This is a genomic window from Streptomyces sp. NPDC092369 (assembly GCF_044755245.1).
In the GTDB taxonomy this organism is placed as follows: Bacteria; Actinomycetota; Actinomycetes; order Streptomycetales; family Streptomycetaceae; genus Streptomyces.
This window is the reverse complement of record NZ_JBIVQP010000008.1, coordinates 56,370-112,605: the sequence shown is the minus strand read 5'-3', so window position 1 is coordinate 112,605 and position 56,236 is coordinate 56,370. Positions and strand designations below refer to the sequence as shown.

At 70.3% G+C, this 56,236-nt stretch carries 53 protein-coding genes (2 of these 53 only partly in view); 20 read left to right on the top strand and 33 right to left on the bottom strand.

Annotated elements, in window-relative coordinates:
* On the bottom strand, positions 1-507 hold the 5' portion of the coding sequence (locus ACIQI8_RS38525) for an SGNH/GDSL hydrolase family protein (protein ID WP_402361658.1). Its footprint begins 300 nt before the window's first position; only the first 507 of its 807 coding nucleotides appear in the window; it begins with the start codon at positions 505-507; its stop codon lies beyond the left edge, outside the window.
* A gap of 315 nt (positions 508-822) precedes the next feature.
* Between ACIQI8_RS38525 and ACIQI8_RS38520 the strand changes: the two genes are divergently transcribed.
* From ACIQI8_RS38520 to ACIQI8_RS38495, 6 genes are all read left to right on the top strand, one after another.
* Positions 823-2,031, top strand: a complete 1,209-nt coding sequence (locus ACIQI8_RS38520; RefSeq protein ID WP_402361655.1) for a S8 family peptidase — start codon at positions 823-825, stop codon at positions 2,029-2,031.
* A 313-nt stretch (positions 2,032-2,344) separates the two neighbouring features.
* On the top strand, positions 2,345-2,668 hold the full coding sequence (locus tag ACIQI8_RS38515; protein ID WP_402361652.1) for a hypothetical protein: 324 nt from the start codon (positions 2,345-2,347) through the stop codon (positions 2,666-2,668).
* Between the two features lie 368 nt (positions 2,669-3,036).
* Complete coding sequence (locus tag ACIQI8_RS38510) at positions 3,037-3,918, top strand: glycosyltransferase family 2 protein (RefSeq protein WP_402361649.1); 882 nt, start codon at positions 3,037-3,039, stop codon at positions 3,916-3,918.
* The gene (locus ACIQI8_RS38505) at positions 3,915-4,958 is read left to right on the top strand and encodes a glycosyltransferase family 2 protein (RefSeq protein WP_402361647.1); all 1,044 of its coding nucleotides are present in this window, start codon (positions 3,915-3,917) and stop codon (positions 4,956-4,958) included. The genes ACIQI8_RS38510 and ACIQI8_RS38505 overlap by 4 nt, the downstream gene beginning before the upstream one ends.
* Positions 4,951-5,751 carry a polysaccharide deacetylase family protein gene (locus ACIQI8_RS38500; protein ID WP_402361644.1) on the top strand — a complete coding sequence of 267 codons (801 nt, stop codon included), beginning with the start codon at positions 4,951-4,953 and terminating at the stop codon, positions 5,749-5,751. Before ACIQI8_RS38505 ends, ACIQI8_RS38500 begins: the two co-directional genes overlap by 8 nt.
* Entirely contained in the window at positions 5,744-9,661 is a 3,918-nt protein-coding gene (locus tag ACIQI8_RS38495; RefSeq protein WP_402361641.1) for a lipopolysaccharide biosynthesis protein, read from the top strand. Before ACIQI8_RS38500 ends, ACIQI8_RS38495 begins: the two co-directional genes overlap by 8 nt.
* 45 nt (positions 9,662-9,706) lie before the next feature.
* Here ACIQI8_RS38495 and ACIQI8_RS38490 read toward each other — a convergent pair whose 3' ends face one another.
* Complete coding sequence (locus tag ACIQI8_RS38490) at positions 9,707-11,131, bottom strand: xylan 1,4-beta-xylosidase (RefSeq protein WP_402361638.1); 1,425 nt, start codon at positions 11,129-11,131, stop codon at positions 9,707-9,709.
* A gap of 212 nt (positions 11,132-11,343) precedes the next feature.
* On the opposite strand from ACIQI8_RS38490, the gene ACIQI8_RS38485 reads away from it, so the two are divergent.
* Positions 11,344-12,438: a DUF5925 domain-containing protein gene (locus ACIQI8_RS38485; protein ID WP_402361635.1), complete on the top strand. Its 1,095-nt coding sequence runs from the start codon at positions 11,344-11,346 to the stop codon at positions 12,436-12,438.
* A gap of 111 nt (positions 12,439-12,549) precedes the next feature.
* Here ACIQI8_RS38485 and ACIQI8_RS38480 read toward each other — a convergent pair whose 3' ends face one another.
* Positions 12,550-12,921 (bottom strand): GntR family transcriptional regulator, encoded by a 372-nt coding sequence (locus ACIQI8_RS38480; protein WP_402361632.1) that lies wholly within the window; start codon positions 12,919-12,921, stop codon positions 12,550-12,552.
* A 71-nt stretch (positions 12,922-12,992) separates the two neighbouring features.
* On the opposite strand from ACIQI8_RS38480, the gene ACIQI8_RS38475 reads away from it, so the two are divergent.
* Both ACIQI8_RS38475 and ACIQI8_RS38470 read left to right on the top strand, forming a co-directional pair.
* Entirely contained in the window at positions 12,993-13,922 is a 930-nt protein-coding gene (locus ACIQI8_RS38475; protein ID WP_402361629.1) for a GNAT family N-acetyltransferase, read from the top strand.
* On the top strand, positions 13,903-14,403 hold the full coding sequence (locus ACIQI8_RS38470; RefSeq protein WP_402361626.1) for a DUF402 domain-containing protein: 501 nt from the start codon (positions 13,903-13,905) through the stop codon (positions 14,401-14,403). Before ACIQI8_RS38475 ends, ACIQI8_RS38470 begins: the two co-directional genes overlap by 20 nt.
* Positions 14,404-14,435: 32 nt before the next feature.
* Here the strand turns inward: ACIQI8_RS38470 and ACIQI8_RS38465 are convergent, their stop codons facing one another.
* Positions 14,436-15,077, bottom strand: a complete 642-nt coding sequence (locus ACIQI8_RS38465) for a class I SAM-dependent methyltransferase (protein WP_402361623.1) — start codon at positions 15,075-15,077, stop codon at positions 14,436-14,438.
* A gap of 138 nt (positions 15,078-15,215) precedes the next feature.
* On the opposite strand from ACIQI8_RS38465, the gene ACIQI8_RS38460 reads away from it, so the two are divergent.
* A complete protein-coding gene (locus ACIQI8_RS38460) occupies positions 15,216-15,353 on the top strand; it encodes a hypothetical protein (RefSeq protein ID WP_402361620.1) in 138 nt (45 codons plus the stop codon).
* Positions 15,354-15,358: 5 nt separating this feature from the next.
* Here ACIQI8_RS38460 and ACIQI8_RS38455 read toward each other — a convergent pair whose 3' ends face one another.
* Positions 15,359-15,808 (bottom strand): GNAT family N-acetyltransferase, encoded by a 450-nt coding sequence (locus ACIQI8_RS38455; protein WP_402361617.1) that lies wholly within the window; start codon positions 15,806-15,808, stop codon positions 15,359-15,361.
* Between the two features lie 206 nt (positions 15,809-16,014).
* On the opposite strand from ACIQI8_RS38455, the gene ACIQI8_RS38450 reads away from it, so the two are divergent.
* A complete protein-coding gene (locus ACIQI8_RS38450; protein ID WP_402361614.1) occupies positions 16,015-17,049 on the top strand; it encodes a lytic polysaccharide monooxygenase in 1,035 nt (344 codons plus the stop codon).
* A 58-nt stretch (positions 17,050-17,107) separates the two neighbouring features.
* Here the strand turns inward: ACIQI8_RS38450 and ACIQI8_RS38445 are convergent, their stop codons facing one another.
* Entirely contained in the window at positions 17,108-17,983 is an 876-nt protein-coding gene (locus ACIQI8_RS38445; RefSeq protein ID WP_402361611.1) for an esterase/lipase family protein, read from the bottom strand.
* A gap of 172 nt (positions 17,984-18,155) precedes the next feature.
* Positions 18,156-18,602 carry a MarR family winged helix-turn-helix transcriptional regulator gene (locus tag ACIQI8_RS38440; protein ID WP_402361608.1) on the bottom strand — a complete coding sequence of 149 codons (447 nt, stop codon included), beginning with the start codon at positions 18,600-18,602 and terminating at the stop codon, positions 18,156-18,158.
* A gap of 95 nt (positions 18,603-18,697) precedes the next feature.
* On the opposite strand from ACIQI8_RS38440, the gene ACIQI8_RS38435 reads away from it, so the two are divergent.
* On the top strand, positions 18,698-19,072 hold the full coding sequence (locus ACIQI8_RS38435) for a cupin domain-containing protein (protein WP_402361605.1): 375 nt from the start codon (positions 18,698-18,700) through the stop codon (positions 19,070-19,072).
* A 28-nt stretch (positions 19,073-19,100) separates the two neighbouring features.
* On the opposite strand, the gene ACIQI8_RS38430 is transcribed toward ACIQI8_RS38435, so the two are convergent.
* Complete coding sequence (locus tag ACIQI8_RS38430; protein WP_402361602.1) at positions 19,101-19,763, bottom strand: transglycosylase SLT domain-containing protein; 663 nt, start codon at positions 19,761-19,763, stop codon at positions 19,101-19,103.
* Between the two features lie 194 nt (positions 19,764-19,957).
* Here ACIQI8_RS38430 and ACIQI8_RS38425 point away from each other — a divergent pair, with 194 nt between their 5' ends.
* The 6 genes from ACIQI8_RS38425 (at position 19,958) to ACIQI8_RS38400 (ending at position 25,012) form a co-directional block, all read left to right on the top strand.
* The gene (locus ACIQI8_RS38425) at positions 19,958-20,677 is read left to right on the top strand and encodes a TetR/AcrR family transcriptional regulator (RefSeq protein ID WP_402361599.1); all 720 of its coding nucleotides are present in this window, start codon (positions 19,958-19,960) and stop codon (positions 20,675-20,677) included.
* 213 nt (positions 20,678-20,890) lie between these two features.
* The gene (locus ACIQI8_RS38420) at positions 20,891-21,856 is read left to right on the top strand and encodes an ABC transporter substrate-binding protein (RefSeq protein WP_402361596.1); all 966 of its coding nucleotides are present in this window, start codon (positions 20,891-20,893) and stop codon (positions 21,854-21,856) included.
* The gene (locus ACIQI8_RS38415; RefSeq protein WP_402361593.1) at positions 21,853-22,626 is read left to right on the top strand and encodes an ABC transporter permease; all 774 of its coding nucleotides are present in this window, start codon (positions 21,853-21,855) and stop codon (positions 22,624-22,626) included. Before ACIQI8_RS38420 ends, ACIQI8_RS38415 begins: the two co-directional genes overlap by 4 nt.
* Positions 22,590-23,399, top strand: coding sequence for an ABC transporter permease (locus ACIQI8_RS38410; RefSeq protein WP_402361590.1), 810 nt, complete (start codon positions 22,590-22,592; stop codon positions 23,397-23,399). Before ACIQI8_RS38415 ends, ACIQI8_RS38410 begins: the two co-directional genes overlap by 37 nt.
* Before the next feature lie 24 nt (positions 23,400-23,423).
* A complete protein-coding gene (locus ACIQI8_RS38405) occupies positions 23,424-24,251 on the top strand; it encodes an ABC transporter ATP-binding protein (protein ID WP_402361587.1) in 828 nt (275 codons plus the stop codon).
* 74 nt (positions 24,252-24,325) lie between these two features.
* Positions 24,326-25,012, top strand: coding sequence for a response regulator (locus ACIQI8_RS38400; protein WP_402361584.1), 687 nt, complete (start codon positions 24,326-24,328; stop codon positions 25,010-25,012).
* A 32-nt stretch (positions 25,013-25,044) separates the two neighbouring features.
* Here ACIQI8_RS38400 and ACIQI8_RS38395 read toward each other — a convergent pair whose 3' ends face one another.
* Positions 25,045-26,214, bottom strand: a complete 1,170-nt coding sequence (locus ACIQI8_RS38395) for a sensor histidine kinase (protein ID WP_402361581.1) — start codon at positions 26,212-26,214, stop codon at positions 25,045-25,047.
* 275 nt (positions 26,215-26,489) lie between these two features.
* On the opposite strand from ACIQI8_RS38395, the gene ACIQI8_RS38390 reads away from it, so the two are divergent.
* Complete coding sequence (locus tag ACIQI8_RS38390; RefSeq protein WP_402361578.1) at positions 26,490-28,028, top strand: subtype B tannase; 1,539 nt, start codon at positions 26,490-26,492, stop codon at positions 28,026-28,028.
* A gap of 65 nt (positions 28,029-28,093) precedes the next feature.
* Here the strand turns inward: ACIQI8_RS38390 and ACIQI8_RS38385 are convergent, their stop codons facing one another.
* From ACIQI8_RS38385 to ACIQI8_RS38280, 22 genes are all read right to left on the bottom strand, one after another.
* Entirely contained in the window at positions 28,094-29,074 is a 981-nt protein-coding gene (locus ACIQI8_RS38385) for a DNA polymerase thumb domain-containing protein (protein ID WP_402361575.1), read from the bottom strand.
* A gap of 5 nt (positions 29,075-29,079) precedes the next feature.
* On the bottom strand, positions 29,080-32,547 hold the full coding sequence (locus ACIQI8_RS38380; protein WP_402361572.1) for a DNA polymerase III subunit alpha: 3,468 nt from the start codon (positions 32,545-32,547) through the stop codon (positions 29,080-29,082).
* Positions 32,548-32,767: 220 nt separating this feature from the next.
* On the bottom strand, positions 32,768-32,935 hold the full coding sequence (locus ACIQI8_RS38375) for a hypothetical protein (protein WP_402361569.1): 168 nt from the start codon (positions 32,933-32,935) through the stop codon (positions 32,768-32,770).
* A gap of 26 nt (positions 32,936-32,961) precedes the next feature.
* Complete coding sequence (locus ACIQI8_RS38370; protein ID WP_402361566.1) at positions 32,962-34,089, bottom strand: hypothetical protein; 1,128 nt, start codon at positions 34,087-34,089, stop codon at positions 32,962-32,964.
* Positions 34,089-35,090, bottom strand: a complete 1,002-nt coding sequence (locus tag ACIQI8_RS38365; protein WP_402361563.1) for a hypothetical protein — start codon at positions 35,088-35,090, stop codon at positions 34,089-34,091. Before ACIQI8_RS38365 ends, ACIQI8_RS38370 begins: the two co-directional genes overlap by 1 nt.
* A 28-nt stretch (positions 35,091-35,118) precedes the next feature.
* Complete coding sequence (locus ACIQI8_RS38360; RefSeq protein WP_402361561.1) at positions 35,119-36,207, bottom strand: hypothetical protein; 1,089 nt, start codon at positions 36,205-36,207, stop codon at positions 35,119-35,121.
* 110 nt (positions 36,208-36,317) lie between these two features.
* Positions 36,318-37,175, bottom strand: a complete 858-nt coding sequence (locus tag ACIQI8_RS38355; protein ID WP_402361558.1) for a phage distal tail protein — start codon at positions 37,173-37,175, stop codon at positions 36,318-36,320.
* The gene (locus tag ACIQI8_RS38350; RefSeq protein WP_402361556.1) at positions 37,172-38,371 is read right to left on the bottom strand and encodes a hypothetical protein; all 1,200 of its coding nucleotides are present in this window, start codon (positions 38,369-38,371) and stop codon (positions 37,172-37,174) included. The genes ACIQI8_RS38355 and ACIQI8_RS38350 overlap by 4 nt, the downstream gene beginning before the upstream one ends.
* Before the next feature lie 51 nt (positions 38,372-38,422).
* Positions 38,423-39,259, bottom strand: coding sequence for a hypothetical protein (locus ACIQI8_RS38345; RefSeq protein WP_402361553.1), 837 nt, complete (start codon positions 39,257-39,259; stop codon positions 38,423-38,425).
* Positions 39,260-39,685: 426 nt separating this feature from the next.
* The gene (locus ACIQI8_RS38340; RefSeq protein ID WP_124002523.1) at positions 39,686-39,976 is read right to left on the bottom strand and encodes a hypothetical protein; all 291 of its coding nucleotides are present in this window, start codon (positions 39,974-39,976) and stop codon (positions 39,686-39,688) included.
* A 78-nt stretch (positions 39,977-40,054) separates the two neighbouring features.
* Positions 40,055-40,630: a phage tail protein gene (locus ACIQI8_RS38335; RefSeq protein WP_402361550.1), complete on the bottom strand. Its 576-nt coding sequence runs from the start codon at positions 40,628-40,630 to the stop codon at positions 40,055-40,057.
* 162 nt (positions 40,631-40,792) lie between these two features.
* A complete protein-coding gene (locus ACIQI8_RS38330) occupies positions 40,793-41,200 on the bottom strand; it encodes a hypothetical protein (protein ID WP_402361547.1) in 408 nt (135 codons plus the stop codon).
* On the bottom strand, positions 41,197-41,379 hold the full coding sequence (locus ACIQI8_RS38325; protein ID WP_402361544.1) for a hypothetical protein: 183 nt from the start codon (positions 41,377-41,379) through the stop codon (positions 41,197-41,199). The genes ACIQI8_RS38330 and ACIQI8_RS38325 overlap by 4 nt, the downstream gene beginning before the upstream one ends.
* A 250-nt stretch (positions 41,380-41,629) precedes the next feature.
* Positions 41,630-42,712: a S1 family peptidase gene (locus tag ACIQI8_RS38320; protein ID WP_402361541.1), complete on the bottom strand. Its 1,083-nt coding sequence runs from the start codon at positions 42,710-42,712 to the stop codon at positions 41,630-41,632.
* A gap of 242 nt (positions 42,713-42,954) precedes the next feature.
* Positions 42,955-43,944: a slipin family protein gene (locus ACIQI8_RS38315; protein ID WP_402361538.1), complete on the bottom strand. Its 990-nt coding sequence runs from the start codon at positions 43,942-43,944 to the stop codon at positions 42,955-42,957.
* A gap of 187 nt (positions 43,945-44,131) precedes the next feature.
* On the bottom strand, positions 44,132-45,028 hold the full coding sequence (locus tag ACIQI8_RS38310; RefSeq protein ID WP_402361536.1) for a S1 family peptidase: 897 nt from the start codon (positions 45,026-45,028) through the stop codon (positions 44,132-44,134).
* 225 nt (positions 45,029-45,253) lie between these two features.
* Entirely contained in the window at positions 45,254-46,036 is a 783-nt protein-coding gene (locus tag ACIQI8_RS38305) for a DUF1684 domain-containing protein (RefSeq protein ID WP_402361533.1), read from the bottom strand.
* 45 nt (positions 46,037-46,081) lie between these two features.
* Positions 46,082-47,383 (bottom strand): NtaA/DmoA family FMN-dependent monooxygenase, encoded by a 1,302-nt coding sequence (locus ACIQI8_RS38300; RefSeq protein ID WP_402361530.1) that lies wholly within the window; start codon positions 47,381-47,383, stop codon positions 46,082-46,084.
* Entirely contained in the window at positions 47,380-48,459 is a 1,080-nt protein-coding gene (locus ACIQI8_RS38295) for an LLM class flavin-dependent oxidoreductase (RefSeq protein ID WP_402361527.1), read from the bottom strand. Before ACIQI8_RS38295 ends, ACIQI8_RS38300 begins: the two co-directional genes overlap by 4 nt.
* Positions 48,460-49,093: 634 nt before the next feature.
* The gene (locus tag ACIQI8_RS38290) at positions 49,094-50,899 is read right to left on the bottom strand and encodes an FAD/NAD(P)-binding protein (RefSeq protein WP_402361524.1); all 1,806 of its coding nucleotides are present in this window, start codon (positions 50,897-50,899) and stop codon (positions 49,094-49,096) included.
* Positions 50,900-51,206: 307 nt separating this feature from the next.
* Positions 51,207-51,803: a GTP-binding protein gene (locus ACIQI8_RS38285; RefSeq protein ID WP_402361522.1), complete on the bottom strand. Its 597-nt coding sequence runs from the start codon at positions 51,801-51,803 to the stop codon at positions 51,207-51,209.
* An 88-nt stretch (positions 51,804-51,891) separates the two neighbouring features.
* A complete protein-coding gene (locus ACIQI8_RS38280; protein ID WP_402361519.1) occupies positions 51,892-53,073 on the bottom strand; it encodes a DUF5685 family protein in 1,182 nt (393 codons plus the stop codon).
* A gap of 290 nt (positions 53,074-53,363) precedes the next feature.
* On the opposite strand from ACIQI8_RS38280, the gene ACIQI8_RS38275 reads away from it, so the two are divergent.
* On the top strand, positions 53,364-53,804 hold the full coding sequence (locus ACIQI8_RS38275; RefSeq protein ID WP_280877705.1) for a cell division protein SepF: 441 nt from the start codon (positions 53,364-53,366) through the stop codon (positions 53,802-53,804).
* Between the two features lie 37 nt (positions 53,805-53,841).
* Here ACIQI8_RS38275 and ACIQI8_RS38270 read toward each other — a convergent pair whose 3' ends face one another.
* Together ACIQI8_RS38270 and ACIQI8_RS38265 are read right to left on the bottom strand one after the other, a co-directional pair.
* Positions 53,842-55,032: an acyl-CoA dehydrogenase family protein gene (locus tag ACIQI8_RS38270; RefSeq protein ID WP_402361516.1), complete on the bottom strand. Its 1,191-nt coding sequence runs from the start codon at positions 55,030-55,032 to the stop codon at positions 53,842-53,844.
* 302 nt (positions 55,033-55,334) lie between these two features.
* On the bottom strand, positions 55,335-56,236 hold the 3' portion of the coding sequence (locus tag ACIQI8_RS38265; protein ID WP_402361514.1) for an MFS transporter. The gene runs 706 nt beyond the window's last position; the window shows 902 of its 1,608 coding nt (coding positions 707-1,608); its start codon lies off the right edge, out of view; it ends in the stop codon at positions 55,335-55,337.

Genomic DNA, 56,236 nt, shown 5'->3' with positions numbered 1-56,236 from the left:
GTGCGCGTTGGGCGCCTTGCTGCGGATCGCCGTGTAAACGGTGTCGAGTTGCTTCGGGAGGGTGGAGTCGACGTACGCCTTCGCCGTCTTGATCCGGGAGAGGCAGGAGCTGTCGGACTGGAGCACGCAGGTCGTCATGACGTCGGCGAAGCCCGCGTCGTTGCCTCCGACGCTGATGGAGACGAGGCTCGTGGCCGAGCTGAGCGGGCCCAGCTGACCGGAGAGAACATCACCCGTACGAGCGCCCGAGCAAGCGGTGAAGTCGAACTTCGAGGGTGAATGGGCGGCGGCCCACAGGTAGGGGTACGCCTTGGTGCTGCGATCGCAGTCGCCGCTGGAGCCGATGTAGCTGCCCGCTCCGACCCCGGAGGAGTAGGAGTCGCCGAGGGCCACATAGCCCCCGGTGGCGGCGGTTTGGGACGCCTGCGCCGCCGCTGCCCCGGTGAGGGCCGTGCCGACGGCGAGGAGAGTGGAGATCACGAAGACCGCAATTCGGGAACGTCTCATGGAACCTCCCTTTAGCAGGATCTCTGCCGTAACCGTCGTACCAACTACGCGCATCGACGGGAAGTGCTCATGTCAAGACTTTCCCGCCGGTACCGACACCCACCCTGTGTGCTCGCCATGCGTTTCATTACGTGGCCATGACAGGTTTGTTGACAGCCTTTCAACTCCCTTGTTCTACGCACGTAGATGGTCGACGCTTTACGCAGCCTTGAACGGGAACGCGACGTTCCGGGCCGTGTGCGCGACGACGCGCGCACCCCCCACAGTCGCGCGCCCGACCCAGGCGCGCGCAGCCTGGAGGAGGACTCCCTCGTAATGGCACAACTGCGTAGCAAGAAGCTCCGGTTCGCCGCCGTCACCGGCCTCGCGACGGCCGCCCTGGTCGGCGGACTCACCGCACTCCCCGCCCACGCCGCGCCGGCCGAGGGCAAGGTCCTTGCCGCCGGCTCCCCCACCGCGGTCAAGGACAGCTACATCGTCACGCTGAAGAAGACCGCCGGCCTCACGGCGGCCTCGACGGCGGGCAAGGGGCTGATCAAGGAGTACGGCGGCACGGTCAGGAAGACCTTCGACACCGTGCTCAACGGCTACTCGGCCACCCTGACCGCGACCGAGGCGAAGAGACTCGCCGCCGACCCGTCGGTGGCCTCCGTCGAGCAGAACCAGCGCTTCCAGCTGGCCGACACCACGCAGTCCAGCGCCCCTTGGGGCCTGGACCGCATCGACCAGGCCGCCCTCCCGCTCTCCGGCACCTACACCTACCCGGACACCGCGGGCGCCGGCGTGACGGCGTACGTCATCGACACCGGCGTGCGCATCACCCACACCCAGATCAGCGGCCGGGCCTCCTACGGCTACGACGCGGTCGACGGCGACACCACCGCCTCCGACGGCAACGGGCACGGCACGCACGTGGCCACGACGATCGCGGGCACGACCTACGGCGTCGCCAAGAAGGCGAACATCGTGGCGGTCCGGGTGCTCGACAACAACGGTTCCGGCACCACCGCGGGTGTCATCGACGGCATCGAGTGGGTCACCGAGAACCACACCACTCCGTCCGTCGCCAACATGTCGCTGGGCGGCTCCGCGTCCACCACCCTGGACACCGCGGTCGCCAACTCCATAGCCGGCGGCGTCACTTACGCGGTCGCGGCCGGCAACAGCAGTGCCAACGCCTCCTCCTACTCCCCGGCCCGTGTCGCCACCGCGATCACGGTCGGCGCGACCACGAGCTCCGACGCCCGGGCGAGCTACTCCAACTACGGTTCGATTCTGGACATCTTCGCCCCCGGCTCGTCGATCCTGGCGGGCTACAACACCAGTGACACGGCCACCGCCACGCTCTCCGGTACGTCCATGGCGACCCCGCACGTCGCGGGCGCGGCCGCGGTCTACCTCGCGAGCCACCCCTCGGCCACCCCGGCCGCGGTCGCCACGGCTCTGGTGAACGGCGCCACGTCGAACGTCGTCACCAGCGCGGGCACCGGCTCGCCGAACAAGCTCCTCAAGCTCGTCCCGTAACACCGCACCGCGGTACCCGAACGACCGTTCCCCGGAGGCAGTCGACGCCTCCGGGGAACGCGTGTTTGAGCCACCCGAGCAGACCCGAGCAGAGAGGCGTTCAAGGGCTGCCGGGAAAGGACGTGGACACCTTCCGCATCTTGACGCCCCGTCTAGTACTGCGCGACATTGAAGCCCGGCATCCGGCGCGCTGGGGGCAAAGTCGCCAATGCAGACCAACCGTGTCAAGAGAACACCGACCGACGGCACCGAGCGAGCGCGACCAGGTCCGGGGAGGGACCTGACGCCACTGCTCGCGGGAGCCGCCACGGCCGTGGGGGGATTCGGCGCGCTGCTCGCGCTCACCGACACCGACTCACCCCTGCGCGGCCCGCTCACCCTTTTCTTCCTGCTCGCCGCTCCCGCCACGGCCATCGCCGTGGCGCTGCGCGGGCTGGAGCCCTTCGGCCGGGTGCTGGCCGCGATCGCCGGCGCGATCGTGGTCAACATGCTTGTGGCGCAAGGGATGTTGGCCGTACACCGATGGTCCGTCCGCGGCGGTGTCGTCGCGGTGACCGTGATCAGTCTGCTGGTGTTCGCACCGGTGCTTGTCCGACGGTTGTACGGACGTTCGGAAACACTGGACAAAGTTCAGTAACGGTCAAACCAACAAAAACGTGAGGCCACGTTCCAGGTCTTGCCATACAGGTTCATTCATCAATACCGTCGTACATCTCACCCGCATCGGACCATCCTTCAGCGGCTCCAGGGGAGGGCTCAAGGACCGCGGTGGATCCCGGCGCGGGGCGCGGTAGGGGGGTGCCGTGCTCGGTGAGCGCTTTTCACCGAGTCGTGCCGCGCGACCGGCTGCCGTTTTCCGGCAGGCGGCCAGTTCTGCCAGCTCGCCCGGCATGTCCGGAGACCCGTTTCGGCATGTCGCAGGGGTGAGAACCCCCCTTTCGAACCGGACACGAAACCGGGCCGCCCTTGGGGCGGGCGGTCCACCGGACGAGAGGGACCAGACTCATGAGTTCTGTTCTGCGGCCGGCGACCACGGATCACGGTCCGTCAGCAGCCAGCAAGTACCGGCCGATCTCTTCTCACCTGGCCATCGCGCCACCGGTGAGTGTGGTGATCCCCGCCATGAACGAGGCGGAGAATCTCCCGTACGTCTTCAAGACCCTGCCCGACTGGATACATGAAGTGGTCCTGGTGGACGGCAACTCCACCGACGACACCGTCGAGGTGGCGCGCGGCCTGTGGCCGAACGTCAAGGTCGTCGAGCAGCGCGGCAAGGGCAAGGGGGACGCACTCATCACGGGGTTCGAGGCGTGCAGCGGCGACATCATCGTGATGGTCGACGCGGACGGCTCGGCCGACGGCAACGAGATCGTCAGCTATGTCTCCGCGCTGGTCTCGGGCGCGGACTTCGCCAAGGGGTCCCGCTTCGCCAACGGCGGCGGCACCGACGACATGACGTTCATCCGCAAGCTGGGCAACTGGGCGCTGTGCACGATCGTCAACCGCAAGTTCGGCGCCCGCTACACCGATCTCTGCTACGGCTACAACGCGTTCTGGCGGCACTGCCTCGACAAGATCTCCCTGGACTGCACCGGTTTCGAGATCGAGACCCTGATCAACATCAGGGTGGTCAAGGCCGGGCTCAAGGTGCAGGAGATTCCCAGTCACGAGTACCTCCGCATCCACGGCACGAGCAATCTGCGCGCCGTGCGGGACGGGATACGGGTGCTCAAGGTGATCCTCAAGGAGCGCTCCAACCGGCGTGAACTGCGCCGCCAGGAGCACCACTCCCCGATGCTCGCCGCCGTCGAGCCCGCCCCGGTCCAACTCGACCCGGTCAAGGTCGACTCGGTCAAGGTCGACTCGGTCCAGGGAGAGGTGTCTTGAGCGATCTCGACATCTCCGTCGTGATCTGCGTCTACACCGAGGACCGCTGGGAGGACATCCTCGCGGCGGTCTCCTCGGTGCGTACGCAGTCACACCCCGCGCTGGAGACCCTGCTGGTCGTCGACCACAATCCGGCTCTGCTGGACCGACTGACCAAGGAGTACAAGGAACACGGGGCGTTCGAGCAGTCCGGTGAGGTCCGTGTGTTCGCCAACGCGGGCCCCCGCGGCCTGTCCGCGGGACGCAACACCGGCATCGCGGCATCGCGCGGCGAGGTGATCGCCTTCCTCGACGACGACGCCGTGGCCGAACGCGACTGGCTGCGCCGCTTCGCCGAGGGCTACGCCGACCCGGAGGTGATGGCCGTCGGCGGCCGTACGATGCCGATCTGGGCGTCGGGGAGGCGTCCTGCCTGGTTCCCGGAGGAGTTCGACTGGGTGGTGGGCTGCACGTACAAGGGTCTGCCGCCGGGCCGGGTCCGGGTGCGCAACGTCCTGGGCGGCAACGCCTCGTTCCGGCGTACGGCGTTCGACGCGGCGGGCGGTTTCGCGACCGGCATCGGCCGCGACGGCGACAAGCGCCCGCTGGGCTGCGAGGAGACGGAACTGTGCATCCGTCTCACCCGCGCCAGGCCCGACGCGGTGCTGCTGATCGACGACCGCGCGGTGATCCACCACCGAGTGCCCGACGCGCGCGAGCACTTCGGGTACTTCCGCACGCGCGCCTACGCCGAGGGCCTCTCCAAAGCCCTGGTCGCACGAAGTGTGGGCGCTGACAAGGGGCTTGAGTCCGAGCGCCGGTACGCGACCCGGGTGCTGCCGGCCGGCGTGGCCCGTGGGCTGCGCGACGCGGTGCTGGCGCGACCGGGCGGCGCGGGCCGGGCGGGCGCGATCGTCGCCGGAGTGCTCACTGCGGCCGGCGGCTACGTGGTGGGCAGCGTCCGGGCGCGCAAGGGGGGCGCGACGTTCTCGGTGGTCGAGATCGACGGGGAACATACGGCCGAGGGGGAACGGACAGCCGAGGGGGGCTCTCATGACTGAGACACCCGTACCGGTCCTCATGTACCACTCGGTCGCCACCGCACCGAACGACGCCACCCGCGAGCTGTCGGTCGCCCCCGAGGCGTTCACCGAACAGATGGCGCTCATCGGCGACTTGGGGCTCGCGCCGGTCAACACGGCGGATCTGGCGGCATGTTGGCGCACCGGCCGGCCGCTGCCACCGCGTCCCGTGCTGGTCACCTTCGACGACGGCTACGAGGGCGTGCACCGGCACGCGCTGCCCGTGCTGGCCAAGCACGGCTTCGCCGCCACCGTGTTCGTCTCCACCGGCTGGATCAGGGGCGCCCACGACACCGGGGGCGGCCTGGACCTCATGCTCGACTGGGACCAGGTCCGCGAACTGGCCGCCGCCGACGTCGAGATCGGCGGCCACAGCCACACCCACCCGCAACTCGACCAGCTCGACGACGAGACACTGCGCCACGAGCTGATCCACAGCAAGGAGATCGTCGCCGACGAACTGGGCACCGTCCCGGCCTCGTTCGCCTACCCGTACGGCTATTCCAGCCGCCGGGTGCGCAGAGCGGTGCGCGAGACGGGCTACGCCCAGGCGCTCGCCGTCGGCAACGATCTCGCGCGCCGCCGCCAGGGCCCGTACGCCCTGCGACGGGTCACCGTGCGCCGCACCACCGGGATCGAGGAGTTCGAGCGGCTGGTCGAGGGCCGCGCGATCGCCCGTACCTTCGCCAGGGACCGTGCCCTCACCAAGGGGTACGCCATGGTCCGCAGAGCACGACAGGTCCGCCGGAAGGCCATCCGTTCCCGTGTCTGACACGACGACCACGACCGAGGCAGAGCCCACCGCCCAGGCGCCCGAGCAGTCGGGGCGCCGGCTCCGGCTGCCCGGCCTGGGCAGGTCCAAGGGCGGCAACCAGCTGTTCCGCAACGCCTACGCCCTGATGCTCAACACCGGCATCTCCGCGGTGCTCGGCCTCGGCTTCTGGCTGGCCGCGGCCCGCTACTACTCCGAGTCCGCGGTCGGCCAGGGCTCCGCCGCGATCGCCGCGATGAAGTTCCTCGCGGGCCTGACCGCGGTGGCCCTGACCGGCGCCCTGGCCCGCTTCATCCCGGTCGCCGGGCGGGCCACCGGACGCCTCATCTTCCGTACGTATGCGGCGAGTTGCGTCGTCGTCGCGTTCGCGGCAGGGATCTTCCTGCTCACCCTCGACACCTGGGGGCCGTCGTACGCCTTCCTGCACGGGTCGATCAAGGGCCTCGGCTTCATCATGGCCGTCGCCTCCTGGAACCTGCTCACCCTGCAGGACGGGGTGCTGACGGGGCTTCGCAGCGCGCCATGGGTACCGGTCGGCAACACGGTGTTCTCGGCGGTGAAGTTGGCACTGCTGGTCGGTCTGGCCGCCTCGATGCCGACCACCGGCGTCTTCGTCTCCTGGTGCCTGGCGATCGTCACCTCCGTGATACCGCTCGGGCTGCTGGTGTTCCGACGGCTGGTGCCCCGGCACATCAAGGCCACCGAGGGCCGCGCCCAGACACCGACGCTGAAGGAGATCGGCAGGTTCCTCGCCGGCGACTACACCGGTTCGCTGTTCTCGCTAGCCGTCGTCTATCTCATCCCGGTGATCATCGCCTCGCAGGTCAGCTCCGAGGACAACGCGTACTTCTACATCACCACGACGATAGGCGGCACGGTCAACCTGCTCGCCATCAACATGGGCGCCTCGCTGACCGTCGAGGGCTCGCACGACCCGGCCCGGCTGGCCGCCAACACCCGTGCCGCGCTGAGGCGGATGGCGCGGATCATGCTGCCGATCTGCGGGCTGCTGTTCATCGGGGCGCCGTGGATCCTCGGCGTGTTCGGCGCGGGCTACGCGGACGCGGCGACACCGCTGCTACGCTGGTTCGCCGTCGGCGCGGTGCTCCGGGTCGTCATGGAGACGTACTTCGCGGTGCTGCGCGCGCAGAGCCGCACCGCCGGACTCGCCTGGCTGCAGGGCCTGTTGTGCGTGCTGGTGCTCAGTCTGACCCTGCTCCTGCTGCCCCGCATGGGCCTCACCGGCGCGGGCGTCGCCGAGATCTCCTCGCTCGCGGTGATCGTCCTGATCGCCGCGCCCAAGCTGTACCGCGTCCTCAAGGCCGCGCCCGCCGCCGTCCCCGAGGACGCGGCACCCGACGGGGACCTGGCCGACCTGGGAACGCGCGAGGTCGCGGCCACCGACCAGCCGCGCCGCCGCGGTCCGGCCTGGGCGCTGGACTCCGACACCCTCGCGCTCGGCATCCTCGTCGACTTCGACCACCAGGAACGCCGTCCCGACGTGCGGCCGGGCCCTGGCACCCCGCCCACCGGCATCCCCGCGGTACGCGCCGACCACCGGCCGACCTGGGCGAAGAACCCTGAGGTCGGACTGCCGGTGGAGGAGCGCGAGCCCGGCGCGGAGGCCTCCCTGGGACCGGCCGAGGTGGAGGTGGACGCCCCGTTCGAGGCGGAGTTCGAGGCCGACTTCGCCTCGGGCCCGGACACGGACACCGACCGCGACACGGACACCGACGCCGACCTGGACTCGGGGTCGGATTCAGGTGCGGGTTCGAGTTCGAGTTCGGGGAGCGTACGAGCGGTGGCCGCATCGGTCGTACGACACGACCCGCCCGTACGCGAAGAGGTACCCGATCCCGTCGCGCCGCCGCCGGCCCTGTCGTTGCGCGAGCGCCTGCGGCCCACCCGCCTCGGGGTCGTCCTCGGCTGTCTGCTGGTGGCCGCGCTGCTGCTGTACTGGGTGCCCGCGGCCCGGCTCGACGACGCCGACCTGGACCGGATGGGCGGTCTGGGCCTCGTCTCGATTCTGCCGCTGCCGACGCTGGTCGGGGCCGCGCTGCTGATCGCGGTGTTCGCCTCGCTGCTGTGGCTGGGCCGGGAGCACAAGGCACTGCTGCTGATCACGCTGCTGGCGACCGTGTTCTCGCTGCACGCGCTGCCCTCGGTGATCGAGAGCGAGCCGCGGTTCCCGACGGCCTGGCAGCACCTGGGCTTCCTCGACTACATCGACCGCACCGGCTCGGCCGTGCCCGACCTGGACGCCCGCTGGAGCTGGCCGGGCTTCTTCGCGGTGACCGCGTTCGTCGCGAAGGCGTGCGGGGTCAACGACCTCACGGAGGTCATCCGCTGGTGGCCCACCGCCATCGAACTCCTCTATCTGGCCCCGATGTTCCTGCTCGTGCGCTCGATGCGGGCGAGCTGGCGGGCCAAGTGGACCGGCATCTGGATCTTCGCGCTGAGCAGTTGGGTGGGCCAGGACTACTTCTCCCCGCAGGGCTTCACGTACTTCCTCTACCTGCAGTTCGTGGCGATCCTGCTGGTCTGGTTCCGCGCGCCGCGCGTGATCTGGGCCAAGGCGCGTCCCGGCGAGGCGGAGGTGGAGCCGACCGACCGGCGGCAGAAGGCAGTTCTGCTCGCCGTCCTGATCTGCCTGTACGCGGCGAGCGTCCCGGCCCACCAGCTCACACCGTTCATGATGCTGGGCGTCCTGGCCGTGCTCGTGCTGATCGGCAAGTCCGAACTGCGCGGCCTGCCCATCCTGTTCGGCGTGCTGGTCGCGGCCTGGCTGGGCTTCATGGCCGAGCCGTACTGGTCCGGGCACTTCCAGGACCTGTTCGGCGGGGTCGGCGGGGTCGGCGGCAATGTGTCCTCGTCGGTCTCCGGCCGTATCGAGGGCGGCAGTTCGACCCACAAGCTGGTGCTGTACGTGCGCGTGCTGCTGGCCGGCGGTGTGATGGCCTTCGCCTGCTGGGGCTGGTGGCGCCGACGCGACCACAAGTACCGCGAGCGCTCGCTGCTGGTCCTCACCTTCGTCCCGTTCCTGGGCTTCGGCATGCAGTCCTACGGCGGCGAAATGGCGCTGCGCGTCTTCATGTTCGCGGTGCCGGGCGCGGCCCTCCTCGCCGGTCTCGCCTTCTTCCCGCGCACCGGCGTCACCGCCGAGGAACGGGACAAGGACCGGGTGAGCCTGGCCCCGCTGGCCGCCCTGATGGCGGGTCTGCTCCTCATGGGCGGCTTCCTGGTGGCCCGTTGGGGCAACGAGCCGTTCGAGCGGGTGCGCCCCGGCGAGGTCGCGGCGATGGACTACGTGTACGCCCACGACAAGCCGACGGTACGTCTGCTGTGGCTGACCAGCGACCCGGTGAACGACGTGACACCGGCGATGCCGTGGGGCGCGAAGGACATGGAACGGGTCGACTATCTGCCGACGCTCGCGCCGGCCGACCCGGTCCTGGTGTCGGGGCTCGTCAAGGCACTCAGGGACGCGGGCCCGAACTCGTATCTGATGATCAATGTCAGCCAGATCAGGTATCTCCAGCTGGACGTGGGTTATTCGACCACCTGGGAGCCCCGGCTGGTCCAGAACCTGGACCGGCGCACGGAGTTGAAGAAGGTGCTGGTCAACGACGACGTCACCATGTACTCGCTGAAGAAGCAGCCGGCGGGCGCGGTGCCGAAGCCGGATCCCGGTCCGATCGGACCGCAGATCACCTGGACGCCGTGGTCGGTCGTCGGCGGCCTGGCCGCTCTCGCCCTGATCCTGCTGCTGACGGCCCGCGAGGTGGTACGGGTCGCGGTGCGGCCGGGCGTGCGTCAACTGCGGTGGCTGCAGAGCAGTTTCTGGTTCTCGCTGCCGCTGCTGGCGGTGTTCCTGGCTTCGCTGATCCAACGGTTCCTGACGATGAAGTAGCGGGCTCACCAGAAGTGGCTCACCAGGTGACGGGCCTCAACGGGCCTACCTGGTGAGCCACTTCACTTCGTAGGCCTGCATCTCGAACTGCTTCCCGTCGACCTTCGCGCTGATCGACCGGTCGAGGGTGTTGACCACCAGGACCGCCTTGTCGGTGGCCAGGACGCGGACGTTGAGCACGTCGTCGGCGGCCACGGGGACCGTCTCGTACGTCGCCCCGGGCCCGAACTCCTGGTTGAAGCGGGCGATCAGGTCGAACATGGGCAGCTTCCTGCCGCCGGCCGCGCCCTCGGTCGGGGTCCACAGACAGCCGGGGCAGTCGGTGCCCTTCTCGTCCTCCGGGTTCCAGTAGAAGCCGGAGGAGGCACCGCCCTTGACCATGGCGATCATTCCCGCGGCCTGGACGGCGACGCGGCGGTTCTCGGACCAGCCTCTGCGTTCGTCCTTGCCGTCGGCGGGCTCGACGTAGTACTCGGCCCACCACAACGGCAGTTTGTCGCCGGTCTGCCCGCGCACCCACTTGCCGACGGCGGTGAACTTGTCGGTGGCCGCGAACTCGTTCGGCAGGAGCTCGTCGTCGTTGGTGTAGCTGGAGCCGTCGACGACGACGAAGTCGGCGCCCACCTTGTGCGTGTTCCAGTAGGCGAAGGCGTCGAGGACCCGCTGGTCCATGGCGCCCCAGGGCCCCTTGAACGTCGAGGAGGCCTCGCCCGCGCGCGGGTCGACGCTGTCCATGACCAGGTAGGGCCCGCCCACCATGATGTCCTTGTCGACCTTCTTCAGCGCCTTGTAGACCAGGTTGTAGAGCTTGGTGTAGCCCTCGTAGTCCCAGCGGCCCTGGGAGTCGTTCCAGAAGCCCTTGAACTCGTTCCAGACGACGAAGTGGTGGACGTCCGGGTAGCGCTTGGCGACGGTCGCGGCGAGCGCGGCGAAGTCGGCGAAGTGCGCGGGCTGCGGGGCGGTCTCAAGGGAGGCCTGGCTCCAGTCGGTGTTGTTCACACCGGACGTGCCGCCCTTCATCCAGTCCGGTGAGCAGCACAGGGTGACGACCGGGGTGCCGCCGGACTTGCGGATGAAGTCGATCCGGCGGTCCAGCGCGCCGAAGTCGTAACGCCCCTTCACCGGCTCGGGGTTGTCCGCGCCCCAGCCCATGATCGCCTGGTCCTGCGGCATACCGCCGGCGTCGGAGATCAGCCCCTCGACCTGCTCGGTGGCGGCCGAACTGCCCTCGTCCGCACTGAACTGGGTGTGCGTGAAGCCCCATCCGACCTCGGGCTTGTCCTGGTCGGGCCGGGTCGCCGGAGTGCCGTGCACGGTGTCGCCGTTGCGCGAGGTCCCCGCCGTGCTCTCGCCGCCGTCCGGAAGCGTGTTGATCAGGGTCACGATGAGGGCCAGTGCGGCCACGCCCACCCCCAGCAGCGCCGTGAGCCGCCACCGCCCCGCCCCCGAAGTCCACCCATGACGTCCCATTGAGGGCAACAGTAACCAAGGGTGTCCCTGATCGGGCAGATGTTGTGAATGCACAGGTCTGTAACAGGCCGGAGGGGATGAGGAGGAGATACCGAGCGGACACCACGGGGACACGACCCGGACACAACCGGACCAAGCGCGCGCGGCCGACACACCCGGCGCACTGCGGAAAGCGGGTGCACCGGGCGCCCTCGTGTCGGATCATGGACGCCATGTCTGCCAACCCACACGACGCACTGCCGATCCGGCTCAACGTAGATGACAGCGACTCGCCGTCCGATGTCGTCGACGCGCTGTTCCTCGGCCGCTTCGCGACGGGCGAGCAGCCGTACTCGCACGCGGCCAACATCGACCGCGTCCGCACGGGTGCCACGCTGCTGCCGGCCGGCGCCCGGGTGCTGCGCGTGGCCCGCGACGACGACCGCAGCGCGACCCTCGCGGAGGGCGACGGCTGGACCCTGCTCGTCTCCCGCTGGAACCGCGGCGCGGACGTCACGGTCACCGCGACCACCGCCGACCTGGCCGAGAAGGTCCTCGACCAGGCCACGGACGGCGCGGCGGACGAGCCCGAACCCCAGCCGGAGAACGTGACGATGGGCTTCTGGTACGTCTCCCCCAGGCGCGGCCCGCACCGCACCACCCGGCAGATCTCCGCCGGCACCTGGGACGAGGTGCGGGACAACTACACGGCGCCGGTGGCCGACGCGATGGACCGCCTGATGAAGACGACCCCGGAGGACATCGCGGGCCGGCTCCTGCTCCTGCACGGCCCGCCCGGCACGGGCAAGACCTCCGCGCTGCGCACCCTCGCCCGTTCCTGGCGGGACTGGTGCCAGGTGGACTGCGTCCTGGACCCCGAGCGCCTGTTCTCCGACGTCGGCTATCTGATGGACATCGCGATCGGCGAGGAGGACGGCACGGGCAAGGGCCGCTGGCGCCTGCTCCTCCTGGAGGACTGCGACGAACTGATCCGCGGTGAGGCGAAGCACACGGCGGGCCAGGCGCTGTCCCGTCTGCTGAACCTGACGGACGGCCTCCTCGGCCAGGGCCGCAACGTCCTGGTGGGGGTGACGACCAACGAGGACCTGGAGCGCCTCCACCCGGCCGTCGTCCGCCCCGGCCGCTGCCTCGCCCGTATCGAGGTGGGTCCGTTGACCCGCGGCGAAGCGGTCGGCTGGCTCGGCACGGAGGAGGGCGTGGGCAGAGAGGGCGCGACCCTGGCGGAGCTGTACGCCCTGCGCCGGGGGACGTCTCCGACGGCGGTACCGGAACCCCGGGAGGGGGCGGACGCGGGGTTGTACCTGTAGGAGTTCAGAGCTGGGCCATCGGCCGACCTTCGGCTCACTCCGCCAACTTTTTTTCCGCCGCCACGGCGATCAGCCACAGCGCCGCGTCGTCTCGGCGGTGCCGAACTCACCTCAACTGGCCCCGTAAGCCGCCCGCAGGGCATCCCGAACAGCGACCAGCGCCGCCGCTTCATCGAGCCCAAGACGCCGAACCCGATCGACGTACGCCTGAGCAGCCGACGCCGCCTCCCGCTCCGCTGCCGAACCGGCGGACGCCACGAACGTTCCGTTGCGCCCCCGCGTCTCGATCACCCCGTCCGTCTCCAGCGCCCGGTACGCCTTGGCCACCGTGTTCGCCGCGAGCCCCAGCGACTCGGCCAGCCCCCGCACGGTCGGCAACCGGTACCCCACCGGCAGCACGCCCGCCCGCGCCTGTTCGGAGATCTGCGCCCGCACCTGCTCGTAGGGCGCGGCACTGTCGTCGATGTGGATCTTCAAGGTCACGCAGCGATTGTCCCGCACCCACCCGAAAATAGGAGGCACCGGGTCACGTCCGCCCCGTAGCGTTCGCCGTCATGACCGTGATCGTGCGTGACCTCCGCACCGACGTGCCGGCCGAGGTGGCGGAGTTCTCCGACATCCGCCATCTGGCGCTCCCCCACATCCTGTGGACTCCGGAGGCCATCCTCCACAACCTGACCCACACGCCCCCGGCGGCCCGCAACCGCTCCCTGGTCGCGGAGCAGGACGGCGAGTTGATCGGCACGGCGCAGGTCGGGCTCGCCCACGAGAGCCCGGAGCCGGGCCAGGGGTACCTCAACATCTACGTCCACCCGGACCGCACCCGCCGGGGCGCCGGCACGCTCCTGGTCCACGCCGCGGAGGAGCACCTGGCCGCGAACGGGGCGACGAAGCTGTACGCCTGGGTCGTCGACGCGCCGGACAACCGCGCGTTCGCCGAGCGCCGCGGCTACCGCGCCAGCCGCTCGGCCCAGTTCCTCCGCCTCGACCTGGTGAACGGCACCCTGCCGCCCCGCCAGGACCTCCCCGCCGGCGTCGAACTGCGCACCGGCGCCGACTTCGCGGACGACCCCCGCCCGGTGTTCCGGCTCGACGCGGAGACGATGGCCGACGAACCGAGCGACGTGGACGTCGCGTTCACGGACTACGAGGCCTGGCTCGCGGAGACCTGGCGGCACCCGCAGTTCAGCCCCGAGCTGACCTCGGTGGTCCTGGTCGACGGCCGGCCCGCCGCCTTCACCCTGGCCCGCACCGACGGCGGCACCCGCTACGGCACCGCGATGACCGGCACCTCCCGCGACTTCCGCGGCCGCGGCCTGGCCAAGCTCGCCAAGAACGACTCCCTGCACCGCGCCCGCGCCGCCGGGTACACGGAGGCCCTCACGGGCAACGACGCCGGCAACGAGCCCATGCTCGCGGTCAACAAGTGGTTCGGATACGAGGTCTGCGGAACGGAGGTGCGGTATGTCCGCCAACTCGGCTGACCCGGCACGCTGGTTGGACGTCGTACTCGTCAAGGCGGGCCGCACGAAGATCCGTTACGCCGCCGAGCTGCTCGGCGACGACGGCAACCGGATCGCCGTACGTGCCCCCTGGGCCGGTGAGGGCGTGCGCGACTTCGGCTTCGTCCGGTTCGAGAAGGGCGATGTCTTCACCGAGTACTACTGGCGCGACCGCTGGTACGCGGTGAAGGAGGTCCGCGATTCGTCGGGTGCGGTGAAGGGCTGGTACTGCGACATCACCCGCCCCGCCGTGCTCTCCGGCGCCGAACTGATCGTCGAGGACCTCGACCTGGACCTGTGGCGCTCCGCCGACGGCACGGACGTGCGCCGCCTGGACGAGGACGAGTTCACCGAGAGCGGTCTCGCGGAGTCGGATCCGCAGGCCGCTGCCGCCGCCGTGGCCGCGCTGGAGGAACTGGAACGCCTCGCCGTCGAGGGCGACTTCGACGCGCTGCTGGTCTGAAGCCGCTCGCCGGGTGGGACCGCCCCGGCGTCTCACACCACCGCGACCACCACGTACCGCTCGTCCCGCACGTCCCTCCCCCACAGCAGAACGTCCTGCGACAGCCGCTCGACCCGGACCTGCCCGGCGAGCGGTGCCACGAGGTCGGCGAGCCGGTCGGCGGGTATGCCGACCGGGCTGACCGTGCCCCACACGCCCTCGACGAGCACGAGCCGGCCGCCCGGGCGCAGTAGGCCCCGCCAGTGCCGCAGGGCGCGGCCGGGATCGGGCAGCGTCCACAGCACGTGCCGGACGAGGACGGTGTCGTAGAGCTGCTCACCCACCGGTGGTGCCGCCGCGTCACCGAGGAGGAACACCGCGTCACGTCCGGCGAGCTTGGCCCGGGCGAGGTCGACCATGGCCGGGGAGCGGTCGACGCCGGTGACGCGGTGTCCCTGCTCGGCCGCGAGGAGCGACAGGCTGCCGGTGCCGCAGCCGAGGTCGAGGACGTCGGAGGCGCGCGGCGGCAGCCAGTCGCGCAGCCGCTCCGCCCAGGCGGCGCGCACCACGGGGTCGCGCAGCCCGTGGTCGGGCTCCTCGTCGAAGCCCGCGGCCTCGGCGTCCCAGTCCACGCCTGCCCTGTCCGCACCCGCCCCGCCCACGCCCGGCTCGGGGAAACCCTCGTCGTTCGTCATGCGCCCAAGAGTGACACCCGCCACTGACAACCGAATCGTGACAGCCGCCACTGACAGACCGGGAGCGATGAGTCACCCTCCCGGGAAAGGTCTACCAACCTGGAACACGGGAACTCGGTGGACACTGAGGAGGCAGCCATGCGCCGGACGACTGTGCAGAAGCCCCTGAAGAGGACGGACACCCGCAGGGTGCGCGAAGAGGCCGACGCGCCTCCGGCCGCCGGGCGCCCCGAGGTCCGAAAGGACATCGCGCGCACATGGTGGCCCGACGGCTGACCCGGTCAGTCCAGGCGCTTGCGGTAGTGGACGCGGTCGTAGATCCCGTCCGTGCGCCGCTCCACGACCTCGTATCCGTACCGCGGATAGATCTTCTGGTTCTCCCACATCATCGCGTTGGTGTAGAGCCTGACTTCTGCCAGGCCGAGCGCACGCGCGCGTGCGTCCACGAAACGCAGCAGCCGTCGCCCAATGCCCGTGCCGTGCGCGTCGGGGTGGACGGCGATGCTGTCGAGGAACAGATGGTCGTCGTACTCCTCCAGCACGACCAGGCCGACGACGGGCTCCCCCGTCACGAACACCTTCCCCGCGGCCACGTTCGCCGTGTGGTCCGCCTCCATCGGCTGCGGCGCGCGTCCGATGCGCTCGATGTAGGGCCGGTAGGCGGCATCGGTCACGGCCCGCACGACCGCCACGTCGGCGGCGACGGCCCGCCGGATCTCGTCGGTTCCCATGCCGTGCACGCTACCTACCTGATCTCAGTCTGAGCACTCCCTTAACGCCGCCATAAGGATCTCCTCCCCCCGCCCTCAGCAGGCGATTCGACGCCCTCTTGGGGCTAGCTTGCTGATCGCCCCCCACGGGATCCCGCCCACCGGATCGTCACGGAGTCCGTGGGCGGGATCCACCCCAAGTCGTGGACCGTTCCGAGGAGTTCGTCATGCCTGTACGCCGCCGCAAGGTCGCCGCGCTCGCCGTCCTCGGTGCGGCTCCGCTCGCGCTCACCGCCCTGGCCGCCGCGCCGGCGTCCGCGCACGGCTCGATGGGCGACCCCGTCAGCCGGGTCGCGCAGTGCTACGCGGAGGGTCCCGAGAGCCCGAAGTCGGACGCGTGCAAGGCGGCGGTCGCGGCCGGCGGCACCCAGGCGCTCTACGACTGGAACGGCATCCGGATCGGTGACGCGAACGGCAGGCACCAGGCGCTGATCCCGGACGGCAAGCTGTGCAGCGCGAACAACGAGGAGTTCAAGGGCCTCGACCTGGCCCGCGCCGACTGGCCGGCGACGAGCGTGCGCAGTGGCTCGTACACCTTCAAGTACCGCGTGACCGCGCCGCACAAGGGCACGTTCAAGGTGTACCTCACCAAGGCCGGCTACGATCCGGCGCGGCCGCTGGCCTGGGCCGACCTGGATCTGGAGCACCCGGTCGCGACGGCCACCGACCCGGTCGCTGCGGGCGGCTTCTACACCTTCTCCGGCACCCTGCCCCAGCGCTCCGGCAAGCAGCTCCTGTACGCGGTCTGGCAGCGCTCGGACAGCCCGGAGGCCTTCTACTCCTGCTCGGACGTGACGTTCGGCGCAGGCAACACTGCAAGCGACACCGGCGGCGGTACGCCGACCGGCGCGTCGCCCACCCCGCCCGCCCCGACCGCCTCCTCCCCCTCCGACGAGCAGATCGCGGACGGTGCCGACAAGTCGACGGTCGAGCACCACGGGCACGGCGACGACGACCCGAGCACGTCGGCGCAGCCGACTCCGGAGGCTACGGACGACGGTGCGGCCGTGGCGCCGGCCGCGGTCAACGAGCCGAGGGCGGCAGGCGGTTCGGAACCGGCGGACCTCGCCGTGACCGGGGGCGGCGACAGCACCCCGTATCTCGCCATGGGCGGCGCGGCGGCCCTGGCGCTCGGCTCGGCGACCCTGTTCGCCACGGTCCGCCGCCGGGCGACCGGCGGCGGACGGCACGGCCGCTCGTAGCGGTCGTACGGGGCGGGGTCTGTCCGGCGGCTCAGGTCGGACAGACCCCGTGCGTGCCTCAGCCGATGACCGCGGAGGCGCAGGTGGTGGCGGTGGCGTGGGCCGGGTCGAGCGCGTTGGTGACCTCGTGGAAGGCGATCCGGTCGGTCAGCCCGATCAGGGCGTGCTCGGAGAGGTCGAGCGCGCACAGGTTCTGGATCAGCACGTTGTGGACGTCGGATCCGCTGAGGAACTGGCTCCGGTACGGCGTCACCACCTCGTCGTACTTGGTGGCGATGACGGTGTAGTGGACGCCGGGGACGGTGTCGCCGCCGGCGTTCAGCTTGGTCAGGAAGGCGGAGCCGACGATCTGGTCGGCCAGGGCGGGCGTGGCCGTGGAGATCAGCCCCTGCGCGCCGGGGAAGTACGGCAGCAGGTTGGTCAGGCCGTCCAGGTCGGTGCCGTGGTTGTCGGGCGCGATGCCGACGAGGGCGTTCACCTTGGCGGCGCCGCCGAGGAACTTGAGGTAGTAGCGGGGCATCATGCCGCCCTGCGAGTGACCGACGAGGTCGGCCTTGGCGGTGCCGGTGGCGGCGAGCACCTTGTCGACGAAGGTCGCGAGCTGCTCGGCCGACTTGTCGATGGGACCGAGGCCGTATACGAGCGGGACGCCCGGCAGTTGGCCGTAGTCGAGGGAGAAGACGCAGTAGCCGCGGTTCTCCAGGTAGGGCGCGAGGGCCAGCCAGTTGTCGACGGAGTTGGCGAAGGTGCCGTGGACCAGGACGACGGGGCGCGGGTGGGCGGTGGAGGGCTTGCAGGAGTAGTCGTTCCAGCCGCTGTGGGGAGCGGCGGATTCGTCGGCGGCCTGGGCGGCGGTAGCGGTGGGGACGACGGCGACCGCGGCTGTCAGCAGCAGCGGGGCAAGCGGTCTGAGCAGTCGTTTCCAGGGCAGCATCGTGTGATCTCCTTGCGGCTCAAGGGATGTGCGACGGCCTTACGCCCTGTGATCCGGATCACAAAGAATGCTGTTCACTAGTCAAGTTACGAGCGAGTAGTAGAACTGTGAAGTTACGCGTCAGTAAAAACTTCCAGTGATAACTGACTCCGTGGTAGCTACTGCCGAACCGTCACCAGGCGGGCCTGAGGGGACCATAGGGCGCAATACGCCCCAATCGGTCGCACAACGCGCGCACTTCACCCTCACCGAGCAGCTCACTCCACTCGCGCACCACCTCGGCGGCCGCCTCTTCCGCGGCCCGGGTGCACGCCCACCCCAGCTCGGTCAGCACGACCAGCCGGGCCCGCGCGTCACCGGGATGAGGGCGCCGCTCGACATACCCCCTCCGCACGATCTCGTCGACCAGTTGACTCGCCGCCTGCTTCGTCACCCCGAGGTGCGCGGCGAGTTCGGTGACCGTGGCGCCGTCCGGTGCGAGCCGGGCGAAGGCGAAGCCGTGCGCGGGCCGCACCCCCTCGAACCCGCGGGCCACGACGCCCTCGTTGATGCGTTGCGTGAGCTCGCCGGCGGCGGCGAGCAGGGCGGCGGACAGGGCCATGGCCTCGGAGTTCTGCACGGACGCATTGAAACACCCTTGACGAACTGGTCAAGCAGCTTGACCATAGAGGCCGAGGATATAGTCAAGCAGCTTGACCATTTGGAGGCAGAGTCATGCCCGTCGTACGCCCGTCAGAGGCCCTGGTGCACGAAATGCACAGTGCCCGATTCATCTCGTACGCCACTCCGCGCACCGGCAGCAAGGAGCTGTGTGCCTGGCGCGGTGAGATTCCGCCGGGCACGAAGGCGCCCGCGCACACCGTCAGCCGGGAGGAGATCCTGCATGTGCTCGACGGCGAACTGCTGGTCACCCTCGACGAGCGGACCACCCGCGTCACCGTCGGCGACACCCTGATCATCAACCCCGGCGCGACCCTCACCGTCGAGAACCCGGGCGACCGGACGGCGGTCACATGGGTCACGACCTCCATCGGTCTGGAGGCCGAACTGGCCGACGGGACGCGGATCGCGCCGCCGTGGGCGCGCTGAGGCCGATACCGGGAACCGTCAGGGACGGTCAGTACGCGTGGTGGACCTGCCAGAACGCCCAGGCGTCGCAGGGACTGCCGTAGGCCTGGTTCATGTAGTTGAGGCCCCACTTGATCTGGGTGGCCGGGTTGGTGCGCCAGTCGGCGCCGACGGTGGCCATCTTGTCGCCGGGCAGCGCCTGGACGAGACCGTAGGCGCCGGAGGAGGGGTTGACCGCGAGGTAGTTCCAGGTGGACTCGTGGTCCACGATGTTGCTGAAGCACTGGTACTGGCCGCTGCCCACGATCTGCGCGGCCATCGCCTTGACCTGCGGCACGGTGTAGGAGGGCTGCAGCGAGAAGGTGGCGTCGGGATCGCCCTCCGCGGCCTTGGCCCGCGCCGCCTTGTCGGCCGCGTCCTTCTTGGCCTTCGCGGTCTTGGCCGCCGCCACGCGCGCGGTCTGCTCGGCGTCCTTCCTGGCGGTGGCGTCCGCCTGGACGGCCACGGCGTCGGCCTGCTTCGTCAGGGACGCGGTCTGCACCTGCGCCTGCCGGCCCGCGGGCAGGTCAGCGAGGAGGGTGACATCGGTGGCCGTCGCCTCCGCGTCGTTGTTCTGCGCGCTGCTGCCCGAGGCAACACCGACGACGCTTCCGACAGCGGTGACCGCGGTGGCCGAGACCACCGCGAATCCCCGGACCGATATCCGGTTCACTCGCTTCTCTTCCTCTTCTGCACTTCGTGCGGGCCACCGCACACGACGGCCGACGGGGGCATCTCGCCAGTCGAGCAAGACAGTTGGAACACTCTTGCGTGCCGAACCGGCCGGCGCAATCCCGGAAGGGGTGCGGATATTCACACCCGTACGATGTGCCAGGACGATCGCGCCCTCCGAAAGCGAGACCTCGCATGGCGGTACCCCCCGCGTCCGGCGAGACCGGCGGCTTGGGCGGGGCACGTTCGCCCAGACCGCGGCGCGACCGCGAGCTGAACCGCCGCAAGCTCCTGACCGCCGCGCGGGAGGTGTTCCGCGATCACGGCCTGAAGGCCACCCTGGACGACGTCGCCCGCCATGCCGGGCTCGGCGTGGCGACGGCGTACCGCCACTTCCCCAACAAGCAGGCCCTGATCGACGAGCTGGTCGACGACATGTTCGCGCGCGTCGAGGAAGCCACCCGGGAAGGCGCCGAGGACCCCGACACCTGGCGCGGGCTGACGGTCAGCCTGGAGCGCGTGGCCGAACTGCAGGCGCTCGACCGCGGTCTGCGCGAGGTCGTGCTGCACAGCGACCGTACGGTGCCGGCGGGGCTGCGGCACCAGCGGCAGATCAGGCGGAACGTCGATCTCGTGGTCGAGCGGGCGAAGGAGCAGGGCGTTCTGCGCGCGGACGCGGAGCCCTGGGACCTGGTAGTGATCCAGCAGATGCTGGCCGCGGTGACCGAGCACAGCGGGCAGCCGGAGCTGTGGCGGCGCTATCTGCGGCTGCTGCTGGACGGGCTGCGCGCCGGTCCCGAGCACCCGCAGCCGCTGCCCGGCGCGGACTACGGCCGGCACTTCGACGTGCCGGGACCGAACCGGATCGACCCTCCGCCGCCGGGAACGGACGTCCCGGGCCCACCGCGCGCCTGAGAAGAGCTCCCCGGTCCCGGCCTCGATCCGGGCTCCTCGGTACGGCGCCGGCCGTACCCCTCCCCCGTCGTACGGCAGTCGTCGTACGGGCCATTGACGGTGCCCGGGGGATGTGCGGGTGATCCGCGGACGACACCTTTGGCACGTCGGCGAACCGCACCGAAATGTTCCGGCCGGTTCGCGCGCAATGAGATGTGACCCGGAGGTCAGACCATGCAACGCCTATTCGTCGGCATCGCCGCCGCCTCACTTCTGCTCGCGGCCACCGCCTGTGGATCGTCCGGGGATTCCGGCGACTCCGCGGCGGGGAGCGGGGGCACCACCAAGGTCAAGGTCGGGGTCATCCCGATCGTCGACGTGGCCCCCATCTATCTCGGCCAGAAGCAGGGGATCTACAAGAAGTACGGGCTCGATGTCTCGATGACCACGGCGCAGGGCGGCTCGGCCATCGTGCCGGGCGTGGTCAGCGGCCAGTTCCAGTTCGGATTCAGCAACACGACCTCGCTGATGGTCGCGCAGAGCAACGGCATCCAGGTGAAGGCGGTCTCCAACGGGGTGGCGACCACCGGCGCGGACGGCAAGGACTACGGCGCGCTGGTCGTCAAGAAGGGCAGTTCCCTCAAGTCCGCGAAGGACCTGGAGGGGAAGACGGTCGCCGTCAACACGCTGAAGAACATCCTCGACACCTCGGTCCGCGAGTCCGTGCGCAAGGCCGGCGGCGACCCGGCGAAGGTGAAGTTCGTGGAGCTGGCCTTCGACCAGATGCCCGCCGCCCTGGAGAAGGGCCAAGTGGACGCCGCGATGGCGGTCGAGCCCGCGCTGACGACCATCCTGAACCAGGGAGGCGTGGAGATCGCCTCGCCCTATGTGGACGTGGCCAAGGACCTCACCGTCGCCATGTACTTCACCTCGCAGACGTACGCGACGAAGAACCCCGACGTGGTGAAGAAGTTCCAGCAGGCCACCACGGAGGCGCTGACCTACGCCGACAGCCATCCCGACGAGGTCCGCGACATCGTCGCCACCTACACGCAGATCCCGTCCTCCGTCCTGTCGAAGGTGACGCTGCCGAAGTGGCCCGCGGACATCAGCCGGTCCTCGGTGGAGACCCTGGAGAAACTCGGCGAGCAGGACGGCCTGTTCAAGACCGCCCCGGACCTCGACGAGCTGCTGCCGTGAGGAATCAGAACATCGCACTCGGAGCCGCGGGACTCGCGGCCTTCCTCGCCCTCGGCGAGGCCGTGCCGCGCCTTGGCCTGGTCAGCGCGGACTACTTCCCGCCGTCGAGCAGGATCGCCGGCGCACTGGGCGACGAACTCGGCGACGGCGCCTTCTGGTCGGCGCTCGGCGACACCCTGACCGGCTGGATGATCGGCCTGGGCATCGCCTCGGCCGCGGCCGTCCTGTGCGGTCTGCTCATCACGGTCGTACCGTTTCTGCGCCGCGCGACGGCGTCGACGATCGAGTTCCTGCGCCCCATCCCGTCCGTGGCCCTGATCCCGCTGGCCGTGCTGCTCTACGGCAGCGAACTGCGCTCGGTGCTCCTGCTGGTGGTGTACGCGGCGTTCTGGCAGGTGCTGGTCCAGGTGCTGTACGGCGTCCAGGACGTGGACCCCGTCGCCGACGAGACGGCACGGTCGTACGGTCTGGGGACCTGGGCGCGCATCCGGCACGTGATGTGGCCGACGGCCCTGCCCTATGTCATGACCGGCGTCCGGCTCGCCGCCGCGGTCGCCCTGGTGCTCGCCATCACGGCCGAACTGGTCATCGGCGCACCGGGACTCGGCTCGCTGATCGCGGTCGCCCAGGCCTCGCAGGCAGTTCCCGAGATGTACGCGCTGGTCACGGTGACCGGAGTCCTGGGGCTGCTGATCAACCTGGGAGCCCGGGCGGTGGAGCGGCGGGCGCTGGCATGGCACCAGTCCGTACGCGGGGAGGCCGTGCTGTGAGGGCGCTGACACGGCAGGTGCTGTTCGCGGTCGGTCTGCCCGCGGCGCTCCTTGGGCTGTGGTGGGTCGCGTCGGACGGGAGCACGGACCCGTTCTGGCCGCCGTTGCGCACGATCTTCCGGACCTTCCCCTCGGTGTGGACCGGCGAACGCCTGCGCACGGACCTGGTGCCCAGTGTGCTGCGCCTGGCCGGCGGGTACGCGCTCGCGGGTGTCGTGGGCGTCGGCCTCGGCACCCTCATCGGCTCCCACCGCGGGGTGCGGGCCTTCTGCGAGCCCGTGCTGGAGTTCCTGCGGGCGGTGCCGCCTCCTGTGCTGGTGCCGGTGATCATGCTGTTCGCGGGCATCGGCGACACGATGAAGATCGTGGTGATCGCGAGCGGCTGCGTCTGGCCGGTCCTCCTCAACACGGTCGAGGGCGTGCGCGCGGTCGACTCGGTGATGCTGGAGACGGCGCGTTCGTACCACATCCGCGGTACCGGGCGGCTGCGTCATCTGGTGCTGCCCGCGGCGAGTCCGCAGATCGTCGCCGGTCTGCGCCAGGCCCTCTCCGTCGGCATCATCCTCATGGTCATCAGCGAGATGTTCGCGGCGAACAACGGCATCGGCTTCACCGTCGTCCAGTTCCAACGCAGCTTCGCCATCCCCGACATGTGGACCGGAATCCTGCTCCTGGGCCTGCTCGGCTTCCTGCTCTCCGTTGCCTTCCAGTTCGCCGAGCGGCGAGTGCTCGGCTGGTACCACGGCCTGCGCGCCTCCACCCGGCGGTCGTGAATGAACATTCCGAAAGGGCGAACCATGCTCGACGTACGCGGTCTCGGGAAGACCTACCAGGGGTCAGGCCGGCGGGTGGAGGCGGTCCGCGACCTCACCTTCACGGTGAAGGCCGGTGAACTCGTCTGCCTTGTCGGCCCGTCGGGCTGCGGCAAGACGACCCTGCTGAAGTGCATGGGCGGACTGCTCACCCCGACATCGGGACAGGTGCTCCTCGCCGACGTGGAGGTGACCGGACCGCCGCCCGGCATGGCGATCGTCTTCCAGGAGTACGGGCGCAGCCTCTTCCCCTGGATGAGGGTCGCCGCCAACGTCGAACTCCCCCTGAAGGAGAAGGGGTTGCCGAAGGCGAAACGCCGGGAGCTGGTCACCGACGCCCTGCGGTCGGTGGGCCTGCCGGACGCCGCCGACGCCTATCCCTGGCAGTTGTCCGGGGGCATGCAGCAACGGGTGGCGATCGCACGGGCGTTGGCCTACGAGCCCCAAGTCCTGCTGATGGACGAGCCGTTCGCGGCGGTCGACGCGCAGACCCGCGCCGACCTGGAGGACCTGGTGCGGGCGCTGTGGCAGGAGCGCGGGATCACCGTCCTGTTCGTCACGCACGACATCGACGAGGCGGTCTACCTCGGGGAACGGGTGATCGTCCTGTCCGCCTCACCGACCGTCGTACAGGACGAGCTGCGCATCGACCTGCCCGACGAACGGGACCAACTGCACACGCGGGTCGCTCCTCGCTTCACCGAACTGCGGACCCATGTCTACGAGCAGATCCAGGCGGCGAAGCGGGCCGCCCGGGCGGACGCGGCCACGCCGCCGGCCGCACCGGACGCGGGCGAGCGCCCGGCCGACTGAGCCGGGCGGCCGGCCCACCGGATCGCGGCCCCCGTAACGGAGACGCAATCTCCGTTTTGCCGTAGGGTGGCGGTATGAAGGACGCCGCGATCCGGGTCGTCATCGCCGACGATCAAGCTCTGTTGCGGGGCGGGTTCCGCATTCTGATCGACTCCGCCGACGATCTGGAGGTGGTGGGCGAGGCCGAGACCGGCCTGGAGGCCATCGAGATCGTCCGGCGCACCACGCCCGATGTCGTGCTGATGGACATCCGCATGCCGGAGCTGGACGGTCTCGCGGCCACGCGGGAGATCGCCTCGGATCCGGACCTGGACGGCGTCCGCATCGTGATCCTCACCACCTACGAGGTGGACGAGTACGTCCTGCAGGCCCTGCGGGCCGGGGCGTGCGGCTTCCTGGGGAAGGGGATGCGCCCCGCTGAGCTGCCGGAGGCCATCCGGGTCGCGGCGCGCGGCGAGGCCCTGCTGTCGGCCAAAGCCACCGAGGCCCTGATCAGGAGGTACCTCGCGCTGCCCGACGGACCGCCGCCCGCCCTGGCCGGGGAACTGTCCGAACTCACCGACCGGGAGCGGGAGATCGTGGCGCTGGTGGCGGAGGGACTGTCCAACGAGGCGATCGCCGACCACCTGTACATCTCCCGCCAGACCGTCCGCACCCATGTGCACCGCGCCATGGCCAAACTCGGCGCCCGGGACCGGGCGCAGCTCGTGGTGATCGCCTACCGCGCGGGGCTCGTGCGTCCGGCGGCTGCCGGGCGCTAGCCGGAGCCATCAACGCCGGCCGGCACCGGCGTTCACGGCTTCATGGGAAGCGCGGGCAGGAACGCGTCCACGCTGAACTCCTCGCGGCCCTCCACGATGTCGAGACGGCCGCCGACGGAAGCGGCCCGCTCGCGCAGACCCAGCAGGCCACGACCGGTACCCCCGGAGGAATGCCGCCGGTCCTCGGTGTCGGTCACCGGGTTGACCACCGAGATCCGCAGCCGGTGCGCGGCGAAGGACAGGCGGACCCTCGCGGTCCGGGGTGTGGCGTATCTGAACGCGTTGGTCAGCGACTCCTGGACGATGCGGTAGCCGGCCATGCCGACGGCCGGAGTGAGGCTGAAGGCCATGTCGCCGCGCTGCAGTTCGACCGCCAGGCCTGCGGCCCGGAAGCCGTCGAGGAGGTCGTCGAGCCGGTCGAAGCTGGGCATGGGCTCCGGCGGGGGCGAGTCACCGTCGGGCTGGCGCAGGACGGTCAGCATGGTGCCGAGTTCCGCGAGCGTGCTGCCGCTCGCCGTGATGACGTGCTCGATCGCCGCCTCGGCCGCGTCGGGCTCCCGGCGCAGCAGATGGGCGGCCACTCCGGCCTGGAAGTTGATCACCGTGATGCTGTGGGCCACGATGTCGTGCAGGTCGCGGGCGAGCCGCAGGCGCTCCTCGGCCACCCGTCGGCGCGCCTCCACCTCCCGGGTCCGTTCGGCGCGCAGGGCGCGGTCCTTGATGGCCTGGATGTAGGCGCGGCGGTTCCTGGTGGCATCGCCGATGGCGGTGACCGCGCCGAGCACGGTGATCAGCGCGAGGTTGCCCGAGTCGAGGAAGTGCCGTCCCGTCACAAGCAGCGTGAAGACCTGGACCACGATCGCGGTGATCGTGCCGGTGATCAACGCACGGGTGCGCGGGGCCGCCACCGCCGCGGAATAGAGGGCCACCAGACAGCAGACCATTCCCGGACCCGGTTCCCTCATCCACAGGAGAGCCACAAGAAAGACGGCCGTCGTCGCCGCGAGTACGGCCAACGGCATACTCCGTCGCACGATCAGCGGCCCGGCCGAGAACAGGGCGAGCAGCGTCGCGGGCAATACCGGAGCGCCCTTTCCGAGAAATCCGGGAAAAATGAGGGCAGCACAGCCGACGGCGAGCAACCCGTCGACGAGGAACGGGTTGCCGGCCGCCCGGCTCCGCATCACGTCCAGCGCGTTCACGCCGTTCACGGTACGCGCCGCGGCATCCGGGCGTCCGGTCCCCGCCGCGCGCTACGCAGACCCGCGTATGCCGCGCGGCACGGTACGGCGGTCGCCGTATGCGCGAGAGACGGTATCCAGGGGATGTGCGAACCGGTATTCGGAAGGCAGGCTGCGACCGCAATTGCCTGATATCGACGCGGCGTCACTCCCCTTCTCGCCGCTGTCAAAAAGGCACATCGAACCCGCACTCCGACAAAGGTGATGATGTGAAGCGCCGAATATTCCTTTCCGGCATGGCAGCCACCGCAGCGGGAGCGACCACCGCCCTGTACTACGGCGGAAAACAGGGCGCGGCGGCGTCGACCGGATCCACGCTGACCTTCCCCAAGGACTCGTACACCACCCGGACCAGGACGATCACGACGGCCGACGGTGCCGAGAAGAGCGTCACCTACCGGTTCTGGGAGAACATCGTCTACGTCGCCAATCCCGTGGACCCGACCTACCAGTGCCTCAACGTCCAGCAGCCGGTCGAGATCGACGGGCGGGCCGTCGACGCCTCCCACGCCCCGATCTTCTTCTCCATCCCGCTCGGCGGTTTCCTCTCCGGCACGCCCGCCGGCCGCACCAACCCCGGCGGCGGCTCCAGCCCGTCCCCGAGCGACAGCTCCTCGGCCGACCCCGGCGCCACCCCGACCGCCTCGCCCACGACCAGGCCGCCGCTGCCGCCCGGGGCGGGCGACCAGGGCGACAACTCGGCACTGGCCCTCGCGGCCGGCTACGTCGTGGTCACCTCGGGCGCGCGCGGACGCGAGAACGTCAAGGACGGCAAGTACTACGGCAAGGCTCCCGCCGCCCTCGTCGACCTGAAGGCGGCCCTGCGGTACGTCCACCGGAACAAGGGCGTGCTGCCCGGCAACCCCGACAGGATCATCACCAACGGCGGCAGCGCCGGCGGCAACTTCTCCTCGATGATGGGCGCTTCGGTCGGCAGCCCGCTGTTCGACTCCTACCTCCGGGAGCTCGGCGCGGCCGAGGCGAGCGACGCGGTGTTCGCCTCCGCCGTCTTCTGCCCGATCATCGACCTCGGCAACGCCGACAAGGCCTACGAGTGGATGTACGGCTCGGCCAGGCTGAACGGCGAGCTGGTCGACCAGACGGCCTCGAAGCAACTGACCGCGCAGTTCGCGGAGTACCAGGCCTCGCTGGGCCTGCGCGGTGTGGGCCGGTTCGGCCGGGTGACGGCCGCCAACTACGACCGGTACCTGCTGGACACCTACGTACAACCGGCCGCGACCAGCCATCTGCGGGCCCTCTCCGAGGCCGACCGGACGGCCTACCTGACCGCCAACCCCTTCATCAAGTGGTCCGACGACAAGGCGACGTTCTCCTGGGACGGCTACATCGCGCACATCGCGCGGTCCCGTCCGGTGCCCGCCTTCGACGACAAGGCCATGGCGCAGCCGGAGCCGGGCTACTTCGGCGACGAGACCCACGTCTCCCGGCACTTCACCACCTTCGGCCTGCGGTACGCGACCGGTGACAAGAGCGCCACGGTCGACCGCGACATCCCGCACAAGGTCAAGCTGACCAACCCGATGACCTACCTGGAGGAGCGCAACCCGCGCCGGGCGAGGCACTGGTGGCTGCGGATCGGCACCAGCGACACCACGCACTCCCTGACCGCGATCACCAACCTCGCCCTCAAGACCCAGAACCTCGGCGACGACGTCAGCCTCAAGATGTACTGGGACGGCGGTCACGGCGCCAACGAGGACCCGGGCGACCTGATCAAGTGGATGGGCCAGATCACCGGCTACTCGATCGGGTAACACCGCTTCGAACTCTGGCCGTACGCCCATGAGTTGACGATCCGCCCGGTTCCGGGCGCGGACGGTCAGTTCGCCAGGGCGGCCGGGCGTACGGCCTCTGGCCCGAAGCGTCGGCGGGCCCGGTCCGCCGCCGCTTCGGCGGCGCGGGCGCGGTCGGCGGCGGGGTCGAGGGAGAGCTGACGGTAGGCGTCGGCGGCCGGCAGCAGGGCATCGGCGCGGAGCGCGAAGGCCCGGACCCGTGCCCGCTGCAGCCCCAGGGAGGTCAACAGGCCCAGGGCGGTGGCGGTGAGGGCGGGTGAGTGGTCGGTGGGTTCGGGCAGGGCGCGGGTGCGGGTGGTGGAGGTGCGGTCGGCGTAGCGCACCGTAAGAGTGAGCCGGCCGGTGATCTGCCGTTCTGTGCGCAGGCGTTGACCGATCTGCTCGGCAAGTCCCAGGACGGCCCGGTGGTGTTGGTCCGGGTCGAGACAGTCCCGGTCCAGCACGAGGTCGGCGGCCAGGTGCGCCGCCGGTTCCGCGGGGACGATCGGGCGGGGGTCGTGGCCACGGGCGCGCTGGGTCAACAGCCGGGCCTGGCTTGCGCCGAGGAGGCGTTGCAGGGTCGCCGAGGGCAGGTCGGTGAGCTGGCCGATGGTGTGCAGTCCGTATCGGTGCAGCGTGGCCGCGATGGTGCGGCCGATCCCGGGCAGCGCGGTGACCGGCCGGGGGTACAGCCAGTCGGCGACCCGCTCGGCGGGGACCCAGGTGGTCTCGCCGGGCGCGGACGTATCAGCCGCCATGGCCGCCAGCATGCGGTTGCCCGCGAGCCCGGCGCTGCTGTCGATGTCGTAGAAGGCCTTCAGCCTCATCCTCACCATCTGGACCGCGTTGTAGGCAGACATGTCGAAGTACCGAAGCGCCGAAGTCAGGTCCACCTGAAGGGCGTTGGGCGGGATGGCCTGGACGTGAGGCGTAATACCGGACACCAGTTCGATTACGTCGTCGTACTGGGCCTCGGTCAGCGCGGTGTGGAGGTGAAAGTGGGCGATATGCCGCTGACGTGTACTCATCCCGTTCATCCCGCACTCCCCGGACTGCGGTGGCCGAACTTCTTCAGGTCGGCCGAGCGGGTGCCGGCGGGCTGGAGGTCGGCGTACGGGTGCAGGCGGGCGCCGGCGGTGCCGTCGGTCAGGGTGCGCTGCGGCTGGGCGGGGGTGGGGTGCGGGCGACTCTCGCCGAGGAGGGCGAGTGCGGCCTCGGGACCGTTGTCCCGGCGGGCCGCCGCGATCTCGTCCAGGTCCCAGGCCATGGAACCGACGACGGTACGACGGGTGCCGCGCACCTGGACCGTGCCACGGACGAGGAGCAGCCCACTGTGGAAGACCGTGTACGCGCAGGCAGGATGGGAGTCCTCGAAGAAGGCGAGGTCGACCAGGCCCGAGCCGTCCTCCAGGGTGACGAAGATGATCCGCTTGCCGCTCGCGATCGGCGGGGTCTGCGTGGAGGCCCGCACCCCGGCGACCAACACCTGCTGCCCCGCACGCAGTCCGGCCAGGTGTGCCGCGTCCGTCGCGCCGATCTCCCGCAGCAGCCGGTGGTGATGCTCCATCAGATGCCTGGAGACATCGATGCCGAGCGTGTCCAACTCGGCACTCAACGCCTCACGTCCGGTCATCTCCGGTAGACCGCTCGGCTCCGCTCCCCCAACAGCGCCCGTTTCTATGGGCAGTTGCCCCGAATCCGCGGTCCGGTTGCGGGACTGGCGGTGCAACTCGGCGATCTGCAGCAGGAGATCGCGTCGGGTGAGACGGCCGTCGTGCAGGCCGGTGAACGCGCCGATCTCCGCGAGGCGTTCGGCGGTCGGTCGGCTGGGGCGGGCCCGCTGCCAGAAGTCCGACAGCGACCCGTACGGCTGTCCCTCCTCGATCCGCGCGCACTCCTCCTCGCCGATGCCGTGCACCCCGGACAGCGCGAGCCGCACGCCCCACTCCTCCTGCTCGGTCATCTCCACGACGTGCTTCACCTTCGAACGGTTGATGTCGACGGGCAGGACCCGCACCCCACGCCGACGGGCGTCGGAGACCAGGACCCGCTTGGGCCACATCCCGGGGTCGTGTTCGAGCAACCCCGCCAGCAGGAACGCCGGATGGTGCGCCTTGAGCCAGGCGCTCTGCAACGCCGGTACGGCGAAGGCGACCGCGTGCGCCCGGCAGAAGCCGTACGCCCCGAAGGCCTCAATGGTCTTCCAGACCTCGTCCCGGACGGCCGCGCTGTAGCCACGCACACGTGCCTTCTGATGGAACCACTCCTTGATCCTGGGCAGTTGGTCCTTGTCGCCGAGCGCTCGTCGGGTGAACTCCCCGAAGGCACGGTCGCAGCCGGTCAGCACGCGCAGCGTCTCGATGATCTGCTCGTGCCAGATGGTCACGCCGTAGGTGTCGGCGAGCACGGGTTCGAGGTCCGGGTGCGCGTAGTCCGGCCTGCCGCCGTGACGGGCCGCGATGTACCGCTCGGGCATGCCCCCGGCGACCGGCCCCGGACGGAAGAGGCTGATGTCGGCGATGACGTCCTGCACGTCACGGGGTTGGAGGCGGGAGAGCAGGTCCTGCTGTCCCGGCGACTCCAACTGGAACAGGCCCAGCGTCTGGCTCTCCTGGATGAGCTTGAACGCGAACACGTCGTCCAGCGGCACCTGTTGGGGATTGTCGAGGTCGACACGGTCGCCGGTGGCGCGTTCGATCTCGGTGACGGCGTGGGCCATCGCGGACTGCATCCGGACGCCCAGGACGTCGAGTTTGATGTTGCCCAGCGCCTCGATCTCCTCCTTCGCTGCCATGGCCATGGGGTAGTCGCCCTGCGGGGTCGGCTGCACGGGTAGCCGGTCCAGGAGGGTCGCGTCGCTGATGACCACACCGCAGGGGTGCATCGCCATGCCGTGGACCAGCGAGTCGAGCCCCTCGGCCAGCTCCCACAGCGGCCCGAACCGGTCCATCTCGCCTACCAGTTGGCGTAGTTCGGGCAGTTCGGCGAGCGCGTTCGTGATGTCGGAGGCGCGCAGGTGCGGGAAGCTCTTGGCGATCCGGTCGACGTCGGCCGGGGCGATCCCCAGCGCGAGGCCGGTGTCGCGCAGCGCCCTGCGCGCCCGGTAGGTCTCGGGCATCGCGGTGACCGCCACCCGCTCCTTCCCGAAGCGCTCGAAGATCGTGTCGTAGCACTCCAGTCGGCGGGCGGACTCCACGTCGATGTCGATGTCGGGCAGCGATTCCCGGCGGCTGCTCAGGAATCGTTCGAACAACAGGTTGTGGTCGAGCGGGTTGGCGGTGGCGATGTCCAGCGCGTGGCAGACCATCGACCCGGCGCCGGAACCGCGGGCGGCGACCCGGATGCCCTTGGCCCGGATGTCGGCGACGACCTGGGCGACGGCGAGGAAGTACGCGTCGTAGTTCCAGTGGGAGATGACGGTGAGTTCCTCCTCCAGCCGGGCGAGTGCCGCCGGGTCGCGGTCGAGGCCTCGTCGGGCCAGGCCCTCTTCGCACCGCAGCCGCAGCAGCCGGGCCGCACCGCCCGCCCTCAGCGCGGCGTTCGCTTCCGGCCCGGTCCCGAACAGCGACGGTTCCGGGAAGTGCCGCCTGCCGAGGCCGAGGTCCGCGGGGTCCACGACACACGCCTCCGCCGTGTCCGCGGTGTCCGCCATCAGCCGACGGGCCCGTCGTACGTCCGCTCCGGCGCACTCGGCGATCATCCGTGCCACGACCGTCATCTCCCTCTCGTCCTTGAGCCAGCGCTGCCCGCTGTCCAGCCGGCGCCGGTCGATCGGCCGCAGCAGCCGGGCCGCGTCCAGGACGTCGGCGAGGCGGTGCTGGCCGGGCTCGGCGTAGCGGACGGCGTTGGAGAGCACGGCGGTCGTCCCGGTGCGGTCGGCCAGGGCCAGGGTGCGGGCGGCCAGGCGCAGGGAGCCCGGACCCATGCCGAAACGTTTCTGCGCGACCGTTTCCAGTCGGACCTCCCTCCCGAAGACCTCCTTCCAGGGCGCCAGCAGCTTCATCGCGACGTCCTCCCGGCCCACCGACAGCGCCCGCACCGGCTCCGAGAGCGGGCCCAGCAGCACGGTCAGGCCGGGGCCGCCGTACTCGCGCAGCGCCTCCCACGGCACCACCGGCGGCGTACCGGACAAGGCGCCGACATGGGCGGCCGACGTGATGCGGCACAGCCGGGCCCAGCCCTCCCGGTTCCGCGCGAGCAGCACGAAGCGGAGCGGTGGCTCCACGACATGCGCGCCACCGTGTGCCGGGGTGCGGCGGCGTTGGGCGGGCGGCGGGGGCGCCAGGGCCTCGACCGCGAGGTCGATGCCGAAGAGCGGCCGGACCTTCTCCTTGGCGCAGGCCTGCGCGAACCGGACGGCACCGGTGACCGTGTCCCGGTCGGTGAGTGCGAGGGTGCCCATGCCGCGGCTTGCCGCCCGGCCGGCGAGCTGCTCGGGGTGGGACGCGCCGTAGCGGGCGGAGTAACCGGACGCGACGTGCACGTGGGCGAAGCCCGCCATGCCGCACCTCCATCACTCCACCCCTTTTCAGCCATACGCCCGATATCTCCGTCGCACGTCCGTTCGATTACTCTAGCCCCATCAGCACCGGTCAGCGACCCGGAGCGGACAAACATTCGATTTATTAGCGAGACGGCGACGACCGAAAACAGGACTGCCCCGCCATCTCCTTGGCAGGGCAGAGCAGTTGAGGGGACAGTGACGGAAAGCGTCGAGAGAACTACTTTTCGTCACGCTCCGGAGCCTGTTCGGATTCATCGGAGCCAGGAGCGACCGTCTCCGCGGTCGCACCGCTCGTCGCGCGCTGCGCTGTCTCCAGGGCGTGCAGCCGGCGCTTGATGTCACGGAGTTCGGTGAGGAGGGTGTCGGGGCGGTTGATCCTGGTCATGGCGTACTCCTGGGTCGGCTTCGGGGTCAGGGGATGTTCGTGGCGGGTGTCACCGTCAGCTGGACCTGCTCCTCGCCCGCGTCGCCGCCCGGGGTGACCTCGATCCCGGTGATCCGTACGTCGAAGTGGGTGCCCTCGGGGAAGAACACGTCCTTGATGACGACGGTGGCGTCGTCGCCGACCTGGTAGGAGCCCAGTACGGGTTCCAGGTCGGCGCGGACGGTCAGCTCGGGCAGGACGACGGGGGTCGAGACGGCGGCGAGGGCCGAACGGGCCTGGGAACGCAGGAGGTTGACGTCGGTGAGGTTGACGTAGGAGACCTCGGTCTCGGTGAGGGGACGTCCGGTGGTGCGGTCCTCGGCGACCGCGACGAGCTGGCCGCTCTCGCCCTGCTCGCCGAGGGCGAAGACGCGGCTCGCGGTGGAGGCGCCGTCGACCGGCCAGGCGTAGCCGATGAGGTTGGCGCCGTACTCCCACACGTGCGGGGTGCCCTGCTGGCCGAGGTGGGGCGTGCCGACGCGGAGTCTGCGGACGGGGCGGCCGTCGGTGCCGTACGCCATGTCGAAGAGGAAGTCGGGGCCGTCCTCCAGGCTGGCCAGTTCGCGCAGCGCCTCGCCGGTGCTCTTGAGGCCGGCGCCGGGGTAGTCGAGGGTGCGGGTGATGCCGGAGCGGGCCGTGGACTCGGGGCGTACCCGGATGTCGCCGCCGGCGTGGGCCTGCGCGACGGCGACCAGGGTGCGGGCGATGTCGGACTGGTCGACGTCGGTGAAGGAGACGTCGACGGCGGCCAGGTCGGTGGTGTTCGGGTCGAAGTCGGCGGGCAGCACCCGGCGATGGTCGAAGTAGGACAGGAAGCCCGCCGCCCCGAGCTCCACGTGCTGGTCGGCGGAGGTGTACTTGGCCGTCCAGATCACCCCGCCCCAGACGAGCACGCCGTCGCGTTCGACGTAGAGGGCGGCCCGCCCGGGCTCGGTGAGTTCGCGGGGACGGTGGACGGTCACCCGGGGGTCGCCGAGGGGCAACCGGGCGCGGAACTCACCGGCTTCGTTCAGCTCGGTGCTGAACGTGACGTCGTACAAAGGGAGTTCGTCGGTGATGGCGCCGGTGGCGAGGTCGGCGGTGTAGTAGGTGTAGCGGGTCGGGCGGGTGGTCACTAGCCCACCAGCCAGCTGGTGTTGAGGTAGACGAGCTGGTTGGCCGGCAGCGGGGTGTCCTGGGGGAACACCGCTACGGAACCGTCGGTGCGGACGATGAGTTCGAGGCCTCGTACCACTCCGCCCAGCACGGTGTACCAGTGGTGCCCCATCGACGGGCGGCAGCCGACAGGGACGTTGATGACGGTGATCCCGTTGCCCGCGACGGCGACGGAGGTGCGGATGGCACCGCGCATGTGGACCAGCGAGCCGATCCGGCGGACGGCCGGAGTCTCGTTGTTGTAGATGGACCAGTTGGGGAGGAGGCCCAGCGGGACCCAGCCCGTGTCGTCGTTGAGAGCCCGCCAGCCCGCCGAACTGTCGTACCACTCCAAGTGGTTGGCGTCCCAGCGGTGGATGTACATACCGCTGTACGGATACGTCGGACGGCCGGCCTCGCCCCAGACCCGCAGGATGCCGCCGGCACCGGTGGTCCACACGCGCAGGTCGTCGATGTCGCCGGCGCCGATCGACGTGGCGTTCTTGGCGATCCTGAGCCGGGCGAGCGGGATGAAGTCGCCGGTGACCGCGGGGTCGGTGGGGGTGGCGGCGGCCGTTCCCTTGACCAGCTCGACGGTCATCGCGGTGGTGGTGTCGCCGTACTGCGTGTCGCGCTGCCGGGCGATGATCAGGTCGTTGCGCGGGTTGGCGGAGTCGGCGGGGTTCGTGCCGAGTGCGTCGAGGGTCTTCTGCTGGTCGAGCGTGACGAGGTAGGCGCCGGTCGCGGTGGCCCTGGTCCCCTGGATCACGCCCTGGAAGGGGCTGACGGTGACCTTGCCGGACACGGTGGCGGTGGGCTGGACCCGGCCGGGGTCGGCGGTGGCGGGCCGGATGCCGGTGCGGGCCTGGACCGGGCTCGCCCCGGGCGCGGCGAGCACGCCGGTGGCGAGCCGGGCGTCCTCCGCGTCGACGACGCCGCCGGAGATCCAGCCCGAGTCGCGTTCTGGGGTGGGCGTGCTCATGAGGATGCCTCTTCCGCTGGTCGGGGTGTCACGGGACGGGGAACGCCATCACCCGCAGGCCGGTGTAGTGCGCGGCGGGCGAGAACACGAGCGCGGTACCGGTCGTCATCCCGCCGCCCCGGGCGACGTACTGCGTCAGCACCAGCGGCGTCGCCGCGGGCAGCAGCCGGTGGCCCTGGGCGACGCTGGTGGTGATCCCCGTGGGGCCGCCGTGGAAGCAGGCGAGGGACACCGGCGGCCCGTCCTGCACGCGCACCACGTGGTCCCAGCGCTCGTTGGCGCCCGAGGTCTGCGCGGTCAACTGCCCGGTGACCAGGAGCATTCGGGGGTACGGCGCCGCCGGCACCGTCACCTGGTTGAAGGTGTACCCGATGGCCCCCGCCGAACCGGTGGTCAGCGGCCAGCCCGGGTCGGCCGGGCCGAAGAGCTCCACCGCCCCCGTGGCCGCGGGTCGCCATGCCGTGCCGGCGCGGACCATGTCGAGTCCGGTCTCCAGGTCGTACACCCGCTGCCCGGAGTAGCCGTCGGCCGGCAGGGACTCCTGGGTCTGGAGGGGAAGCACACCGCCGGCGGCGACGGTGTACGTCCGCAGGTCCTTGATGTCCGCCGGAGTGATCGCCCCCGCGCCTGCCCGGACGGTGATCTCGGCGAGCGGCAGCCAGTCGTCGGTCAGGGTGGGCGCGACCGGTGTGACCGCGGGGTTCCCGGCGACGATCCGCACGAGCATGCCGTCGCTCTCGTCGCCGTACTGCCGGTCCTTCTGCTGGGCCACGACGAGGGCGATACGCGGGTTGGACGAGTGGGCCGGGGCCGCGGTGAGCACGTCGAGGGTCTTCTGCCGGGCGAGCGTGATCAGATACGCGCCCGCGGCGGAGCTACGGGTGCCCTGGATGACGCCCTGGAAGGGCTGCACCGTCACATTGCGCGAGGGGGTCGAGGTCGCCTCGACGTTGCCGGGGCTGCCGGGTCCCGGTTTGATTCCGGTGCGGGCGGCGATCGGGTTGCCGGGGTTCGCGGACGCCGCGGCGAGCACGCCGGTGGCGAGGCGGGCGTCCTCGGCGTCCACGACGCCGCCGGAGAGCCATCCGGAGTCGCGCTCGAACTCAGGGTCAGCCATGCGGGGCGTTCCTTCTGTCTCTTGAACTACGGATCTACGGAGGAGGAGGTTGGATTCTGAGCCGGGTCGGGCTCTTGAGCGGGTCGGGCTCTTGAGCTGCGCGGGACGGGTCAGAGCCAGGCGTCCCGCCATTCGGCGGTCAGCCGGGCGGCCGGGGCGTAGTCGCGGGCGCGGAAGAGGACGGGCGTGGCACCCGGCCGGAGCGGGAACCAGTCCGAGCCGGGCCGCAGGGTGGAGCGGCGGGAGGCCGTGCCCTGCAGCAGGACCGAGCGCGCGTCGGTGTCGATGAGCAGGAACTCGCCTTCCTGGAGGGTGAGTTCGAAGGCGAGTTCGTCGCCGGTCGCGGTGTTGGTGATCACCGGCTGGACGCAGGGCCCGGCGATCCGCCAGATGGGCCAGGTGGGGGCGGTGCCCGCGTTCTGCAGCAGCAGCCGGCCGCCGGAGGAGCCGGAGCCGAAGTTCAGCGGGAAGGAGAGCGGGAAGCTGACACCGCCGCTGGAGGAGGGCAGCGGACAGGTGCTCGCGTTCAGCCCGTACGAGTACCGCAGCGGGTCCGGCGCGGTCATGGTCAGGGAGAACTCGAAGCCCGACTTGCGGTCGACGATCTTCGTCTCGGCGGAGAGGCGGACCAACGCCCTTCGGGTGCGGTGCGGTTCGGTGACGACGAGCGGCAACAGCGTGCCGCCGTCGGCGAGTACGGCGGCCAGCCGGTCCTTCGCCGCCTCCCGCACCGCGCGTTCGGGGGTGACGGCGGTGCCTTCCAGGGTGATCACGCGCGGGCCCCGGTAGGAGGGGGCGTCGAACGCGCCGTGCCGCTCGGGGCGGTCGATCAGGGTGAGCCGGACGGGTGGGGTGGCGGCCCAGCCCTGCTCGCTGGTGACCCACCATTCGACGCCGGTGTCGTCGACGGTGTTCCCGGCCCAGCCGTCCACCTCGAACACCGGCTGCTGGAGCTGCTGTCCGGTCATCGCTTGGCCGCCCAGGCGAGTTCGCGGGCGGTGATCCGGCCGATCTCGTACTCGGACTGGCCGGGCCGGGGATGGACGTTGACGGTGACCGGCGCGGACGCGGTGGTGCCGGCGCGGATCGCCGACCGGGCGCCCGCGGCTCCGGCGAGGCTGTAGCCGGGGCCGATGACACTGCGCGCGGTGGCGGTGGCGAGCCGTCCCGCGGCGCCCGCTACGCGGTTGCCGGTCTGCTCCATGCCCAGGGCGAGGCCTTCGCCGATGTCACCGCCGAAGCCCATCATCACCTTCGACGGCGAGGAGATGCCGAGGATGCTGCGGATGGGGCCGGGGATGTGGTCGATGATGAAGTTCTTGATGGTGTTGAGCAGGGCCGAGGCCTTGTTCTTGATGCCGTTGATCAGGCCGTTGATGAGGTCACCGCCCAACTCCCTCAGTTTTCCGGGAAGTTCGGCGAAGAAACCGACGATCTTGCCGGGCACCTCGCGCAGGAAATTGACGACGCCGTTCCATTTGTCGACGATCCAGTCCCGGACCGCGCCGACGGCCTCCTTGATCCGGTCCCAGTGCTTCACGATCGCCAGTACGGCGATGCCCACCGGGCCGGTCAGAATGGCCACCAGCAACGGCCAGTTGGCCTTCAGCCAGTTGACCACGTTCTTGCCGGCGTCGATCAGCCAGTTGATCGCGACCGACGCGGCTTTCATGACCGTGCCCACCACCTGCCCGATGACCTTGAACGCCGCCTGCATGACGGCCTGCACGGTCTTGGACTGCATCGCCATGTCGATGAGCTTGGTGATGAGCGGCATGATGAGGGAGAGGATCGCGCCCAGGATGTTGGCCTTCATCGCGGTGTTCAGGCCGCGTTGGGCGGTGGTCGCGGTCTTCAGTCCCTGACTGAACCGGCTGAAGAGGCCGCCGCCGGATGCCGCGCTGCGGCCCGCCCGCTGGACGTCGGCGGAGGCCCGCACGGCGGCGGTCCGCATCTGGTTGAGGCCGGTGCTCGCCTGTGTGGCCGAGGTGCGCAGCCGGCCGGTGGCCGTGCTCGACTGGGTCGCCGCGTTCGTGAGCCGGTCGACCGAACTCGTGGCGCCGGTGACCGCGGTCCGCATGCGCGTGACGGCACCGCCGGTGTTGGTGGCGGCGGACCTCATCTGGTTCAGCGCCCGGGTGACCGATACGAGTGACGTCTGCATGGTGGATTGGCTCCGTCGGTTTCGCCGTTGGGGTCGGTGTCGTGCGGGTCGCTATTGACGCAGGGTCCGTTCAAGGGAGTTGATGCCGTCGCGCAGCCCGTCGATGGACCGCCTCGCGCTCTTGGCGCTGCCCTCCAGCTCCCGGACCTTCTGCATGCCGTCCTTGACCTCACGGTCCAGGGAGCGCACTTTCCTGACAGTGTTCTTGAGGTCGTTGTCGGCCTCTCTCGCCTTGACGAGTACCTGTCTGCGCAGGTCTCTGATCTGCCGCAGGGCGTTCTTGCCGCTCTGCTCCGCCGAGTGGGCCACCCGGTTGGCGGTCCTGACGCCGGCTCGCACGACGGCGACCTGCTCGCGCACCCGTTGGTCGCCGGCGCTCGCGGTGCGTCGGACGTCCCTGGCGGTGGCGGTGATGCGGTCCTGGACCGCGCTGATCGCCGACCTGATGTTCCGGTCGGTCCGTGCCAAGTCCGCGAAGCGGCCGTCGATCACCCGGTCCCGGATCCTCTGCTCACGGTCCTCCACGATCTTGTTGAGGTCGAACACGGCCTTCTCGTGTTTGAACAGGCTGTACTCGAACTGTCCTCCGGCGAGACCGACCTGGAGGCCGGTGGCCTCGACCTTGCCGCCGACCGCCTCGGCCTTGCCGCCCACGGTCTCGGTCTTGGCCGCGATGTTCTCGTGGTCGTAGTGCTGGGCCTCCTGCTGCGCCTTCCAGGAAGTGATCTCGGTCTGGACGGCGTTCTTGAACTCCGCCGGAATGCTGGAGGCAGCGGCGAGCTGCTGCTTGAACCGGGCTGCGAACAGAGCCGGTGTCCCGCCGGGGTTGTCCTCCAGCTTCCGGACCCTGGCGTTCAGCTGCTCGACCAGTTCCTTGATGTCGCTCAACTGCCGCTTCCTCTCATCTCGGCGAGCTCAGGAAGGCCACGATCTCCGCCGCCGACGCCCCCTGCTCGACAGCCGGCGGACTCTCCTGCTCGGAGACCTCGGCCGCGCCACCCCCCGGCCTCGGCACCGGCTCCGGATAAGGTGCCGGCTCCGTGTCCTCATCGCGGTTGACCGTGGCGAACATCCAGTTGGCGACGGCCAGTTGGTCGATGACCGCGGCCAGCAGGTGGTCGGTGATCGTCCAGTCCGCCTGTTCGCCGTGGACCGCTCGGGCGAAGGACGAGTCGGCCGGCAGGTGTTCGGTCAGGACGCGCAGGCGGCGGGAGGAGAGACGGCCCCGGTGCCAGTCGAGGAGGTCGACGCCGTAGTGGCGGAGCAGGTCCGCCTCCAGGGCCTCGGCATGCTCGTCGACCAGCGCGCCGAGGCTCAGCCTTCCCCCAGCGTCATCCCCGTCTCGCTGCCGTACGCCTCCAGGATCGCGGAGACGTCCTGGACGCTGACGTCGTACTTGCAGAACCGCTCGAACTGCTCGGGTCCGAGGAGCAGCGCGAGCAGCCCGTCGATGTCGTTGTCCTCCAGCGTGGCGATCTGCTTGGCGATGCTGCGCGGGAACTCGGTGGGCAGGTGGAAGACATCCGTGTCCACCTCGAACTCCCAGTCCTTGCCGAGGGTTTCGAGGCGCTGGGCGCGGGCGGCGTTGACGTTGAAACGGGCCATGAGGGGTCGGACTCCTTGCGGGACGGATCAGCGGACGGGTCAACAGGCGTGCGAGGGAACGGAGTCGGGACCGCGGAGTCAGGCCGCGCTGAAGCTCGGGTCCTTCATCAGGAAGATCGCCAGCGGGGCACCGTCCACCGTGGCCAGCGCGGTGAACGTGACGCCGAGCTTCACCGGGGCCGTACGGACGAGGGAGATCTCCTCCGTCTCGGTCACCTGGCCGCGGGCGATGATCATGCGGTACCTGACCTCGTCCCCGTCGGTGAACTCCAGCCCGAGCATGCGCTCGTCGAACTTCGGCTCGGCCGCCAGCTCGTACTTGTAGAGCCCCGACCCGGTCGCCGTCTCCTTCACCTTCCCGCCACCGAAGAAGAACGGCAGGGTGTCCTCGTTGAGTTGGAGGAGCTGGAACTTGAAGCTGAGGTCGCGGTCGGAGTAGACGAACCTCGCCGAGCTGACGCTCTGCCAGGTGTCGACGGGGTCCAGCTTGTCCTTCTTGGAGATCTTGACCCCGTCGGTGGTGGTGTACCCGAGATCGCTCCAACCGGCGCCCCAGGCCGCGGCGGTGTCGGCGGGCGGGGTGGTGGCGAGCGGGGCGATGAGAACCCGGCCGCTGCCCGCGACCCGGATCTCCTTGGCGTTCATTCCGGCCATCACTGCTCCTTGATGGGAGTGGGACATGACGTGCTACGGACTTGGTGCGCAGGTACTGCGGAGGCACTGCGGGAGGTACGGCGAAGGTGGTGCGGGCGATGCGCGGGGCATCGGGTGGGACGAAGACGCCTGCCCGCACCGGGACCGCGTCAGGGTCGGCCGTCAGGCCGGGCGGACCACCAACCGGGTCGTCGAGACATAGCGGTTGGCGGTGGCGTGCCGGTAGTCGGGCAGCCAGCGCGGGCCGTCCTCCTCGACGACGTCCACCACGGTCGCCTCGCCGTACACCGCTCCCCGGAGTTGCAGCATCAGGGCGCGGGCGATCAGGGAGACGGTGTGGGCCGCGGGCTTGGACGGCCCGTAGACCTCCAGGTCGACCAGCGGATTGTCCAGGCGGGGATCCTCCGCCCAGGCCCCGCCGACCCGGGAGACCAGCACGGCGCGCTGCGAGCCGTCGAAGCCGGACGGCGGCTGGACGTCCACGACGACACCCGCCAACTCGCTGCGGTCCTTGAGGAGATCGACGACCAGCTGCTCCACGTCAGGGAAGGTGACGTACGGCTCGCTCATCCCCGGGACTCCGCCTCGGCCTCCGGTTCGCCCTCGGACCCGGACTCGGATTCAGGCTCGGACTCCGGTGCGGGGTGCGCGATCACCCCGAGGACTCCGCGCGCGGTCGGGTCGTCCACCTCGACGACATCGCCGGGCTCGTGCCCGTTCCACCAATAGGTCAACTGGATCTTCTGCACAGCACTCCCCCGTTGCTCGGCTGTACGGCTTCCCGGGGAGGTCTGGTGAAAGCGACTTGATGAATGGTCAACTTCATCCGCTGTCACGCGAGTTGACGCCCCCGAGGTTTCAAATGTAACCAGCGCCCCAAGAGCAGCGTGAGCCGCTGAATGTTTCGAACAGATAACGATCAGATGGAATACGCGTACGGCAAACGGGGCTGCGCCGGCGCACGAACGCCGGCCCAGCCCCGCCATGTGAGAGAGACCGTCAGCCGATCTCCGCGCCGAACGTCGACAACGCCTCCGTCACCGGCTGGAAGAACGTCTCCCCGCCGGAGGTGCAGTCGCCGCTCCCGCCGGACGTGAGGCCGATCGCCGCGTCGCCGTCGAAGAGCGAGCCGCCGCTGTCACCGGGCTCGGCGCAGACGTCGGTCTGGATGAGGCCGTTGACGATGTCGCCGTTGCCGTAGTTCACGGTGGCGTCCAGGCCGGTGACCGTACCGGTGTGCACCTGGGTCGTGGAGCCGCTGCGGGTCACCTTCTCGCCCACGGTGGCGGCCGCGGCGTGCGTGATGGACTGCGCGGAGCCGTTGTAGAGGTCGACCTCGCTCGGGTGGTCCACGTCGGACGTGTACTTGACCAGCCCGAAGTCGTTGCCGGGGAAGCTGGACTGCTCGTTGGTGCCGAGCTGGTTCCCGCCGGCGTCGGACCAGGTGGAGATCGCCTCGGTGCAGTGCCCGGCGGTGATGAAGTACGGCTGGCCGTCCTTGACCACGTTGAAGCCGAGCGAGCAGCGCCCGCCGGAACCGGTGATCGCGTCGCCGCCCGCGATGAAGGGTTTGAACTCCCCCTTCGTGCGCTGGAGTTCGGCCACCGAGCCGAGTCCGTCGACGACCTTGCCGAGCTTGGTCCACTCGGCCGCCGAGACCGTGCGGTCGGCGGTGACGACGACCTTGTTGGTGGTCGGGTCGCTCACCCAGGAGGTGCCGGGGATGGTCGCGTCCTGCTTGAGCGTCGTACGCGCGCCCTTCAGTTCGGCGAGGGAGTTCTCGACGAGTCTGGCCGTGGCGCCGGCCGCCTCGACGGCCTTGGCGGCGGTCTCGTCGAGGACGTTGACGACGAGACTCTTCTTCTGCGCGTCGTAGTACGTGCCCGCCGCGTCGGCGCCGAGGTCCTGGCCGAGCGTCGAGGCGAGCTTTCCGGCCGCGACGGCCGTCAAAGGGTGCGGCGTGGGGTCCTTCGCGGGCTCGCTGGCGTTCGCAGTCTGGAAGGTGACTCCCGCGGCGACCAGTGCGGTGACACCCGCACCTGCGATCGCCGCACGCCGCTTGGGTATGCGTCGGTGCTGCAACTCACGTCCTCCTGTGGGGGTTCGGCCCGGGAGATTGTGGGGACCTCGCGGACCGGAAGGCTGGTTGACGGGCGCCTACTATTCCGAGGTGCACAGGGAGCACACAAGGTCGAGTTCAGGACGCGCGTACGCCGACGGCGTGCGCTCCTCGCCCGCAACCGTTCGCAACCGCCACGCCGCCACCCCAGGGAAATTCGCACTGCAAACACTACGGGCGAGTAACCGGCGCCGGAGGGTGAGGATCAGCCGTGGCTTGAATTCGACTCTTTCGACTCTTCGGAAGCCTCCGGCAGCTGCGGCTGCTGCTGCTGCGCCCCCGGTTGCTCCAGAGGCTGCGACTGCTGCTGTGCCTGCGGCTGTTGAGGCTGCTGCTCCACCGAGGGCTGCTCCACAGAGGGCTGCTCCACCGGGGGCTGTGCTTGCGGCTGCTCCACCAGAGGCTGTGCTTGCGGCTGCTGCACCTGCGGCGACTGCGGCTGCGCCCTCTCCAGGAACCGCAGCAGCTCCACCGGGAACGGCAGCACGAGCGTGGAGTTCTTCTCGGCCGCGACCGCCACCACCGTCTGCAGCAGGCGCAGTTGGAGCGCGGCCGGCTGTTCGGACATCTCCTTGGCGGCCTCGGCCAGCTTCTTCGAGGCCTGCAGCTCGGCGTCCGCGTTGATGACCCGGGCCCGCCGCTCACGGTCCGCCTCGGCCTGCCGGGCCATGGACCGCTTCATCGTCTCGGGCAGGGAGACGTCCTTGATCTCCACGCGGTCGATGGTCACACCCCACTCCACCGCCGGGCTGTCGATCATCAGCTCAAGTCCCTCGTTGAGCTTCTCGCGGTTGGAGAGCAGATCGTCCAGCTCGCTCTTGCCGATGATGGAGCGCAGTGAGGTCTGGGCCATCTGCGCCACCGCGAACCGGTAGTCCTCGACCCGGACGATCGCGTCGGCCGCCCCGGTCACGTTGAAGTAGACGACCGCGTCCACCCGTACCGTGACGTTGTCCCGGGTGATGCCCTCCTGGGCCGGCACCGGCATCGTCACGATCTGCATGTTCACCTTGCGCAGCTTGTCGACGAACGGGACGACCATCGTGAACCCGGGTCCCCGCACCTCGGGCCGGAGCTTGCCGAGGCGGAACACCACGCCTCGCTCGTACTGTTTGATCACGCGCGCCGCGGACATCACGTACACCGCTCCGACGGCCGCGAGCGAAGCTCCCGCCGCCACCAGCTCCTCGACCATGCCGGCCCCCAGGGTCCCGAGTGGGCGTTACAGAGGAGTTCTGCCTGTACTTCGAAGGTAACTCCGGAGTAGGGACATGGGCGAGCCCCCGCACGTCGATTGCGTACGGGGGCTCGCCTGCCGCCGGCTGCGCTGTGCGCCCGCGCTCGTCAGCCCGGGCACGGTCCAGGACCGCTCCGCGGTTTGGTCAGCCGACGCTCACGCCGTAGTAGCTGAGCGCCTCGGTGACCGGCTGGAAGAAGGTCGTGCCGCCGGAGGAGCAGTTGCCGCTGCCGCCGGAGGTCAGACCGTAGGCCACGGAACCGGCGTAGAGCGGACCGCCGCTGTCTCCGCCCTCGGCGCAGACGGTGGTCTGGATCATCTGGTAGACCACGTCGCCGCCGCCGTAGTTGACGGTCGCGTTCAGGGCGGTGACCCGGCCGCTGTGCGTGCCGGTGGTGGAGCCGCGGCGGTAGACCGTCGTGCCGACGCTGGGCGTGGCCGCGCTGGAGATGGTCTGGCTGCCGACCGCGCTCGGGTGGGCCACCGAACCGGTGTACCGCACCAGCGCGAAGTCGTTGGTCGGGAAGCTGTAGCTCACGTTGGTGCCCAGCAGCGTGGTCTTCGCGGAGTTGGAGTACCACGTGGAGGCGACCTCACCGCAGTGCCCGGCGGTCAGGAAGTAGTACGTGCTCCCGCTGTGCACGTTGAAGCCGAGGGAGCAGCGGTAGGCGCCGCCGTAGATGGCGTCGCCACCGGTGATCAGTTTCTTGAACTGACCCGGGGTGTGCTTGATCGTGAGGGCACCGGCGTTGCCGCCGGCCTGCGCCTTGATCTTGGCGATCTCGGTCTTGGAGACCGTGCTGTCGACGGTGACGACGACGCGGTTGGTCTTGCTGTCGACGGCCCAGGCGGTACCCGGGATGTCGGCCTTGAGCACCGAGCCGCTGACGCTCTTGAGTTGCGCCGTGCTGAAGGGGGTGACGGTGGACGCGTTCGCGCTGGGGACCGCGAACGAGGCGGCGGCCAGGAGTCCGGTGGTGACGGCGATCAGCCGGGTCCGTCTCGAAATGCCGCTGCGCGGAGTGGTGCGCTTGATCCTCACTTGTCGTTCCTCCACATGGGGAAGTCGGGGGCCCGCGTGGGGTCGGGGCCCGTGAGGCGCAGCCAGGGCCCACTTCGTCCGGATTCCGGACACGCCGTGCCCCTGACAAGCGCTGTGGGGAGTATTCGGCCGAACAACCGTTAGGCACAAGGGCGCCTTTCGGCCGTGGATCTTTGAACGTCCTGTGCGGACCGACCGCCTCCCCCCGGATGCCGGTACCCGCGCTCAGAGCAGGTTGCGTTCCCCCGCCTCGATCGCGAGATCCAGCGTATTGCCCGGTGGCGGGAAGGGGCAGATGAAGGCGTCGGCGAATGCGCACGGCGGGAGCAGGGCGCGATTGAAGTCCACGGTTGTGCGCCCCTCGGTGTCGGGGGCGGCCGGGCGCAAGAACCGGAAGCGATGGCTCCCCCGCCCGCTGCTGACGTCGGCGAACACGGCCCACAGCGACCCGTCGCCCTCGACCGTCACCTGGAGCGTGAGCTCCCGTCCGTCGAGGGTGAACGCCAGCTCTCCGCCGAGCCCGAGACCGCGCTTGCGGCCGTCCGCGTTCTCGACGCGTACGGTGCGGTCCTCGGCGTACGGAGTGAAGTGCCCCGGCACCGACCACCGCGGGTCGTAGGGGGTGACCTCGATGCCCCGGAAGGCCCGCCGGGCCGGCGCGTCCGGGTCGAAGTCCCGTACGCCCCACACTCCTTCGCGCACCAGCACGACCAGTCGGCGCTCGCCGAACGCGACCCTGGCCGTGGCCGCCGGACCGAGGTCAGGGGTGATCCGGACCGTGCCGTCGAGGGGCCGCCCGTCCACCGTCAGCCCGTCCGCCGCGGTCGCCGTGAGCCCCACCGCGTCACCGTCGTCCGTCCAGTGTCCGGGGATGTCCGGAAGTCGACCGTCCGGATAGTCCTCCAGCCAGTGCGTGCCGGTCAGCGCGAGCGACCCGTGGGGCGCCGCGGCCGAGGCTACGCGGTGTTCGTGCCACTGCCGCCACTCGTCGGCCACATCCGCGGTCATCCGCTCAACCCTCGTCATCACGTCATCGACCCCGCCGTCATGTGATCAGCCCGTCCCCGCCGGTGCGGACAACCCGAGATGTGAGCGCAGGGTGGCGCCCGGGTATTCCGTACGGAACGCGCCGCGTTCCTGGAGCAGCGGCACCACCCGGTCCACGAACTCGTCGAGTCCGCCCGGGGTGAGATGCGGTACGAGGATGAAGCCGTCGGCCGCTTCCCGCGTCACGAACTCCTCCAGTTCGACGGCGACGGCCTCGGGCGTGCCGATGAAGGACTGCCGGGCGCTCGCCTCGATCACCGTCTGCCGGATCGACAGGCCCTTCTCCCGCGACAGCGCCCGCCACTTCTCGGCGATCGCGACGGTGTCGCCGCGCCGGGTCCGCCCCTGGCTGATCCCGGAGTCCGGCACCGGGTCGAAGTCGGGCAGCGGCCCGTCGGGATCGTACGAGGACAGGTCGGCGCCCCAGACCTGCTCAAGCGCGAGGATCGCGTTCTGCGGGGAGACCTGGCTGCGGCGGATCCCGGCGGCCCGCTCCTGGGCCTCGGCCGCGGTGTCGCCGAGGACGACGGAGACACCGGGCATGATCTTCAGGTCGTCCGCCGTACGGCCGTACTTCGCGAGCCGGCGTTTGACGTCGGCGTAGAAGGAGCGGCCCGCCTCCAGGGAGCCCTGCCGGGTGAAGACCACGTCGGCCGTGGCCGCCGCGAACTCCCGTCCCTCGTCGGAGTCCCCGGCCTGGATCACGACCGGATGCCCCTGCGGAGAGCGCGGGACGCCGAACTCGCCCGCGATGTCGAAGTGCCGCCCGCGGTGCGCGACGGGCCGGAAGACCCCGTCCCGGCCGGCGGAGTCCCACAACTCCCTCGCCACCTCTAGGAATTCGGCGGCCCGGGTGTACCGCTCGGCCCGGTCGAGGAAGCCGCCGCGCCGGAAGTTCTCGCCGGTGAAGGCGTCGGAGGAGGTCACCACGTTCCAGGCCGCCCGGCCGCCGCTGAGATGGTCCAACGTGGCCAGTCTGCGGGCGAGTTCGTAGGGCTCGTTGAAGGTCGCGTTGACCGTGGCGGCGAGCCCGAGGTGTTCGGTGACCCCGGCGAGCGCGTTCAGGACGGTGAGCGACTCGGGGCGCCCGACGACGTCCAAGTCGTGTATACGGCCTTTGTGTTCCCGCAGCCTCAGTCCCTCGGCGAGGAAGAAGAAGTCGAACAGACCCCGCTCTGCGGTGCGCGCGAGATGCTCGAAGGACGAGAACTCGATCTGCGATCGCGACCGCGGATCCGCCCACACCGTGGTGTTGTTGACCCCGGGAAAGTGCGCGGCCAGATGCATCCGCCTGCGTCGTACGGTCATGACGTTCCCCCTGTCACGGCGTACCGGTTGGCGGGCCGGGCCAGGCCGAGGTGCTCCCGCAGCGTGCTGCCCGGGTAGAAGGTGCGGAACAGGCCCCGGTGCTGGAGCAGCGCGACCGTGCCGTTGACGAGCCGCTCCAGGTCACGGCGCGGCTCGGCGGGCGTGAGGTGGAAGCCGTCGACGGCGCCGTCCTTGTACCAGGCGGCGATCAGCTCGGCGAGGTCCACCGGACCGCCCCGGTACAGCGGGCCCTGCGCGGTCTGCCGAGGCCCGCCCCCGCCGTGCCCGGGCTCGGCCGCGTGCTCGCCGTCACCGAGGTCGACCAGCAGGCTCGCAAGCACCCGCAGCGCGTCCGGACCGCGCCCGAACTCCCCCGTCCTGCGCCGCAGTTCATCGCGTATGGCCGCGGCCTGGGCCGGGCTCACGGCCTGCACGAGCGCCACGTCCGCGTACCGGGCGGCCACGGGCCGGGCGTGCCCCTCGGTGGCGTCGATGACCCGCACGGGATGGCCCTGCGGAGGCCGGGGCACGATCGACGGGCCCTTGACGGAGAACGAGTCGCCCGCGAAGTCGACGTGATGCAGTTTGTCCCGGTCCAGGAAGCGGCCGGTCGGCACATCGCGTATCTCCGCGTCGTCCTCCCAGCTGTCCCACAACCGAGCGGCCACGTCGGCGACTTGACCGGCCTCCCGCCACAACTCGTCGGCCGCGGCGGCATGTCGGCGGCCGAAGAGGCGGGCCTCGCCCTCGGTGGCCGACACGTCGATCCGCCAGCCGGCCCGGCCGCGGCTGACCCAGTCGAGGGTCGCGACGGCCGCCTGCACGTGGAAGGGCTCGGTGTGGGTGGTGGACACGGTCGGCACCAGCCCGATCCGATTCGTCGCCGGCGCCACCCGCGCCAGCACGGACAGCGCGTCGGGTCCGGGCCGCGCGAAGGTGTCGTCCAGCGTGACGAAGTCCAGCCCCCCACGCTCGGCGAGCCGCGCCAACTCGACATGGGAACCGGCGTCGAACACCGCCGGCTGATCGATACCGGCGGCCAGGTGCAACAGCCCCCGGCCGTACGAAGGGCTCATGTCGGCAATCCTTTTCGAAGAACACGCGGGAGGCGACGGCGGCGTCGAGTCGGGCACGGGCACGCATGCGAAGACCGGCGGGGGTCGCAAGCCCCGCGCACACTCAGGGAACGGCGGGGGCCGCCAGTCCCGCCCACACTCAGGGAACGGCGGGGGCCACCAGTCCCGCCCACACGCGGGAAGTAGCGGGAGTCGCCAGTCCCGCCCACACACAGGAAACGGTCGGAGCCCCGAGTCCGGCCGCCCCGCAGGGAACGGCGGGAGCCACAAACCTCCCGCACGCGCGGGAGGCGACGGGAACGGCAAGTCCGGCTCACACCCGAGGAGTGACGGGAGTCGCCAGTCCCGCCGCCGAGGGAGCGGCCGAAGCGGCAAGTCCCGCTCACACGCGGGAAGTAGCGGCTGTCGCCAGTCCCGCCCACACTCAGGAAACGGTCGGAGCAGCCCCGAGTCCGGCCGCCCCGCAGGGAACGGCGGAAGCCACAAACCTCCCGCACGCGCGGGAGGCGACGGGAGCGGCAAGTCCGGCTCGCACGCGAGGAGTAGCGGGAGTCGCCAGTCCCGCCGCCGAGGGAGCGGCCGGAGCGGCAAGTCCCGCTCACGCGCGGGAGGCGTCGGGAAGCAGCGAGAGCGTTCACGCGGCCGCCCGGGCCGAGAGTTCGGCCAGGAACTGCAGCGCGGCGCGCGCCGTGGCGTCGTTCTGGCGGAACGCGGGGCCTCCGGTGCGCGGCCGGGTGAAGGCGCCGGAGGTGCGTGCGTCGGTGAAGGGCCCGAGCGCGAACCGCCGAGGGTGCGGGCGGCCGGCCCGGTCGAGGATCCGTCCGTCGCCGGGATCGACCCGCAGCAGCCCCTCCGGGGTCTCGGCGACACCGTCCCCGTCCTCGTACAGCTCGCGCAGCAGGGCGTCGCGGGCCCGGCCGACGGTGGGCTCCGGCAGCCGCGCCTCGACCAACGCCCGTGCCTCGACCGAGGAGTTGGGGACGGTCGCGCTGGTGGCCCGGAACACCCCGTCCTCGGCGGTGACGGTCATGTCGGCGCCCAGGAAGTTCACGACCCCGGCGCGGGACAGGGCGAGCAGCTGCCGCAGCCGGGGCCCGGGCGGCCCGGAGGCCAGATAGCTGAAGAACCCGTGCCACCAGGGTCCGATGTCACCGAGCCGGATCAACTGCCCGTAGACCGACAGGAGTCCGAGGAAGACCGCCAGATCCGGGCTGTACTCCGGATCATGACGCCGGCTCAGGTCCTGCTCGACATAGCCGCGCAGCCCCTCCTGGAACTCCTCGAACGAGCCGTACCGCACCCCGTCCAGCGGATGGTCGAGCGCGGCGAGGTCCAGCCGGTCCGCCCCTGCCGGCACCGCGGACGCCACGAGGGCCTCGCGCTCGGCCAGGTCGGCGGCGGCCGCGTACCTCTCCTCGAAGTCGCTCCACGACATCGCGGTCCGCTCCGGATGCACGGTGAACAGCCGGTGGTAGTGGGCGAACCCCAACTCCTTCTCCACCAGCGGCCACACATCCCGCCGGAAGTCGAAGCCGTCGGGCCTGGCGAGCAGTTCCGCCACCTCGACGGGCCCGAAGAACCGCGGCAGCGGCGGCCGTTCACCACTCCAGTCGTAGCCGATCTTCGAGTGGTACGGCACTCCGCGCCGCGATCCGACGTACAGCACCGGCTCCCGCCCGGACGGGACGTAGGTGTCCCCCTCGTAGCGCCCGCCACGCCCCTCCGTCAGCAGCACCATCAGGTCGACGAAGGCGAGCCCGAAGCCGCGGACCAGGACGGGTTCGCCGGCCCTCAGCGAGGACAGATCACTGTCGGCGGTGAAGTCGGGCGGCAGATGGACCAGGCCGTGCGCGGCGGCGTACGACGCCAACTCGCTCTGCCGCTCGTCGAGTTCGGCGTCCAGGTGACCAAGGGCCAGCACGACGAGGTCGGCCAGGAGCGGACGCGGACGGCCCTCCAGCCACACCTGCTGGCGCCCCTCGCGCGACCCGCTGACCCGCAGGGCGCGTCTGGGGTGGTGGTGGACGGTGACACCGTCCGGCAGGGCGGCGACTGCCTGCTCGTGCACCCAGCGCAGGTAGGAGCCCTGCAGCGGGCGGTCGGCGAAGACGTCCGCGTCGATGCCGGCCCACTCGTGCAACGTGGGGCCCTCCCCCACGGGACCCTCCATGGCCACCGTCTCGTCGGTGAACATCGTGACGTCCTCGGCGTGGGAGTTCATCCACAGCAGCGGCGACTGGGCGGCCCGCCAGATGCGTCCCGCGCCCGGTGGATGCGGGTCCACGAGATGGATGTCGAGGCCCGAACCGGCGTACAGCTCGGGCGCGTTGGCGGCGATCCGCTGGATCAGACCGGTCCCTCGCGGCCCGGCCCCGACGATCACCAGGGAAGGCCTCGTGCCGGGTACGGCGGTGACTTTGGCAAGGGTGTCCGATGACATGCGAAGACTCCGTGACGCATAGGTCGAGCACGGGTGCCTTCACACGGTGCGCCGCTGGGCGCGCTACGGCCGAGCCCCTCAGCAGGGCCGTCCGTCGACTGTACGGCGCCGTTTCCCCTCACTGTCAAGGTTGTCCATCATGTGAGCAGCACGTCTCAGCTCGGTTGACGGGAAACCGGATGCCTGTTCCACTTAGCCCATGCATCCACAGCAGTGGCTGGTCAAGCGCTCCCACATCGACTTCGGTCGAGTGTGGTCCTCTTCCTGTTGAGCCGACCGCGCTGCACGTGCTCTGCCCTCTCCGCCTTCACACGCACACCCCTCCCCTCCCCTTGGGCGCGGCCCGGACGCCGATCACCCGGTCCAGCAACGCGCCGAGCACATCCCGTACCGACCCGCGGTCCCGAGCATCACACTCCAGCACCGGCACATCGCCCCTGAGCCCCAACACCCTGCGCACTTCGTCGAGTTCGAACCGGTCGGCGCCCTCGAAGCGGTTCACGGCGAGCACGAACGGCGCGCCCTGCGTCTCGAAGTAGTCGACCGCCGGAAAACACTCCTCGATGCGACGGGTGTCCACGAGGACCACCGTCCCCAGCGCGCCCTCCTCCAGGTCGTCCCGGAGGAAGGAGAACCGGTCCTGGCCGGGCGTGCCGAAGAGGTACAAGGCGATCGACGGATCGAGCGTGATCCGTCCGAAGTCCAGCGGGACGGTCGTGGTCGTCCTCGACTCGGTCCCGTCGCGCGCGTCGACCCCCATCGAGATCTGCGTGATCGCGGCCTCCGCGTCCAGCGGCTCGATCTCCGAAATGGCCCCGATGAACGTCGTCTTCCCGACCCCGAGCCCCCCGCTCACCACGATCTTCACGGCGAGCGGCACGATCCTGTCAGAGCGCCCTGACATGGTCCCCGATCCTTTCGAGCGGCCGCACGCACTTCGCGTCCTTGCCGGAGGTACGTCCCCGGGCGCCGCCGCGTTCAACTCGGCCGTCTCAGCAGCCGCAGTCGCAGCCGCAATCGCAGCAGTCGCAGCCGTCACAGCAGCTGCAGCAGTCGCAGCACTCACAACAGTCGCTGCAGTCCGGGTTGCAGAGACCTTCCTTCGGCTCCCGGGTCCAGGGGTCCTCGTACGAGCCGCAGCACAGCTGGCACGTACAGGCGAGGCCCGCCCACACCGCGCACCCCGCCAGCAGCCCGCGCCGGTCCCGGCGCGGCGGCTCGGGCGGCAGCGGCGGCCCGCCCGGACCGCCCGGCGGTGCGTACGGGCCTGCCGGCGACGGCGTGTCCCCGTGGCTGTGCCCGCAGGCCGCGTCGCCGAAGGCCCGGTCGACGGACGTGCTCAGCTCGTGCACGAGCAGCCGGTGCGCGAGCTTGCCGTCACCGAAGTCGACCTCGCGCAGCGCGAGCCGTATCCCGTGCAGCGCGTCGTCGGCGAGCCGGCGAGCCTCGACGAGCGGGGTCCCGGTCGCGGTGAGCGGGTTCCAGGCGCCCGACGCGGCGTCAGGTTCCCTGTCCTCCACGGCGTCCAGCAGATGCGCGAGCCGTCCGAAGAGGCGTCCGGCCTCGGCGAGCGGTTCGGCGTTGCCCCGCCGCCCGGCGAGCTGTGCGGTGTGCGCGAAGGCGGCGGCCGTCGCGGTCTCGGTCGGTTCGGTGACGGTCAGGATCGGCGTCCCCGGCCCGGCGAGCGTCTCGATGCCGACCTGCCGGTCCACCGCGTCAACGAGTACGGCGGTGTCGAACCCGACCTCCGATCCCGTGCGGGCCCCCGCCGCGTCCCACCGTCTGGCCACCCGGCGCGCCGCGAGCGCCACCGGCTTGCGCGCCAGCAGCCCGTCCCCGTCGGCGACATGGTCACGCATCTTGGCCGAGGCGAGCACCAGCGAGACGGCGGCCGCGAGCCGCGCCCCCTCGCCCTTGGCGACGGAGGCGGTCCGCATCCCGCGCAACGGGCACGGCCCCGCCGTACGCCGCCACCCGCTCGACTGCCCGGTGGCGCCGTCGGCCTGAGCCTCCGTCAGGACCGATATGAGAAGCCCGTCATAGTTCGTCACGATCCGCGCGAACTGTCCGTGGTCCTTGCGCAGCGCGAGACACAGCCCGCACAAATGCGCCATCCACTGGGTCTTGAGATTTTCACCGAGCCGATGACGGCAGGGCCGAACGATTCCGAACACAGCACTCCCCCGTGACGTGTAGGACGTTGAGCTGCTGCATCGTAGCGACCACCCCGTTCACCCGTACGCCCCGTGCATCACCCATACGCCGTGAAGAATCATATTTCACTCACAGTCAGCAGCGGTGTGCCGCAGGACCCTTGGGGTACCCGGGCTCTCGACGTATGCGCTGTGCACCAGTACCGTCACAAACCCCCCGCGCGGCGTCTATCCACTTGGCGCGCCATCAGCATCATGGATGACCATAGGGATGCGGAAAGCAAGAAATACCGCTGTGAGAGGAGGCGTCCATGGGATCGGTACGCAAGGCAAGTGCCTGGCTTGGCCTCGTCGACGACAACGATGACGAGCGCTACTACGACGACGACTACTCCGAGGGGACCGAGCAGCCCGGGGATGCCTGGGTCACCGACCCTCGGGTCAAGGTGGCTTCGGACACCGCCGAAGAGACGGGCCGCCGGATCGGCACGGTCACCCCGGACAGCTTCCGGGATGCCCGCGCCATCGGTGAGCTCTTCCGCGAGGGTGTGCCGGTCATCATGAACCTCACGGCCATGGAGGCGTCCGACGCCAAGCGCGTCGTCGACTTCGCGGCCGGGCTCATCTTCGGACTGCGCGGTTCCATCGACCGTGTGTCCAACCGCGTCTTCCTGCTCACGCCCGCCGACACGGAGATCGTCAGCGGCGAGCCGGCGGCGCACCGGACGGACGGTTTCTTCAACCAGAGCTAGGGCAGGGCCGCTCACCGGCCCTGCCCCCGCGCAGGGTTTACCGGAAGGCGTCGAGCCCGGTGAGCGCCTTGCCCAGCACCAGCTGGTGCATCTCGACGGTGCCTTCGTACGTCAGCACCGACTCGAGGTTGGTCGCGTGCCGCATGACGGGGTATTCGAGCGAGATCCCGTTGGCACCGAGGATCGTCCGTGCCGTACGGCAGATCTCGATGGCCTCTCGTACGTTGTTGAGCTTGCCGAAGCTGACCTGCTCGGGACGCAGGCGGCCGGCGTCCATGCGGCGCCCCAGGTGGTGGGCGAGCAGGATTCCCTTGTGCAGTTCGACCGCCATGTCGGCGAGTTTGGCCTGGGTGAGCTGGAAGCCCCCGATCGGCCGTCCGAACTGCTCCCGTGACTTCGCGTAGTCCACGGCGGTCTCGAAACAGCTGCGCGCCGCGCCCATCGCGCCCCACACGATTCCGTAACGGGCGTGCGACAGACAGCTCAGCGGCCCCTTCAACCCGACGACCTCCGGCAGCACCGCGTCGGCGGGCAGCCGCACGTCGTCCAGGACGAGTTCACTGGTGACGCTGGCGCGCAGGGACCACTTGTGCTTGATCTCGGGCGCGGCGAACCCGGGAGTGTCGGTAGGCACGACGAACCCGCGGATCCCGTCATCGGTCTGCGCCCACACGACGGCCACCCCGGCCACAGACCCGTTCGTGATCCACATCTTCCGCCCGTTGAGCACCCAGTCGCCGCCGTCCCGCTTGGCGTACGTCCGCATCGCGGCGGGGTCGGACCCGTGGTCGGGCTCGGTCAGTCCGAAGCACCCGATGACGTCACCGGCGGCCATGCGCGGCAGCCAGGCCTGCTTCTGCGCCTCGCTCCCGAACCGGTGAACGGCGTACATGGCGAGCGAGCCCTGCACGGACACGAGGGACCGGATCCCGGAGTCGGCGGCTTCGAGCTCCAGACAGGCGAGCCCGTACTGCACGGCGCTGGCGCCGGCGCACCCGTAGCCGCTCAACGACATCCCGAGCGCCCCGATGGCCCCCAGCTCCCGGGCCAGCTCCCTGATCCCCGGCAGCTCCCCGTCCTCGTACCACTCGGCGACATACGGCACCACCCTGTCGGCCGCCCAGGCCCGCACGGTCTCCCGCACGGCGAGGTCCTCCGGCTCCAGCAGATCGTCGATCCCCAGCGGGTCGGCGGGATCGAACGGGGGCAACTTCGAGGACGCGGCCATGGAACCCTCCGACACAAACGAAAACTAGCGCTGCTAGTCAGGACACGATCCCTGACGCTACGACGGGGTGTCCCGCACGTCCAGTACCTCCCCCACTTGCCTACCTCCACTTCCACCCAACCCCTGCCAACTCCCCTCCGCCGCAACGGCGAGAACCCCCACGAAGCAGTCCGGCGGTGCCGAACCGGCCCTCGCCCCGGATTCACCACCCATCCGCGCAAGCCGCCGACGGCGAAGCGCCCCCACAGGCGACGTCCACCTCTCAACAAGCCCGCACGGGTGGGCGGGTGGGTGAAGGTCGGTCAGGCCGAGACGCGGGACTCTGCTACCTCCCGAGGGGCGGGTACCTCCACCTTCGCCCCCGGTTCCGCGCACTGCATCACCCGCGGCAGCCGTAGCGACATCACCGCGCCCAGCAGCAGCAGCCCCGCGCTCACGAGCAACGTGACGTGCAGACCGTGCACGAAGGAGTCCTGGGCCGCCCGACGCAGCGCGGCGCCAGGTCCGCCCCCAAGACGCGCGGCCACGTCGTACGCCTCGCCCAGTGAATGCCCCGCCGCCGCGGAGGCCGCCGCCGGCACACCGGGAACGGCCGAAAGACCGGGAGCGTACGCCGCGTTCATGACGCTCCCCAGCAGCGCGATGCCGATCCCCGCACCGAGCTGGTACGACGTCTCCCCCACCGCCGCGGCCCCGCCCGCCTGCGACGGCGGCGCCTCGCTCAACATCGACTCGTACGCCCCGAAGAGCGTCGTCTCCAGCCCGAACCCCAGCAGCAGGAACCCGACCAGCAACAACCCCGTGTTGTCGGCGCGACCCATCGCGGTCAGCAGCAGCACCGCGCCGGCGGTCACGAGGAACCCGACGCACACCATCCGACGCGGCCCGAACCGCCGTAGCATCCGCGCCCCCGCCAGCCCCGCCGCCATCGCCGCGAACGTCAGCGGCAGCAGTCGTAGACCCGTCTCCAGGGGCGAAAGGCCCAGCACCAGTTGGAGATACTGCGCCGCGATCAGCTCAAGTCCCACCAGCGCCAGCATCGCCAGCACGATGCAGCCCACCGACGTACTGAACGCCGGTCGCGAGAACATCCCGAGGTCCACCAGCGGATGCGTACGCCGCCGTTGCCGTCGTACGAAAAGAACCAGCAGCACCGCGCCCAGGACCAGCGGCGCCACCGTGAACACGCTGTCCACCGGCTCCC

Coding starts and splice junctions, on each gene's coding strand:
- ACIQI8_RS38420 (WP_402361596.1), top strand. CDS start 20,891: ATGCAACGCCTATTCGTCGGCATCGCCGCCGCCTCACTTCTGCTCGCG.
- ACIQI8_RS38445 (WP_402361611.1), bottom strand. CDS start 17,983: ATGCTGCCCTGGAAACGACTGCTCAGACCGCTTGCCCCGCTGCTGCTG.
- ACIQI8_RS38360 (WP_402361561.1), bottom strand. CDS start 36,207: ATGGCTGACCCTGAGTTCGAGCGCGACTCCGGATGGCTCTCCGGCGGC.
- ACIQI8_RS38410 (WP_402361590.1), top strand. CDS start 22,590: ATGGCACCAGTCCGTACGCGGGGAGGCCGTGCTGTGAGGGCGCTGACA.
- ACIQI8_RS38510 (WP_402361649.1), top strand. CDS start 3,037: ATGAGTTCTGTTCTGCGGCCGGCGACCACGGATCACGGTCCGTCAGCA.
- ACIQI8_RS38375 (WP_402361569.1), bottom strand. CDS start 32,935: ATGACCAGGATCAACCGCCCCGACACCCTCCTCACCGAACTCCGTGAC.
- ACIQI8_RS38455 (WP_402361617.1), bottom strand. CDS start 15,808: ATGGGAACCGACGAGATCCGGCGGGCCGTCGCCGCCGACGTGGCGGTC.
- ACIQI8_RS38400 (WP_402361584.1), top strand. CDS start 24,326: ATGAAGGACGCCGCGATCCGGGTCGTCATCGCCGACGATCAAGCTCTG.
- ACIQI8_RS38460 (WP_402361620.1), top strand. CDS start 15,216: ATGCGCCGGACGACTGTGCAGAAGCCCCTGAAGAGGACGGACACCCGC.
- ACIQI8_RS38475 (WP_402361629.1), top strand. CDS start 12,993: ATGACCGTGATCGTGCGTGACCTCCGCACCGACGTGCCGGCCGAGGTG.
- ACIQI8_RS38485 (WP_402361635.1), top strand. CDS start 11,344: ATGTCTGCCAACCCACACGACGCACTGCCGATCCGGCTCAACGTAGAT.
- ACIQI8_RS38335 (WP_402361550.1), bottom strand. CDS start 40,630: ATGGCCGGAATGAACGCCAAGGAGATCCGGGTCGCGGGCAGCGGCCGG.
- ACIQI8_RS38425 (WP_402361599.1), top strand. CDS start 19,958: ATGGCGGTACCCCCCGCGTCCGGCGAGACCGGCGGCTTGGGCGGGGCA.
- ACIQI8_RS38290 (WP_402361524.1), bottom strand. CDS start 50,899: ATGTCATCGGACACCCTTGCCAAAGTCACCGCCGTACCCGGCACGAGG.
- ACIQI8_RS38270 (WP_402361516.1), bottom strand. CDS start 55,032: ATGGCCGCGTCCTCGAAGTTGCCCCCGTTCGATCCCGCCGACCCGCTG.
- ACIQI8_RS38340 (WP_124002523.1), bottom strand. CDS start 39,976: ATGGCCCGTTTCAACGTCAACGCCGCCCGCGCCCAGCGCCTCGAAACC.
- ACIQI8_RS38450 (WP_402361614.1), top strand. CDS start 16,015: ATGCCTGTACGCCGCCGCAAGGTCGCCGCGCTCGCCGTCCTCGGTGCG.
- ACIQI8_RS38380 (WP_402361572.1), bottom strand. CDS start 32,547: ATGGCGGGCTTCGCCCACGTGCACGTCGCGTCCGGTTACTCCGCCCGC.
- ACIQI8_RS38465 (WP_402361623.1), bottom strand. CDS start 15,077: ATGACGAACGACGAGGGTTTCCCCGAGCCGGGCGTGGGCGGGGCGGGT.
- ACIQI8_RS38385 (WP_402361575.1), bottom strand. CDS start 29,074: ATGAGTACACGTCAGCGGCATATCGCCCACTTTCACCTCCACACCGCG.
- ACIQI8_RS38490 (WP_402361638.1), bottom strand. CDS start 11,131: ATGGGACGTCATGGGTGGACTTCGGGGGCGGGGCGGTGGCGGCTCACG.
- ACIQI8_RS38470 (WP_402361626.1), top strand. CDS start 13,903: ATGTCCGCCAACTCGGCTGACCCGGCACGCTGGTTGGACGTCGTACTC.
- ACIQI8_RS38405 (WP_402361587.1), top strand. CDS start 23,424: ATGCTCGACGTACGCGGTCTCGGGAAGACCTACCAGGGGTCAGGCCGG.
- ACIQI8_RS38390 (WP_402361578.1), top strand. CDS start 26,490: ATGGCAGCCACCGCAGCGGGAGCGACCACCGCCCTGTACTACGGCGGA.
- ACIQI8_RS38300 (WP_402361530.1), bottom strand. CDS start 47,383: ATGACCGTACGACGCAGGCGGATGCATCTGGCCGCGCACTTTCCCGGG.
- ACIQI8_RS38350 (WP_402361556.1), bottom strand. CDS start 38,371: ATGCAGACGTCACTCGTATCGGTCACCCGGGCGCTGAACCAGATGAGG.
- ACIQI8_RS38295 (WP_402361527.1), bottom strand. CDS start 48,459: ATGAGCCCTTCGTACGGCCGGGGGCTGTTGCACCTGGCCGCCGGTATC.
- ACIQI8_RS38500 (WP_402361644.1), top strand. CDS start 4,951: ATGACTGAGACACCCGTACCGGTCCTCATGTACCACTCGGTCGCCACC.
- ACIQI8_RS38355 (WP_402361558.1), bottom strand. CDS start 37,175: ATGACCGGACAGCAGCTCCAGCAGCCGGTGTTCGAGGTGGACGGCTGG.
- ACIQI8_RS38315 (WP_402361538.1), bottom strand. CDS start 43,944: ATGGTCGAGGAGCTGGTGGCGGCGGGAGCTTCGCTCGCGGCCGTCGGA.
- ACIQI8_RS38285 (WP_402361522.1), bottom strand. CDS start 51,803: ATGTCAGGGCGCTCTGACAGGATCGTGCCGCTCGCCGTGAAGATCGTG.
- ACIQI8_RS38275 (WP_280877705.1), top strand. CDS start 53,364: ATGGGATCGGTACGCAAGGCAAGTGCCTGGCTTGGCCTCGTCGACGAC.
- ACIQI8_RS38520 (WP_402361655.1), top strand. CDS start 823: ATGGCACAACTGCGTAGCAAGAAGCTCCGGTTCGCCGCCGTCACCGGC.
- ACIQI8_RS38305 (WP_402361533.1), bottom strand. CDS start 46,036: ATGACCGCGGATGTGGCCGACGAGTGGCGGCAGTGGCACGAACACCGC.
- ACIQI8_RS38330 (WP_402361547.1), bottom strand. CDS start 41,200: ATGAGCGAGCCGTACGTCACCTTCCCTGACGTGGAGCAGCTGGTCGTC.
- ACIQI8_RS38365 (WP_402361563.1), bottom strand. CDS start 35,090: ATGAGCACGCCCACCCCAGAACGCGACTCGGGCTGGATCTCCGGCGGC.
- ACIQI8_RS38435 (WP_402361605.1), top strand. CDS start 18,698: ATGCCCGTCGTACGCCCGTCAGAGGCCCTGGTGCACGAAATGCACAGT.